Origin of the sequence: Kitasatospora sp. NPDC058032 (assembly GCF_042885845.1) — a bacterium.
In the GTDB taxonomy this organism is placed as follows: Bacteria; Actinomycetota; Actinomycetes; order Streptomycetales; family Streptomycetaceae; genus Kitasatospora.
Map to the genome: position 1 here is coordinate 216,168 of NZ_JBHVRK010000010.1, position 55,531 is coordinate 271,698.

General features: G+C 72.2%; 52 protein-coding genes, 1 tRNA gene, 1 other RNA gene and 2 pseudogenes (2 of these 56 only partly in view). 25 read left to right on the forward strand and 31 right to left on the reverse strand.

Annotation, left to right across the window (positions count from 1 at the left end):
• Positions 1-986 carry the 5' portion of a DUF4365 domain-containing protein gene (locus ACFVUH_RS18765; protein ID WP_387914385.1) on the reverse strand. The gene continues 235 nt to the left of window position 1, outside the view, so 986 of the gene's 1,221 nt are visible here — the first part of the coding sequence; it begins with the start codon at positions 984-986; the stop codon falls past the left edge of the window.
• A 537-nt stretch (positions 987-1,523) separates the two neighbouring features.
• On the opposite strand from ACFVUH_RS18765, the gene ACFVUH_RS18770 reads away from it, so the two are divergent.
• From ACFVUH_RS18770 to ACFVUH_RS18780, 3 genes and pseudogenes are all read left to right on the forward strand, one after another.
• The gene (locus tag ACFVUH_RS18770; protein ID WP_387914387.1) at positions 1,524-1,826 is read left to right on the forward strand and encodes a hypothetical protein; all 303 of its coding nucleotides are present in this window, start codon (positions 1,524-1,526) and stop codon (positions 1,824-1,826) included.
• Between the two features lie 132 nt (positions 1,827-1,958).
• Positions 1,959-3,407 (forward strand): amidase, encoded by a 1,449-nt coding sequence (locus ACFVUH_RS18775; RefSeq protein WP_387914389.1) that lies wholly within the window; start codon positions 1,959-1,961, stop codon positions 3,405-3,407.
• Between the two features lie 523 nt (positions 3,408-3,930).
• Positions 3,931-4,065, forward strand: a pseudogene (locus tag ACFVUH_RS18780) (helix-turn-helix domain-containing protein); the annotation flags it as partial.
• A 15-nt stretch (positions 4,066-4,080) separates the two neighbouring features.
• Here ACFVUH_RS18780 and ACFVUH_RS18785 read toward each other — a convergent pair.
• The 5 genes and pseudogenes from ACFVUH_RS18785 to ACFVUH_RS18805 form a co-directional block, all read right to left on the reverse strand.
• Positions 4,081-4,446: pseudogene (locus tag ACFVUH_RS18785) on the reverse strand (FAD-binding protein); the annotation flags it as partial.
• Positions 4,447-4,457: 11 nt separating this feature from the next.
• Positions 4,458-5,501 carry a serine hydrolase domain-containing protein gene (locus ACFVUH_RS18790; RefSeq protein WP_387914390.1) on the reverse strand — a complete coding sequence of 348 codons (1,044 nt, stop codon included), beginning with the start codon at positions 5,499-5,501 and terminating at the stop codon, positions 4,458-4,460.
• A gap of 2 nt (positions 5,502-5,503) precedes the next feature.
• The gene (locus tag ACFVUH_RS18795; protein WP_387914391.1) at positions 5,504-6,808 is read right to left on the reverse strand and encodes a UDP-N-acetylglucosamine 1-carboxyvinyltransferase; all 1,305 of its coding nucleotides are present in this window, start codon (positions 6,806-6,808) and stop codon (positions 5,504-5,506) included.
• Between the two features lie 2 nt (positions 6,809-6,810).
• Entirely contained in the window at positions 6,811-7,551 is a 741-nt protein-coding gene (locus ACFVUH_RS18800; RefSeq protein WP_387914392.1) for a hypothetical protein, read from the reverse strand.
• A gap of 362 nt (positions 7,552-7,913) precedes the next feature.
• Entirely contained in the window at positions 7,914-9,230 is a 1,317-nt protein-coding gene (locus ACFVUH_RS18805; RefSeq protein WP_387914393.1) for a helix-turn-helix domain-containing protein, read from the reverse strand.
• 213 nt (positions 9,231-9,443) lie between these two features.
• Here ACFVUH_RS18805 and ACFVUH_RS18810 point away from each other — a divergent pair, with 213 nt between their 5' ends.
• The 3 genes from ACFVUH_RS18810 to ACFVUH_RS18820 all read left to right on the forward strand — a co-directional run bounded on the left by ACFVUH_RS18810 (position 9,444) and on the right by ACFVUH_RS18820 (position 11,839).
• Positions 9,444-9,653: a hypothetical protein gene (locus tag ACFVUH_RS18810; protein ID WP_387914395.1), complete on the forward strand. Its 210-nt coding sequence runs from the start codon at positions 9,444-9,446 to the stop codon at positions 9,651-9,653.
• Positions 9,654-10,208: 555 nt separating this feature from the next.
• Positions 10,209-10,844, forward strand: a complete 636-nt coding sequence (locus ACFVUH_RS18815) for a hypothetical protein (protein ID WP_387914396.1) — start codon at positions 10,209-10,211, stop codon at positions 10,842-10,844.
• A gap of 371 nt (positions 10,845-11,215) precedes the next feature.
• Positions 11,216-11,839, forward strand: a complete 624-nt coding sequence (locus ACFVUH_RS18820; RefSeq protein WP_387914397.1) for a hypothetical protein — start codon at positions 11,216-11,218, stop codon at positions 11,837-11,839.
• On the opposite strand, the gene ACFVUH_RS18825 is transcribed toward ACFVUH_RS18820, so the two are convergent.
• Positions 11,821-12,609: an SAVMC3_10250 family protein gene (locus tag ACFVUH_RS18825; RefSeq protein WP_387914399.1), complete on the reverse strand. Its 789-nt coding sequence runs from the start codon at positions 12,607-12,609 to the stop codon at positions 11,821-11,823. The genes ACFVUH_RS18820 and ACFVUH_RS18825 overlap by 19 nt on opposite strands.
• 491 nt (positions 12,610-13,100) lie before the next feature.
• Between ACFVUH_RS18825 and ACFVUH_RS18830 the strand changes: the two genes are divergently transcribed.
• Both ACFVUH_RS18830 and ACFVUH_RS18835 read left to right on the forward strand, forming a co-directional pair.
• A complete protein-coding gene (locus tag ACFVUH_RS18830) occupies positions 13,101-14,315 on the forward strand; it encodes a Shedu anti-phage system protein SduA domain-containing protein (RefSeq protein ID WP_387914401.1) in 1,215 nt (404 codons plus the stop codon).
• Positions 14,312-14,629: a hypothetical protein gene (locus ACFVUH_RS18835; RefSeq protein ID WP_387914402.1), complete on the forward strand. Its 318-nt coding sequence runs from the start codon at positions 14,312-14,314 to the stop codon at positions 14,627-14,629. The genes ACFVUH_RS18830 and ACFVUH_RS18835 overlap by 4 nt, the downstream gene beginning before the upstream one ends.
• 270 nt (positions 14,630-14,899) lie before the next feature.
• On the opposite strand, the gene ACFVUH_RS18840 is transcribed toward ACFVUH_RS18835, so the two are convergent.
• Positions 14,900-14,984: transfer RNA gene (locus ACFVUH_RS18840), tRNA-Ser, on the reverse strand.
• A gap of 131 nt (positions 14,985-15,115) precedes the next feature.
• Here ACFVUH_RS18840 and ffs point away from each other — a divergent pair.
• The 10 genes from ffs to ACFVUH_RS18890 all read left to right on the forward strand — a co-directional run bounded on the left by ffs (position 15,116) and on the right by ACFVUH_RS18890 (position 25,560).
• Positions 15,116-15,212: signal recognition particle sRNA small type (gene ffs / locus ACFVUH_RS18845), an RNA gene on the forward strand.
• A gap of 59 nt (positions 15,213-15,271) precedes the next feature.
• Positions 15,272-17,434 carry a DNA polymerase III subunit gamma and tau gene (locus ACFVUH_RS18850; protein ID WP_387914403.1) on the forward strand — a complete coding sequence of 721 codons (2,163 nt, stop codon included), beginning with the start codon at positions 15,272-15,274 and terminating at the stop codon, positions 17,432-17,434.
• Positions 17,435-17,504: 70 nt separating this feature from the next.
• Positions 17,505-17,843, forward strand: a complete 339-nt coding sequence (locus tag ACFVUH_RS18855) for a YbaB/EbfC family nucleoid-associated protein (RefSeq protein WP_350541541.1) — start codon at positions 17,505-17,507, stop codon at positions 17,841-17,843.
• A gap of 177 nt (positions 17,844-18,020) precedes the next feature.
• Positions 18,021-18,620, forward strand: coding sequence for a recombination mediator RecR (recR, locus tag ACFVUH_RS18860; protein ID WP_344345751.1), 600 nt, complete (start codon positions 18,021-18,023; stop codon positions 18,618-18,620).
• Entirely contained in the window at positions 18,613-19,353 is a 741-nt protein-coding gene (locus ACFVUH_RS18865; RefSeq protein ID WP_355360477.1) for a DUF5063 domain-containing protein, read from the forward strand. Before recR ends, ACFVUH_RS18865 begins: the two co-directional genes overlap by 8 nt.
• Positions 19,354-19,711: 358 nt before the next feature.
• On the forward strand, positions 19,712-20,992 hold the full coding sequence (locus ACFVUH_RS18870; RefSeq protein ID WP_387914404.1) for an aspartate kinase: 1,281 nt from the start codon (positions 19,712-19,714) through the stop codon (positions 20,990-20,992).
• Positions 20,989-22,083, forward strand: a complete 1,095-nt coding sequence (locus tag ACFVUH_RS18875) for an aspartate-semialdehyde dehydrogenase (protein WP_387914406.1) — start codon at positions 20,989-20,991, stop codon at positions 22,081-22,083. Before ACFVUH_RS18870 ends, ACFVUH_RS18875 begins: the two co-directional genes overlap by 4 nt.
• Before the next feature lie 308 nt (positions 22,084-22,391).
• Entirely contained in the window at positions 22,392-22,946 is a 555-nt protein-coding gene (locus tag ACFVUH_RS18880) for a SigE family RNA polymerase sigma factor (protein WP_387914407.1), read from the forward strand.
• The gene (locus ACFVUH_RS18885) at positions 22,939-24,588 is read left to right on the forward strand and encodes a hypothetical protein (protein WP_387914408.1); all 1,650 of its coding nucleotides are present in this window, start codon (positions 22,939-22,941) and stop codon (positions 24,586-24,588) included. Before ACFVUH_RS18880 ends, ACFVUH_RS18885 begins: the two co-directional genes overlap by 8 nt.
• 186 nt (positions 24,589-24,774) lie before the next feature.
• The gene (locus ACFVUH_RS18890) at positions 24,775-25,560 is read left to right on the forward strand and encodes an SURF1 family protein (RefSeq protein ID WP_355360462.1); all 786 of its coding nucleotides are present in this window, start codon (positions 24,775-24,777) and stop codon (positions 25,558-25,560) included.
• A gap of 46 nt (positions 25,561-25,606) precedes the next feature.
• On the opposite strand, the gene ACFVUH_RS18895 is transcribed toward ACFVUH_RS18890, so the two are convergent.
• The 4 genes from ACFVUH_RS18895 to ACFVUH_RS18910 form a co-directional block, all read right to left on the reverse strand.
• Positions 25,607-26,104: a hypothetical protein gene (locus ACFVUH_RS18895; protein WP_387914409.1), complete on the reverse strand. Its 498-nt coding sequence runs from the start codon at positions 26,102-26,104 to the stop codon at positions 25,607-25,609.
• Between the two features lie 25 nt (positions 26,105-26,129).
• Positions 26,130-28,019 carry a prolyl oligopeptidase family serine peptidase gene (locus tag ACFVUH_RS18900; RefSeq protein ID WP_387914410.1) on the reverse strand — a complete coding sequence of 630 codons (1,890 nt, stop codon included), beginning with the start codon at positions 28,017-28,019 and terminating at the stop codon, positions 26,130-26,132.
• 112 nt (positions 28,020-28,131) lie between these two features.
• On the reverse strand, positions 28,132-29,550 hold the full coding sequence (locus tag ACFVUH_RS18905; protein ID WP_387914412.1) for an MFS transporter: 1,419 nt from the start codon (positions 29,548-29,550) through the stop codon (positions 28,132-28,134).
• A gap of 87 nt (positions 29,551-29,637) precedes the next feature.
• Positions 29,638-30,015 carry a nuclear transport factor 2 family protein gene (locus tag ACFVUH_RS18910; RefSeq protein WP_387914413.1) on the reverse strand — a complete coding sequence of 126 codons (378 nt, stop codon included), beginning with the start codon at positions 30,013-30,015 and terminating at the stop codon, positions 29,638-29,640.
• A 154-nt stretch (positions 30,016-30,169) separates the two neighbouring features.
• Between ACFVUH_RS18910 and ACFVUH_RS18915 the strand changes: the two genes are divergently transcribed.
• Together ACFVUH_RS18915 and ACFVUH_RS18920 are read left to right on the forward strand one after the other, a co-directional pair.
• On the forward strand, positions 30,170-32,875 hold the full coding sequence (locus ACFVUH_RS18915; RefSeq protein WP_387914414.1) for an AAA family ATPase: 2,706 nt from the start codon (positions 30,170-30,172) through the stop codon (positions 32,873-32,875).
• A gap of 77 nt (positions 32,876-32,952) precedes the next feature.
• Positions 32,953-33,162: a DUF397 domain-containing protein gene (locus ACFVUH_RS18920; protein WP_387914415.1), complete on the forward strand. Its 210-nt coding sequence runs from the start codon at positions 32,953-32,955 to the stop codon at positions 33,160-33,162.
• A 98-nt stretch (positions 33,163-33,260) separates the two neighbouring features.
• On the opposite strand, the gene ACFVUH_RS18925 is transcribed toward ACFVUH_RS18920, so the two are convergent.
• Entirely contained in the window at positions 33,261-33,749 is a 489-nt protein-coding gene (locus ACFVUH_RS18925) for an NUDIX domain-containing protein (RefSeq protein WP_387914417.1), read from the reverse strand.
• A gap of 184 nt (positions 33,750-33,933) precedes the next feature.
• Positions 33,934-34,170, reverse strand: coding sequence for a hypothetical protein (locus tag ACFVUH_RS18930; RefSeq protein WP_387914418.1), 237 nt, complete (start codon positions 34,168-34,170; stop codon positions 33,934-33,936).
• 124 nt (positions 34,171-34,294) lie between these two features.
• Between ACFVUH_RS18930 and ACFVUH_RS18935 the strand changes: the two genes are divergently transcribed.
• Complete coding sequence (locus ACFVUH_RS18935; protein ID WP_387914419.1) at positions 34,295-35,137, forward strand: helix-turn-helix domain-containing protein; 843 nt, start codon at positions 34,295-34,297, stop codon at positions 35,135-35,137.
• Positions 35,124-35,333 carry a DUF397 domain-containing protein gene (locus ACFVUH_RS18940; protein WP_387914421.1) on the forward strand — a complete coding sequence of 70 codons (210 nt, stop codon included), beginning with the start codon at positions 35,124-35,126 and terminating at the stop codon, positions 35,331-35,333. Before ACFVUH_RS18935 ends, ACFVUH_RS18940 begins: the two co-directional genes overlap by 14 nt.
• 55 nt (positions 35,334-35,388) lie before the next feature.
• On the opposite strand, the gene ACFVUH_RS18945 is transcribed toward ACFVUH_RS18940, so the two are convergent.
• From ACFVUH_RS18945 to ACFVUH_RS18970, 6 genes are all read right to left on the reverse strand, one after another.
• A complete protein-coding gene (locus ACFVUH_RS18945) occupies positions 35,389-35,859 on the reverse strand; it encodes a hypothetical protein (protein WP_387914422.1) in 471 nt (156 codons plus the stop codon).
• A gap of 26 nt (positions 35,860-35,885) precedes the next feature.
• Complete coding sequence (locus tag ACFVUH_RS18950) at positions 35,886-36,518, reverse strand: DUF4937 domain-containing protein (RefSeq protein ID WP_387914423.1); 633 nt, start codon at positions 36,516-36,518, stop codon at positions 35,886-35,888.
• Between the two features lie 176 nt (positions 36,519-36,694).
• Complete coding sequence (locus tag ACFVUH_RS18955) at positions 36,695-38,008, reverse strand: MFS transporter (RefSeq protein ID WP_387914425.1); 1,314 nt, start codon at positions 38,006-38,008, stop codon at positions 36,695-36,697.
• A gap of 73 nt (positions 38,009-38,081) precedes the next feature.
• Positions 38,082-39,068, reverse strand: coding sequence for a transaldolase family protein (locus tag ACFVUH_RS18960; RefSeq protein ID WP_355360433.1), 987 nt, complete (start codon positions 39,066-39,068; stop codon positions 38,082-38,084).
• The gene (locus tag ACFVUH_RS18965) at positions 39,065-40,339 is read right to left on the reverse strand and encodes an MFS transporter (RefSeq protein WP_387914426.1); all 1,275 of its coding nucleotides are present in this window, start codon (positions 40,337-40,339) and stop codon (positions 39,065-39,067) included. Before ACFVUH_RS18965 ends, ACFVUH_RS18960 begins: the two co-directional genes overlap by 4 nt.
• Before the next feature lie 5 nt (positions 40,340-40,344).
• On the reverse strand, positions 40,345-40,884 hold the full coding sequence (locus ACFVUH_RS18970) for a VOC family protein (protein ID WP_355360428.1): 540 nt from the start codon (positions 40,882-40,884) through the stop codon (positions 40,345-40,347).
• Positions 40,885-41,100: 216 nt separating this feature from the next.
• Here ACFVUH_RS18970 and ACFVUH_RS18975 point away from each other — a divergent pair, with 216 nt between their 5' ends.
• The gene (locus ACFVUH_RS18975; protein WP_355360426.1) at positions 41,101-42,312 is read left to right on the forward strand and encodes a serine hydrolase domain-containing protein; all 1,212 of its coding nucleotides are present in this window, start codon (positions 41,101-41,103) and stop codon (positions 42,310-42,312) included.
• Between the two features lie 181 nt (positions 42,313-42,493).
• Here the strand turns inward: ACFVUH_RS18975 and ACFVUH_RS18980 are convergent, their stop codons facing one another.
• The gene (locus tag ACFVUH_RS18980) at positions 42,494-43,435 is read right to left on the reverse strand and encodes an aldo/keto reductase (protein WP_387914428.1); all 942 of its coding nucleotides are present in this window, start codon (positions 43,433-43,435) and stop codon (positions 42,494-42,496) included.
• Positions 43,436-43,494: 59 nt separating this feature from the next.
• Between ACFVUH_RS18980 and ACFVUH_RS18985 the strand changes: the two genes are divergently transcribed.
• Positions 43,495-43,875: a MerR family transcriptional regulator gene (locus ACFVUH_RS18985; RefSeq protein ID WP_355360420.1), complete on the forward strand. Its 381-nt coding sequence runs from the start codon at positions 43,495-43,497 to the stop codon at positions 43,873-43,875.
• A gap of 10 nt (positions 43,876-43,885) precedes the next feature.
• Here the strand turns inward: ACFVUH_RS18985 and ACFVUH_RS18990 are convergent, their stop codons facing one another.
• The 10 genes from ACFVUH_RS18990 to ACFVUH_RS19035 all read right to left on the reverse strand — a co-directional run bounded on the left by ACFVUH_RS18990 (position 43,886) and on the right by ACFVUH_RS19035 (position 54,721).
• The gene (locus tag ACFVUH_RS18990) at positions 43,886-45,139 is read right to left on the reverse strand and encodes an acyltransferase family protein (protein WP_387914430.1); all 1,254 of its coding nucleotides are present in this window, start codon (positions 45,137-45,139) and stop codon (positions 43,886-43,888) included.
• The gene (locus ACFVUH_RS18995; protein ID WP_387914431.1) at positions 45,136-46,785 is read right to left on the reverse strand and encodes an FAD-binding oxidoreductase; all 1,650 of its coding nucleotides are present in this window, start codon (positions 46,783-46,785) and stop codon (positions 45,136-45,138) included. Before ACFVUH_RS18995 ends, ACFVUH_RS18990 begins: the two co-directional genes overlap by 4 nt.
• A gap of 45 nt (positions 46,786-46,830) precedes the next feature.
• Positions 46,831-47,217: a hypothetical protein gene (locus tag ACFVUH_RS19000; RefSeq protein ID WP_355360411.1), complete on the reverse strand. Its 387-nt coding sequence runs from the start codon at positions 47,215-47,217 to the stop codon at positions 46,831-46,833.
• The gene (locus ACFVUH_RS19005; protein WP_355360408.1) at positions 47,214-48,044 is read right to left on the reverse strand and encodes a cupin domain-containing protein; all 831 of its coding nucleotides are present in this window, start codon (positions 48,042-48,044) and stop codon (positions 47,214-47,216) included. Before ACFVUH_RS19005 ends, ACFVUH_RS19000 begins: the two co-directional genes overlap by 4 nt.
• A complete protein-coding gene (locus ACFVUH_RS19010) occupies positions 48,037-49,233 on the reverse strand; it encodes a sedoheptulose 7-phosphate cyclase (protein WP_355360406.1) in 1,197 nt (398 codons plus the stop codon). Before ACFVUH_RS19010 ends, ACFVUH_RS19005 begins: the two co-directional genes overlap by 8 nt.
• 66 nt (positions 49,234-49,299) lie before the next feature.
• The gene (locus ACFVUH_RS19015) at positions 49,300-50,418 is read right to left on the reverse strand and encodes a transposase (RefSeq protein WP_355360403.1); all 1,119 of its coding nucleotides are present in this window, start codon (positions 50,416-50,418) and stop codon (positions 49,300-49,302) included.
• Positions 50,419-50,629: 211 nt separating this feature from the next.
• Complete coding sequence (locus ACFVUH_RS19020) at positions 50,630-51,802, reverse strand: IS701 family transposase (RefSeq protein WP_387914434.1); 1,173 nt, start codon at positions 51,800-51,802, stop codon at positions 50,630-50,632.
• 221 nt (positions 51,803-52,023) lie between these two features.
• Positions 52,024-52,746, reverse strand: a complete 723-nt coding sequence (locus ACFVUH_RS19025; RefSeq protein WP_387914436.1) for a TetR family transcriptional regulator — start codon at positions 52,744-52,746, stop codon at positions 52,024-52,026.
• A gap of 206 nt (positions 52,747-52,952) precedes the next feature.
• The gene (locus ACFVUH_RS19030) at positions 52,953-54,095 is read right to left on the reverse strand and encodes an NAD-dependent epimerase/dehydratase family protein (protein ID WP_387914437.1); all 1,143 of its coding nucleotides are present in this window, start codon (positions 54,093-54,095) and stop codon (positions 52,953-52,955) included.
• Positions 54,092-54,721 carry a ScbR family autoregulator-binding transcription factor gene (locus ACFVUH_RS19035; protein WP_355360391.1) on the reverse strand — a complete coding sequence of 210 codons (630 nt, stop codon included), beginning with the start codon at positions 54,719-54,721 and terminating at the stop codon, positions 54,092-54,094. Before ACFVUH_RS19035 ends, ACFVUH_RS19030 begins: the two co-directional genes overlap by 4 nt.
• A 125-nt stretch (positions 54,722-54,846) precedes the next feature.
• On the opposite strand from ACFVUH_RS19035, the gene ACFVUH_RS19040 reads away from it, so the two are divergent.
• Positions 54,847-55,531 carry the 5' portion of a ScbA/BarX family gamma-butyrolactone biosynthesis protein gene (locus ACFVUH_RS19040; protein WP_387914439.1) on the forward strand. The gene runs 395 nt beyond the window's last position, so the window shows 685 of its 1,080 coding nt (coding positions 1-685); the start codon lies at positions 54,847-54,849; its stop codon lies off the right edge, out of view.

The following is a 55,531-nucleotide window of genomic DNA, read 5'->3' on the forward strand; positions in this document are numbered from 1 at the left end:
ATGGCCGAGATCGAGCGCTGGAGAAGATCCGGCTCGACCTCGAACCGGGTGACAACGCGGTCGATGACGTACCGGTGCAGTACATCTGCTGCGATGTTGCCGTGCTCCACGGGCTCCTCGCCCGTGCAGCTTGGGCACCCTTCGCACTCGTCGGAGCCGAAGACGGCCTCCGACTCCTCGTCTGCCTGCCGAGTGGACATGAAGCAGGAGGCAACCCACATGAGCTCCGGCCGACTCAACTCCAAGTCTTCTGCTGACGACAGGTCGTGGTCGTTCCAGAGGCGAACTGCGGCCTCGTCGTCTGCCACGAAGTCCGGAGGCGGCATCTCGGAGCGCATCAGGGACGCCAGACTGACGAGATGGGGCTCCCAGTCGAGTGCGCTGTGCAGAAGGGTGGCGAGTTCGTCTCCTGGGCGTCTCCAGAAGATGAGGTCTTCGTCGTAACCGTTGACGAAGTGCAGGACGTGGTCCGCCGGGTCGAATTCGACCCCGGACATCTCTCCCAGGTGGGTGAGAACGGCCTCCCTGCCCCGGTACCGCCCCACGTAGCGACGGGCCTGTGCGACGAACGACTCCATGGTCGTGTCGGCCAGTACCGCGTTGGGGCTGACACCGATTACTTTCGGGCGGTTGAAGGGGCCGGACCGGCGGAGCTGTTGTGTTGCGTTCGCCCAGAAGAGCCGCTTGCTGTCCGGGTCGTACACCACGCAGTAGACAGGGATGTTTCCGTCCGCCCAGGTGTCGCCGTGGTGGCTGACGGGCACCGCGTAGCCGTTGGCTCGGCGCCACTTGTCCCCACCCTTGACCTGGATCCTGATCACGTCGCTCGTCACGTGTTCGTCCTCGACGAATGTGACGTAGAGGTCCTCGCCGAAGTCGTTCTGCCCGGAGATCTCCTGAACGATGTGATCATGCTCCTCAAGGAGAGCGCGTACCGCGTTCACGGCCGCCTGGCCAACACGCCGGCCCTTGGGGATCTTCGGCATGTCGCCCTCTCCGGAGGTTCCTCATCCGCCCCGCGCGAGTTCCGAGACGGTGTCTTCCCGGTGATTCTGCCCTGCGCTTCTGACACAGGGGCCAGCGCACGAACGGAGCGGACGTGACACGACCGATGGCTGGAGCGGAGAACGACGAAGGCCCGGACCGCTGAGCGGTCCGGGCCTTCTGCCGGCGGAGGATACGAGATTCGAACTCGTGAGGGGTTGCCCCCAACACGCTTTCCAATTCTCCCGCACCCCGTCCGCCGGGGTTCACATCTGTTCTGACCTGCGGTGGAGTGAACCGACGGGTAGTGGCCGAACCTGGTCGGACGGGGGTGAACGAGACCAAAACTGAGACCACTGCCTGTCGGTTCGGACGGTCCGCCAGTCCCATGCCGACGGTCTGTGGCGCTCGGACTCGTTGGATGGCGCAGGCAGACTCACCGCAGTACCTGGTCGGCTCCCCGGCCATCCCGCCGGGAGCGGTGCAGTGTCGGACGGAGCGCGGCGCCTGTCCAGCGCCAGGTGCTGTGGACGCCGGGCGTGGCCGCCGTCCTCGCCGTCACGGCGACCTTCGTCGCCCACAACGTCCTCTACACGTACGTCGCCGCGCTGCTCGCGCCACTGGGGCTCGACGGCAGGACGGACACCGTCCTGCTCGTCATCGGAGTGTCCTCACTGGTGAGCATCCTCGGCACCGGCGCCCTGATCGACCGCTGCCTGCGTCCCCTGACCGTCGCCGCCTCCGTCGTCCTCGCCGCGGCGCTGGCCGTCACCCTCGGCGGACGGCGGCACGCCTTCCCGGGGCGGGGCGGCACTCGTTCGTGTGAGCGAAGCTGCCGCTGAAAGTGAGGAAAGCCACACCCCGACATGGTCCCCCACGTCCGCTAGGGTCGACTTAGATCCGCCCTGAACAGGGATTTTGCGTCGGCCACAGCGATGTGACCGCCGCGGGTCTGGCCTTTCCTGGAGATTTGCATGACCGATCTGGCATTTCGCTCCGCAGGTCAGCTCGCCGCCGCAGTCGCGGCGAAGGAGGTGTCGAGCACCGAGTTGCTCGACCACTACCTCGCCCGGGTGGAGCGGCTCGATCCGAAGGTGAACGCCGTCGTCGCCCGGGACGAGGAAGGGGCGAGGGCCGCGGCACTGGCGGCGGACCGCGCGGTCTCCCGCGGCGAGCCGCTCGGCCGCCTGCACGGCGTCCCCGTGACGATCAAGGACAGTCTCGAGGTTGCGGGCATGCGGACCACCGGGGGGTCGACCCGCTGGGGACACCATGTCTCGACGAGCGACGCCGAGTCGGTCGCGCGGCTCAAGAACGCGGGAGCGATCGTGTTCGGCAAGTCCAACATGCCGCCCGACGCCCGGGACTGGCAGACCTACAACGAGGTCTACGGGACCACGAACAATCCGTGGGACCCGACCCGCGGACCCGGCGGTTCGTCCGGTGGGTCCGCCGCGGCACTCGCTGTAGGGCTGACCGGCCTGGAGCTCGGCGGCGACTCGGCAGGCTCGATACGGGTGCCCGCCCACTTTTGCGGCGTCTACGGGCTGCGCCCGTCATTCGGGATCGTGCCGAGGTACGGGAGCGTCTCGGGACATGCTCCTGGGACGCTGGCGGATTTCGATATGGCGGTACTCGGCCCGCTCGGCAGGCACGCCGATGACCTCGACCTGGGCCTCGACGTCCTCGCGGGAGCAGACCACGACCGCGCTCCGGCGTGGCGGCTGGAGCTGCCCCCCGCCAGGTCGAGCACTCTGCGGGAGTTCCGGGTCGCGGCATGGCTCGACGACCCGTTCTGCCCCGTCGACAGCGAGCTGGTCGCGATCATGAGGACGGCGCTGGAGGCGGTGCGGGCCGAGGGCGCTGTCGTGGTCGAGGGCGAGGGACCGGTCGGGCTCGAAGAGACGATGGCTCTCTATCAGCCGTTGCTGATGGCGCAGAGCGGGCTGGTCGAGCCGGACGAGTCGTATGCCGGGCTTGTGGAGCGCGCTGCGGCGGAAGGGGCCGCGGGCGGGTTCGCGTCGGACCTGACGCTCCGCTTCCGTGACTGGCACGCGCTCGACGAACGCCGGCAGCACTCCCGCCGCCGCTGGGCCGAGTTCTTCCGCGACGTCGACGTGCTCATCTGCCCGGTGAGCCCTACGGCCGCCTTTCCCCACGACCACCGACCCGACCCCGGCTGGTCGGTCCGGACTCTGCGGGTCAACGGCGCCGGCCGGCCGTATCGCGAGATGCTCACGTGGATGGCGCCGTCGGCGGTCAACCATCTGCCCGCGGCGGTGGCGCCTGTCGGGGCGACCCGGGACGGGCTTCCTGTCGGCATCCAGGTGATCGCGTCCTACCTGCACGACCGCACCGCGGTCCAGTTCGTGCGGTGCCTCGCGGAGGTGATCGGCGGGTTCCGCCGTCCGCCGGGATTCTGAGAGCCGCGCCGGGCTGCCGGCCTGTGGCATAGAGACGGGCGACCCGGCCGCCGCGTTCTCGTCGTGTGCGGAACGCTTCCCTGGCCGAGGGTGCCTGCGGGCGGGCCCGGCCGGTCGTGGTCAACCCCCGTCGCGGGTGGCGGGGGTGCCCCGCCGGGCCCGTCGGCAGGGAAGGTGCGGTCCGCGGTCCGTGACAGGACAACCTGGGCTGCTGCCCCTCGCACCGGGGCCGGACCACTCCCCCGGGACGCTGTCGGTCAATTCGGTCCCGCGCGTGACGTCGGCCTTCAAGACCTGGTTGTGGTCTTGAAAGCCGACGTCTTCGTACGAGTGTGGTGCGGGGTCGGCTTCGTGGGCCCGGTGGACCACGGAGGCCGACCAGGTCACCGGGCTCGGCCCCGTCCTGACCGGTCGCGAACCTGTCGGCGACGGGTGAAAACTGACCGCTGAACGGCGGATCAAAGGGGACCCACCTCGCGATCGTCTGATCATCCTGATCTTCATTGAGGGTCAGGAGGAGAGGGTGATCCACGTGGAGGACTGGGCTGAGATCCGTCGGCTGCACCGGGCCGAGCAGATGCCGATCCGGGCGATCGCCCGGCATATGGGCATCTCGAAGAACACGGTGAAGCGGGCCCTGGCCACCGACCAGCCGCCCGTCTAACAGCGTCCGCTGGGCGGCCCCGACAGTGCCGGGTATGCCAGCCAGGCACTCGATTCCGGCGAGGTGTTCGGCTGAGGCCCACTGGACGAGGTCGGCGAGCGGGTGGCCGGCCTGGACGGTCACGGCCACCGTGTCGTCGTCCACCCGCTTCACGGCGATGCCCCGGCTGTTCATCACGGCGACGGTGCCCTCGTGGCCGGTGTCGGAGGCGATGACGTTGCTGCCGTGGCCGAGGGTGAGGGGCGCGTCCTCCTGCCGGTCGCCGATCGTACGGACCAGTTCGAACCAGTCGTCGGGGTCGGTGACCTGCAGGACGTCGCCGGCCAGGCCGCCGAGCCGCAGGGTGGTGAGGGACGCGAGCGTGGTGCTGGGCACGGGTGGCCCTCCTAGGGTTCGTCGGTGATCGCCTTCAGGGCGAGGGTCCGCAGCGGGGCGAGGCGGGTGCGGTTGTCCTGGTGGTGGTAGACGGCGTTGGTGCAGATGGCCAGGTAGCGGCCGGTGGCCGGGGCGAGGTAGAGGCTGGTCCCGGTGAAGCCGTGGTGGTAGGCGACCCGGCCCTCGTCAGCGAGGATCCAGGCCAGCCCCCGGTCGAGGCCCGGCTCGATCTCGGCCTGTGGCTGCATGCTGTGGGTGAGCCAGCGGCCCAGGGGAGCGCCGGCGGCGTGCGGGGTCAGCAGGTGGGTGGCGAAGGCGGCGAGGTCGGCTGGAGTGGTGAACACCCCGGCGTGGCCGGCGACTCCGCCGAGCAGGGCGGCGTTGTCGTCGTGCGGCATGCCCCACAGCCGGGGCCCGCCGGTCAGTCGCTGCTCGGTCGGGGCGACCCGGGCGGAGCGGGGCACCGGTCCGTACGTCGTGTTCGGCATGCCGAGGTGCTGCCAGAGTTCGGCCGCCAGCTCGTCCAGGCGCCGGCAGCGGTAGTGGGCCAGGGCCAGGCCGAGGAGGATGAATCCGCGGTTGATGTAGCGGTGTCCGGCTCCGGGGTCGGCGATCAGCGGCTCTCCGCAGATCAGTTCGGCCAGCGGTTCGGGGCGGTTGCGGTACTGGTCGAGGCGGGTGTCGGCCCGCAGGCCGGAAGTGTGGGCCAGGATCTGGCGAACCGTCACCTGTCCGCCGGGCGCGTCGGCCGGGATGCCGGTCAGCAGATCGCGGAGTGGGGTGTCCAGGGTGAAGCCGTCGATGAGGGAGGTGCCGACCAGCGGCCAGGTGGCCAGGACCTTGGTCAGCGAGGCCACGTCGTACACCGTGTCCGGCCCCGGCCGGGCGTCGCCGCACTCGGGGGCGACGACGCCGGAGGCCAGGTAGCCGGGTTCGGTGTCGAAGGTGCCATGGGCGATGACTCCGCCGGGCACGGTGCCGTCTGCGGTCATGAGGTCCAGGCACTCGCGCAGGTCGGCGAGCGCGTTCGGCTTCCACGGCACGGTGTTGGTCACGGCTACTCCTGGTCGATCGTCAGGTCGGCACCGAGCGCGGCCAACTTCGGCAGCAGGCTGCCGTATCCGCGCCGCAGGTGATACATCCCTCGGATCGTAGAGGTGCCCTCGGCGGCGAGGGCGGCGATCACGAGAGCGGTCACCGCCCGGATGTCCTCCCCGGCCACGCCGGCGCCAGTGAGGGCGGACCGGCCCCGGACGGTGATGACCGAGCCGGTCGCGTTGACGGCCGCGCCGAACGCGGCCAAGGCCGGCAGGTGGGTGTCGCGCTGGGTGTAGATCCGCTCGTCGATGCGAGAGGTGCCCTCGGCCTGGGTGAGGAAGGCGGTCAGCTGCGGCTGCACGTCGGTCGGGAATCCGGGGTGCGGGCCGGTGGCCATCTGTACCGGCCGAGGCCCGGCCGGGAGGCTGACGGCCGTGCCGCCGTCCAGCGGGTCGAGCTGGATTCCGGCGTCGGCGAACACCGACACCAGGCCGTCCGGGAACGCGGCCGGCGGGAAGCCGTCCAGGTGGACGGTGCCGCCGGTGATGGCGGCGGCCAGCGCGAGGGTGGCGGCCTCCAGTCGGTCCGGCGGCACGGTGAACACCCCACCCCGGATGCGGTCGGCGCCAGTGACGTTCAGGGCCGTCCTACCCCGCCACTCGATGCCGACGCCGGCCTGCGAGAGCAGGGCGGCGGTGTGGGTGACCTCGGGCTCCACGCTGGGGTTGAGGATCGAGGAGGTGCCCGGGGTGCGGGCGGCCAGCAGCATCGCGGTGACCGTCGTACCCAGGCTCGGCCCCCACAAGCGGGTCTCGGCGTCGGTGATGAACGGCAGCCGCTTGCCGGTGAAGCGGGCCCGCACCCGGCCCCGCTTCACCTCGACCTCGGCCCCGGCGGCCTCCATCGCGGCCAGGTGCCGGTCGATGTAGCGGGCGCAGAAGGCGTCCCCGCCAGGGGTGGGGAAGGTGACCTTGCCGGCGCGGGCCAGCAGAGCTCCGCCCATCACCGCGGTGGTGCGGATGCGCCGTCCGAGGTCGTCCGGGATGACGGGGAAGTAGGAGTCGGCCGGTCGGGTGGCGAACTCGTCTCCGGTCACGGTGGCGCGGGTGCCGGTGCGGTGCAGGATGTCGGCGACGACCAGGGTGTCCAGGATCTCGGGCGCACCGGCCAGGGTGAGCGGGTCGTCGACGAGGATCGCGGCGGCGTACAGGTGCAGGGCGATGTTCTTGCTGCCCTGGACGGTGGCGGTGCCGGCCAGGCGGCGGCCCCCGGTGATCCGGACGGCCCGCTGGTCGGTCGTCGTGGCGGCGTCGGTGGTGGGCATGGTCACCTTCCCTGGCTTCCGGCCGGGAAGAAGCCCCCGACCTGGGTCTTCGGGTAGAGCAGGGTGTGCGCCCCGACCAGGGTGGCGGGCTGGAGCACGGTGCCGGCGGGAACGATCACGCCGTCGCCGATCACCGCGCCGAACTTCGTCTGGCCGGTGGCGATGCGCCGGCCGTCGAGGTGGGCGCAGACCTCTTCGGTGGCCGGTTCGGTGACCGGCCCGGAGGTGACCCGCAGGCCGGTGGTGGACACGAACGCACCGATGTTGACGCCGAGGCCGAGCACGGAGTCCCCGACGAAACTGGTGTGCTTCATGAAGACGCCACCGGTCAGCAGGGAGCGGGTGACCTCGGCGCCGAAGCCGATCTGGCAGCCGGGGCCGACGACGGTGTTGTCGCGCACCCGGGCGCCGGCCTCGATCACCGCGCCGGGGCAGACCAGCACCGGGCCGGTGACGTACGCGCCTTCGGCGATGACGGCTCCGGGCGCCACGATCACGTGGCCCCGAACGGTGGCGCCGGGCTCGATGGTCCCGGTCGCGTCCGGCAGCGGGATGTCCAGGTTGCCGGCCAGCAGGTCGGTGATGGCCTTCTTGAGGCCGAACACGGTCGGGCAGCAGTTCAGCAGCTCCAGCACGACCGGGTCGGTGACGTGCTCGATTTCGAAGTAGTACGCGGGGGCGGTGCGGTAGTCGATGCGCTCCAACTCGGTGTGCAGGGCGGGCGCGTCGGTCAGCCGGTGCATGGCTGGGTCTCCTCTCGGGCGAGCGAGTGGAAGAAGGAGGGCGGGGTCGGCCCCCGGGTGCCTCAGGAGGCGGGCACGTCGGGCGCGGTCGCCGCGCTCGGGGGGCTGGCCTCGGCCGGGTGGTTGTGAACAGCCAGGCCGAGGAGGGTGAGCACGGGCAGGTGCAGGGCGGCCCAGGAGGTGTCGTGAGCCGGTCGCGGTCCGCCGGGGCGGCGTGGCGCCGGCTGGTGGTCGGCGGGGAGGTGCTGGGCGTTGGCGTGGGAGGGCCTTCGGCAGCGGGGGAGGGGTGGACGCTCCCCAGTGAACTGCCGGGCGAAAGGCCGGATCCGTAGCCGGACTACGGGCCGTAGTCCGGCTACGGGTCAGATGAGCTGAACGCCCGCTCGGGCGGCGAAGTCCCGGACTCCGGGCAGCTTGCGGTCGTGCCGCAGCAGGGCGGTGGCGAGGTCACGGACGGCATCCCGGCGGACTTCCTGCGGGGCCGCCTCCTCGGCGGCCAACAGAGCCCGGTAGCACTGTTCGGGCTTGCCCCACTGGTCGAACGCGCGGGCCACGTCGGTGAAGAAGCGTGCTTGACGTTCGGCGGTCGGCAGCGCGGTGGGGTCGATCGTGGAGGCTAGCTCGACCGCTCGGCCAGCGTCGCCGAGCTCGTAGTGCACCGACAACTCGTGCAGGGTGACGCCTTGGATGCCGTCCACCAGGCCGGAGGCCCGACCAGCTACTGCGGCGCTGTCTGCGGCCTCGCGGATCAGCGAGTGCGCGTAAGCGCGGTCTCCGGTTTTCGCGGCGGTGTAGGCCGCGGTGGCGTAAAGGTCGCCGCGGGCGGCCAGTCGGGCGGACTCGGGCACCGTGGTGTCGACGAGGAGGTCTTCGGCGGCGACGACCACGATGTCGGTTGCTCGGGCCAGGCTGCCCTGCCGGCGCCAGGCGCTGGACACCATCCGCTGTGCCTCGGCGACCACTAGCGGGTCGCCACCGTCTCGGGCGGCGGTGAGCGCGCGGTCGGCGGTGATGGCCACCAGGTTGTTGTCACCGATCTTGATGCACAGCCGGACCGCGAGGTTGTAGAGCTGGGCGACGTTCCGAGCCCGCTCCTCGGTGCTACCGACCATCTGGGCGGCGGCGATCCGGCTTGGCAGGGCCTCAGCGAGCGCGTCGTACTGCGCTGCCTTGAACTCTCGACGAGACGTCAGGAGCCAAGCAGCGACGGACTCGTGGGTCGGCTTGCTGCGGGGCGCCGGGATCCGCCCCGCTCCGTAGACCAGCAAGTCCTCCAGGCCGGCCAGCGGTGCGGCCGTCTCGGCATGCGCGGCCTGCTGGCCCGCGACCGGGGCGAACAGGGCGGCGGCCGCCAGGGTCAGGAACGGGCGGCGTCGCACATCGTCCTCCTCGGCAGCGGAACTGCTCGTCAGCGTAACGGAGGTGGACTTGCGAGGACGGGACCTTGGCCGGTCGGAGGCCGGTTGCGGTAAGGCCATCAGCTCGTTGAGCTCGCAGCGCAGAACCTCCGCGAGGCGCCGGAGCAGGGTCAGGTCTTTTACCCGCTGCAAGTCCCGTTCGACCAGCGACATCCAGACCTCGCTGCGGTCGAGCTCGGCAGCGAGACGAAGCTGGGTCCACTCCATCTCGGCGCGACGGAGCGCGATGAATTTGCCGAACGTGATGCCACTGCCCCTCACGCTGGCCCCCATGCCGTGTTGAAGCCGCTACGGATTGCTACCGTATCGGTGGTCGGGGGCCACGGCGTGGGGCTTTCAGTACCGTGCCGGCGTTCACCGCACTGTCCGGCGGGCTTGGGCCGGGCCGCGTTGCCGGTCGCTGAGGATCTCGGCCTGAGGATCGTCCGCAGTGCCCTCGCAACCCCTGGGCAAGGGCAGCTCCACTCCGTTCGGGTGGCCGTTGTGCTGAGTACCGACTACGACACGCGGAAGCGGTTGCGCGCCGATGCCAAGGTCCGGGACGTCTCGGCGATGGCCGCGCGCTACCAGCACGGGACGGGCGGCATCCTCAAGGACGCCGCCAAGCGCATGGGCGGACTCATCTGGCAGGTGGCCAAGGGCGCGGACGACGGCAGCCCGAAGGCTCCCGAGCCGAGGCGTTGAGACTGTGAACGACGAAGGCCCGGACCGCTGAGCGGTCCGGGCCTTCTGCCGGCGGAGGATACGAGATTCGAACTCGTGAGGGGTTGCCCCCAACACGCTTTCCAAATGTTCGTCCGACCGTCCGGGGGCGGCCGTAGGTGTCCTGACCTGCGCTTAAATGATGTGTCGGTCGGGCGCTGAACGCCCCCGGACGGGGGTGAATGCAACCAGAACTGCAACCACGACTGGCCGCGGTCCGCGACGGGGACGGGCAACCCCGTTGCTGTTCTGACCGCACCTTGGTAGCTTCGCAGGGCTATGCAGGCTCGGGCTCAAGTGCCGGGCGTGACGGCGACCCGCTTGGTTGACCATGCGAACGGGCACGGAGCTCGGGCGACACGTCGGTACGCGGGATCCTCTATTGCCCGCGGCGGTGGCGTTGACGCACACGTGCGTTGTGCTGCCGTCTCTGAGACGTGAAGCGAGCCAGAAATGGTCCATTCGTTCATCGCACATACAAGCCCGGGGCGATGCAGGGTATTTGCCCTCGTCAAAGACCCTGATGACCGGTTGGAGGTGGTCACCACGCTCGGGGCCGGCGATCTCCATCTGAGCGACGAGCTCATCAGTGCGCTCAACGACTTCCTGTCCGACCGGGACGACATGGTCCTCCAGGCGGTGCTGGACCGTGCCCCGAACCCGGTGCGTATGGCTGTGCAGCAGTACCTCAAGGCCAAGTGCGCACCTGAGGCAGGCACATTCACCGAATACGGGCCGATCGACATCGTCCGCCATGCCGTTTACTTCAGCAGGATCGACGATGAACTCGAGGACTACCTTGAGGGTGCCTACATGATCGGGCTCGGCATCCGCATGTCGAACGAGCGCGGTACGGACGGCGATGTCGATTGGGTGGTCCAGTTGCTCAGCGATGAGGTCTCCGTGCCGGCCAGCGCTGAGCCGCGTTCGTGGGAGCTTCCGGCAGAGGTGAAGCTTCTGAGCACCTGGACCAGCAAGCAGCCGCTTGGCGGCCACGGCCCAGTCCACGGCGCGCTCAAGGCAGCGGCGACCGCAAGCGCGGAGGGACACTGGGTCAGGGTCCACAGCCTGCTTCACAGCAACCGCGACGAAGACTTCGAAGGCAGTGGGACCTCGGAGTTCGTCGTTGACGTCTTCGGCGCGCCGATCCCGCTGCAGGAACTGGATGAGTAGGGGCGTAAGACGCGGTGTGCGCCCCGACCAAGCGCGGTCGGGGCGCACGACTGGTACCACAGGCGAAATCTGAGCCGTATATTCGAACGCGGCACGGCTTGCCGGTGTGTGTCGACCGCCCACAGGTTCGCTCCTCGTCTTCCACCGTGCTGGCCCTTCAGCGGCCGTGGTGAGTCGACCATGGTGGCAAACACCCATCCGGATGTGTGAGTTCAGTACGACTGGCACCAGAAGTGCGCCGTGGGCAAGACGGAGGGCGCGAAATTCGAACCCATGAATGGCGTATTCCAACACACTACGCCGAAGGCCCAATTTGCTGTCTGAAATTTGCACCTTGCGGTGAGAGGGATGGGATCTCCATCATCTCGTGTGTGACGAGCCAAACACTGATCCGCGTGTTTGTAGCAGCGGCCGCCTTGGTGTATTTGGGCTACGTGCTGGGAGAGGCCGGCGCGATCCGGCGTCGCGATCGCGACCTGGAGGTGATACACCGCCAGGTTGATGCCCAGCTGCGTTTCGCGGAGCAGCAGTCCCGCAGGCAGCGGGACGTGGAGCGCGAGCGGCACGTTCAAGAACGGATGGAAGGCGCATACGAAGCGTTGGGGCGCTGGTTGCACGACCTGGATCGGACCATCGACGAAGTGTGGGCAGGCGCCCACACAGCAGACGAATTGAGCCGTGCCAAAGCTGAGTCGATCGTAGAGAGATGGCCCTGGGGGACCCTTGCCGTGCCCGAGTTCGCCAGCGGTGCACAGCTCTACTGGAGTGGCGAAGTGAGAGCGTTGAACCGGAAGTTTGCTGGTGAATCGGCGCGGTTCATCAGCCGGGCGAGAGCGGCGCTCATGTGCGGCGACGAGGACGGGGAGGGACTACAGGATGTTCGTGGACGGCTGTGGGAGTCGCTGAACGACATGCACGACATTTTGGGCGAGGTCCGCGAACAGGCACGCCGCGACCTCGGAGTTTGGCAGAAGTTTCAGGTCGACGAGGTTTGATGTCGGGTGATCCGTCGCCGCCACCAGCCTTCACGAGTGGGGCGTTGGGGCGCGTTCTCAACGAACAAGGGTGTAGCGACGATCAGACGATGGACGAACTGCGGCGGGCCCGCATCAATGAGGACCTTCGCGTAGCCGCGCATCCTGTTCCGCCGAGGCGGCGTGTACTCGCGGCTCATCCACGAGTACACGCCGTAGGACGCGCTCTCGATGCTGTCGACCAGCCGCCGGTTGGGCACCATTTCAGTCAGGAACTCGGGGATCACTCCGGCGCCGCGAGCGTCGCGTCGTGCGATCTCAGCGATCATCTCGTGCAGCCACGATGTGCCCGAACCCATTCGCCCAGCAGACTGGGCCTGTACGCGCAGGTGCTGGATCGACCCACACAGCAGGACACCGGTGTCGGTAGCTGTGGGATCCGTCGAGGGAGAGCATCCCACGAACAGCGCTATGTCATCCGGAACCGTCCCGCTGTCCTCGTGCACTGTCTTGAGCGCCATGTCGAGGTCGAAATGTACCCACTGGTTCGGACACAGGTTTGATGAGTCCAGGCTACATGGAGCGTGGTGCTTGATGAGGCGTCCAACCGCACGCTCCAATCCGGCTTCGGTGACTTGAGGATTGGATGCTGGACTGCCGAGGCTGACTTGGGTGGTAACAGGTCCCACAGGAACCTGGAGCGATCCGCTGAGGAGTGGAAAACGAGGGTCGGTGGCTCCCAGCAGACATGCGTTGAGCTTCTGTTCTGACAGATAGACCAGATCGCGCACCTGAACCTCCGTTCAAGCTTCACTGTGGCTGGATTCTCGGCTGGATCAACGTCCCTCAAACCCATGGGTTCCGTGAATGTGTGTTGTGGGGCCCGCTCGCTCTGGCGGCCGAGACGGAGGCTGCGAGATTCGAACTCGTGAGGGATTGCCCCCAACACGCTTTCCGCTTCTCCCGAACTGTGTCCGTCGGGGTTCACGCTGAGCCTGACCAGCCGAGGCGCTGAGCACAAGGCGCCGCATGAACCGTGCTGCATGCCGGTGAACGAGACCGAAACTGAGACTGGACGACCGCTGTGGGTTCATGCCGGCTTCCGGTGGGTGCGGTAGGCGGTGGTCGCGTCGGTCAGCTTGTCAGGGGCTCCGGGCCAGCCCGCTCGGTCAGCGTGAGGATCTGTTCGATCGCCTTGGTGGCGTCCGCAGTGGGCGACCGTAACCGGACGTCCGGGGCGGACGCCAAGGCAGTTGTCAGTGCCCGACCTTAGGGTGGCTGGATGGCATTCCGATCCAGCTTCTCGCTCCTGCGCATGGTTGAGGTAGCAAAAGAGCTGACCGACCAAGCGCGCATCCTGCAACGTATCGACGCGGTACTGCGCATCATGAAGGTCGACCGCACATACGGTAAGGGGCGGTCGTTGGTGGACGCCCTGGATGATGTGGCCCAGGAGGCCATTCTTTGTGGGGACTTCGGGCTTGCTCAACGCTTTCAGCGATTCGCCGGCTATGCCGGTGGAGAACTATTCCTCGAAGTTGTGGAGGCGTACTACGACGAGGATTCCCAGCAGCGCGGTGAGGAACTCATGCGGAGGATGGCTGCTCTCGGCGCCGACCGGGCGGTTGCCGCTCTTGACGTGCTCTGCCGTGACAATCCGGACGCGACAGCCTCGGATGCCCGTGATCTCTTCCGCGGTATTGCTCAGTCCGCCAGCCATCTGGGCGTCGAGGCTGGTGAGGGCGGGATCCGGCTGTCCACTCGAGAGGTGAGACGACTCCAGCAGTATGGCCATATGGAGATACTCCTACGGAGCTTGCCGCAGCTGGCCTCTGGTGAGGCTGTCCGGCTGATGGGCGATGTCCTGGCTGATGCCGACGCCGGGCTGCTGGCCCAGTTCCTCGAGCTCAAAGCCAGGCGGGCCAGTCTCGCGGCGCTGAGGGCAGCGGTGGACGAGCCCACCAGCTCCGAGAGCGCTCTTCACGCCTGCTTGAAGAATCAGGAGTGGATCTTCGGCGGGGCCTACGTGGGCGAGTTGGCGCGCCGTCAGTACACCCCGGACACCATCCTGGACATCCCGCTCCTGCGCGCTGACGGTTCCCTGCACGTCGTTGAACTCAAACGCGCCAATGTCGGGACCTTGGTCATTCGACGCAACGGGCATCTGATGCTGGGCGCGCTGGCCCACCAGGCGGTTTCGCAGGCCCAGAGCTACCTGCGGACCCTGGACGAGAACCGGCGGACCATCCTGGCCGACTACGGCGTCGACAGCCGTCGGGCCTCGGCGACCATCGTGATCGGCCACTCGCGCTACGTGGGAGGGGACATCACGCCCCTGGAGGTCGCGGAGACGCTGCGTACCTACAACACGCATGCCACCCGCATAGAAGTGATCACCTACGAGACCCTGCTGGATTCGGCGGCCCGGATGCTGGCGCTGTCGTCCGCGCAGCAGGACTCCGAATCGGCCCAGGAACCTGAGGAGCCAGAGGCATGACCAACACCCCACCCGCGATGGAGCAGCTCCTGGCCCGCCTCTGCGGTGGCTCGGTCACCGCGGGGGACTATGTGGGTTACTTCCTCAACGAGTACGGCGAGGAGCTCGTCTTCGCCCAGCGCCCAGGAGAGAAGACGGCGCGGCTCTGGCACAGCGATGCGGACTGGGAGATGTTCCGCGTCGGCGACCACTCGATACGGGTCGGCGAGGTTATGGATGGGGCGATCACCGTCAGCGGTTTGATCATCAACCAGCCCGAGGCGACCTGGCTGTCCTCGTGCCTGGCCGCATCCCGCCACCTGCGTCGGCGATAGCCATGAGGCGCTGATGGTCAGGACCACATCACGTGGTCCTGACAATGTCGGCTCCTGCCCCCGCTGGTGCCAGCGGGGGCAGCCACTCCAGCACCTGGTCGGCCAGTCTCTTCCCGAGCCGAAGGGCTGCCGGATGCCCAATCGCGGCGTGCCGAAGAGATGGCGACCGTCATGCGGCGGAAGGTGCGGAACGAACGCCAGTCACAGAAGCGACGAAGGCCCCGACCGGCGAACCAGTCGGGGCCTTTCGTTTGCCCTGGCGGGCGAAGGCGGAGGATACGAGATTCGAACTCGTGAGGGGTTGCCCCCAACACGCTTTCCAAGCGTGCGCCCTAGGCCTCTAGGCGAATCCTCCGAGGGAGAGCTTAGTACATGTTTTGGGGTGGTCGCGACCACGTATGTGGTGGGTGAGGGGTGGGGGTGGCCTGCGGATGCGGGGGTGGGGGTGGTGGTGGAGGGGTGGGGTCGGGATCCGGTAGTGTTGGGGGCAGCCCCTCGTGTGGCGCCATCTTTTTGAACCCCCCCAGGGCCGGAAGGCAGCAAGGGTAGGAGAGCTCTGGCGGGTGCGCGAGGGGTCTTTGCGTTCCCGGGCGGGGTCGGGGGAGGCCGCGTTTGTCGGTCCGTCCCGATATCGTCGGTGGTGTGTCCCTAGCCCTGTACCGCCGCTACCGCCCCGAGACCTTCGCGGAGGTCATCGGGCAGGAGCACGTGACTGCTCCGCTCCAGCAGGCCCTGCGCAACAACAGGGTCAACCACGCCTACCTGTTCAGTGGCCCGCGCGGCTGCGGCAAGACGACGAGTGCGCGCATCCTGGCCCGCTGTCTGAACTGCGAGCAGGGGCCGACGCCGACGCCGTGCGGCGAGTGCCAGTCCTGCCGGGACCTCGCCACGGGCGGGCCCGGGTCGATCGATGTGATCGAGATCGACGCGGCCTCGCACGGTGGTGTGGACGACGCGCGCGAGCTGCGTGAGCGGGCGTTCTTCGCGCCGGTGCACAGCCGGTACAAGATCTTCATCCTGGACGAGGCGCACATGGTGACCTCGGCCGGCTTCAACGCGCTGCTGAAGGTGGTGGAGGAGCCTCCGGAGCACCTCAAGTTCATCTTCGCGACCACCGAGCCGGAGAAGGTGATCGGGACGATCCGGTCCCGGACGCACCACTACCCGTTCCGGCTGGTGCCGCCCGGCACGCTGCGCGACTACCTGGCGGAGGTGTGCGGCCGGGAGGGGATCCAGGTCGAGGACTCGGTGTTCCCGCTGGTGGTGCGGGCGGGGGCCGGGTCGGTGCGTGACTCGATGTCGGTGATGGACCAGCTGCTGGCCGGCGCGAGCGAGGGCGGCGTCACGTACCAGATGGCCACCGCGCTGCTCGGGTACACGGACTCGGCGCTGCTGGACGAGGTGGTGGACGCGTTCGCCGCGCACGACGGGGCGACCGTGTTCCAGGTGGTCGACCGGGTGGTCGAGGGCGGGCACGACCCGCGGCGGTTCGTCACGGACCTGCTGGAGCGGCTGCGCGACCTGGTGATCCTCGCCACAGTGCCGGACGCGGGGGAGAAGGGGCTGATCGACGCCCCGGCGGACCGGGTCGCGGTGATGCAGGCGCAGGCGGACGCGTTCGGGGCGGCCGAGCTGAGCCGGGCGGCGGACATCGTCAACACCGGGCTGACGGAGATGCGCGGCAACGCGGCGCCCCGGTTGCAGCTGGAGCTGATCTGCGCCCGGGTGATGCTTCCGGGCGCGTACAGCGACGAGCTGTCGTTGCAGGCGCGGTTGGACAAGCTGGAGCGCAGGGCCGCGGCCGGAGGGATGGTCGGTGGCGCGGTCGCGGGGATGGCGGCGGTCGCCCCGGTGGTGATGCCGGAGGTGCAGCAGTCGGTGCCGCAGCCCGTGCAGCAGCCGGTGGCTCCGGTGCAGGCCGCGCCCGCGCCCGCGCCCGCCCCTGCTCCGGCACCCGCGCCGCCCGCGCAGCCGGCCGGGCCGGCGCCCGGGGCATGGCCGATCAAGCGGAGCTTCCCGCCGGCAGCCGGGGAGGCGCCCGCCCCCGCGCCCGCGCCGACGGCTCCGGCGCCCGCTCCGGTGGCCCCGGCCCCCACCCCCGCGCCCGCCCCGGCCCCCGTGCCGGTCGCGGCGGCCGGTGGGCAGCCGTCGGCGGCGGCACAGCAGGGCGCCGCGCAGGTGCGGCAGCTGTGGCCGCAGATCCTGGAGGCGGTGAAGAACCGGCGCCGGTTCACCTGGATCCTGCTGAGCCAGAACGGTCAGGTGGCCGGGTTCGACGGCAGCGTGCTCCAGGTCTCGTTCATCAACGCGGGCGCCCGCGACAGCTTCGTCAGCAGCAACAGCGACGACGTGCTGCGGTCCGCGCTGTCCGACGCGCTGGGCGTGGACTGGCGGATCGAGTGCATCGTCGACCCGTCGGGCGGCGCGGGCGGCGCGGGCGGCACGGGCGGCACGGGCGGCACGGGCAGCGTTGGTGGGGGCGGCGGCGGGGGCGGCTGGGGTGCCGCGCCGGCGCGTCCGGTGGCGTCCGCGCCCCCGGTGCAGCCCGCCGCTCCGGTGCCCGCGCCCGCGCCCGTTCCGCAGCCGCAGGCGGCGCCGGTCGCACCGGTGTCCCCGCCCGTCCAGGCACCGCCGCCGGTGGCTCCGGCGGCCCCGGCGCGGCCGGTGCAGGCGGTGGCCCCGGAGGACGACATCCCGGAGGCGGACGACCCCGATCTCAACGAGGAGGCGTTCTCCGGCCAGGAGCTGATCATCCGCGAGCTGGGCGCCACGGTGCTGGAGGAGATCCGGCACGGTGGGAACTGACCAGCACGTAGGCTCGTCGAGGACGTACCAGAGGACGCAGCAAGCGCAGACCGAACACAAGGAGTGAGCCGTGTTTCCCGGTGGTGGCCAGCCCAACATGCAGGCGCTGCTCAAGCAGGCGCAGAAGATGCAGCAGGACCTCGCCCAGGCGCAGCAGGAGCTGGCCGAGGCCAAGGTGACCGGTTCGGCCGGCGGCGGCCTGGTCGAGGCGACGGTGACCGGTTCCGGGGAGCTGGTGGCGCTCACCATCGCCCCGGCGGCCGTGGACCCGGAGGACACCGAGACCCTGGCGGACCTGGTGCTGGCGGCCGTCCGGGACGCCAACCAGGCCGCGCAGAAGATGCAGGCCGAGCGGATGGGCCCGCTGACCCAGGGCCTCGGCGGCGGGATCCCCGGTCTGCCGTTCTGAGCGTGGTCAGGGGCGGCCCGTGGCGGGCCGTGACGGTCCGGAGTTCAGCCGATGGACCTGTGTGATTTATGCGGGAGTCGGGCGTCGGGCGGTGTGCCCGGCGTCCGATTCGTTGGATGATGGCACCGGAGCACCCCGTGCGGGTACCACCGGTCGAACCCGAGGGAAGGCGCGACGTTGTACGAGGGCGTGGTTCAGGACCTGATCGACGAACTGGGCAGGCTGCCCGGCGTCGGGCCCAAGAGCGCGCAGCGGATCGCCTTCCACGTCCTGCAGGCCGACCCGGTCGACGTCCGCCGGCTGGCGCACGCGCTGCTGGAGGTCAAGGACAAGGTGCGGTTCTGCGCCGTCTGCGGCAACGTCGCGGAGGCCGAGCAGTGCCGGGTCTGCCTCGACCCGCGCCGTGACCTCGGTGTCATCTGCGTGGTCGAGGAGCCCAAGGACGTCGTCGCCATCGAGCGCACCCGGGAGTTCCGCGGCCGCTACCACGTGCTGGGCGGCGCGATCAGCCCGATCGAGGGCGTCGGTCCGGACGACCTGCGGATCCGGGAACTGCTGGCGCGGCTCGCCGACGGCACGGTCACCGAGCTGATCCTGGCCACCGACCCCAATCTGGAGGGGGAGGCGACCGCCACCTACCTGGCCCGGCTCTGCAAGCCGATGGGCCTGAAGGTGACCCGTCTGGCGAGCGGCCTGCCCGTCGGCGGGGATCTGGAGTACGCGGACGAGGTCACGCTCGGTCGCGCCTTCGAAGGGAGACGACTGCTCGATGTCTGACCGGACGATCAACCAGCAGCCCCACACGCCCCACCAGGCCGGACCGGAAGAGGACCGGCGCAGCCCGCAGGACGCGCAGCACGAGCCGCACGCCCCGCACACGCACGGGCACGGTTCGGAGCCGGACGACTTCGCGGTGCAGATCGCGGACTCGGTGGAGAGCTTCGTGCTCTCGGTGACCGAGGTCGCCAAGGGTGACGAGCCCGGCAGCGCCGTCTCGCTGCTCCTCCTGGAGGTCTCGCAGCTGCTGCTGGCCGGCGGCCGGCTGGGTGCCATCGAGGACGTCGTCCCCGAGGACCGCTTCGAGCCCGACGCCGGGCCGGAGCCGGACGGCGAGCAGCTGCGCGAGCGGCTGGCCGAGCTGCTCGCGCCGATCGACGTCTACCACGAGGTGTTCGACCCGTACGGGCCGCCGGAGAAGCCGAACGCCTTCCGGATCTCGGACGACCTGGCCGGGGTGGTGGGGGAGCTGCAGCACGGGCTCACCCACTACCGCGAGGGCCGGGTCAGCGAGGCGCTCTGGTGGTGGCAGTTCTCGTACCTGTCCAACTGGGGCACCACCTGCACGGCGGTGCTGCGGGCGCTGCAGTCGCTGATCGCGCACGTCCGGCTGGACAGCCCGATCGGGGCGGCGCCGGACGGCGCGGACACCGACAACGACGGGCTCACCGACGAGCAGCTGGAGCAGCAGGCCGGCGATCTCATGGCGGCGGAGCTGGGTCTGGGGCGGTAGGGCGCACCGGCGGCCCGGGCGGCGCCGGTACCCCCGGCACCGGGGCCCGGGCGGTGCCTCGGCGCCGGGCCGGGCCGCGGACTGTGACGGAAGCCTCACTCCGCCCCCCGGGGCGGAAAACCCCGGGGTGTCCGTCCGTTCGTCCGCCGATTCTCCGGAACGGCGGCGGCCCGCCCGCAGACCTGCCGGTCCGGGTAGCCACACCCCCGCTCACCTGCTGAAACATGTGTCTCATCATATGGAAAGCGGGGGGCGGAGCACCCTCGCTCGGTAGACTGGCGCCGACCGCACCGCCCCCGCCACCCGGGGGTGCGGGGGCCGATCGCCCCCGAAAGACGACACAAGTCGAGGAGCGCACGTGGGCCTTGTCGTGCAGAAGTACGGCGGCTCATCCGTTGCGGATGCCGAGGGCATCAAGCGCGTGGCCCGTCGAATCGTTGACGCCAAGAAGGCCGGCCATGAGGTCGTCGTCGTGGTGTCCGCGATGGGCGACACGACGGACGAGCTCATCGAACTCGCGGAGCAGGTGTCACCTCTCCCCGCCGGCCGCGAGTTCGACATGCTGCTGACCGCTGGAGAGCGCATCTCCATGGCGCTGCTGGCCATGGCGATCAAATCCCTGGGCCACGAGGCGCAGTCGTTCACAGGAAGCCAGGCCGGCGTCATCACCGACTCCGTCCACAACAAGGCGCGCATCATCGACGTGACGCCGGGCCGCATCCGCACCGCCCTTGACCAGGGCAACATCGCGATCGTGGCCGGTTTCCAGGGCGTGTCGCAGACCAGCAAGGACATCACCACGCTCGGTCGCGGCGGCTCGGACACCACCGCCGTCGCCCTCGCCGCCGCCCTCAAGGCGGAGGTCTGCGAGATCTACACCGACGTGGACGGCGTGTTCACCGCCGACCCGCGCGTGGTGAAGAAGGCCCGCAAGATCGACTGGATCGCGTACGAGGACATGCTGGAGCTGGCCTCGTCCGGATCCAAGGTGCTGCTCGACCGCTGCGTGGAGTACGCGCGCCGCTACAACATCCCGATTCACGTACGCTCGTCCTTCTCGGGCCTCCCCGGGACGATCGTCAGCAACGACAACCCGAATCAGCCCGAAGGGGGCGAGATGGAGCAGGCCATCATCTCCGGAGTCGCCCATGACACGTCCGAGGCGAAGGTCACGGTCGTCGGCGTTCCCGACAAGCCGGGCGAGGCGGCCCGCATCTTCCGCGCCATCGCCGACGCCGAGATCAACATCGACATGGTCGTGCAGAACGTCTCGGCGGCGTCGACCGGCCTGACCGACATCTCCTTCACCCTGCCGAAGGCCGAGGGCCAGAAGGCCATCGACGCGCTCGACCGGGTCAGGGAGGGCATCGGTTACGAGTCGCTCCGCTACGACGACGCGATCGGCAAGATCTCGCTGGTCGGCGCGGGCATGCGCTCCAACCCGGGGGTCACCGCGACCTTCTTCGAGGCGCTCTCCGCGGCCGGCGTCAACATCGAGCTGATCTCCACCTCGGAGATCCGCATCTCGGTGGTCACCCGCGCCGAGGACGTCAACGCGGCCGTCCAAGCCGTCCACAGCGCCTTCGGGCTGGACAGCGAGACGGACGAGGCCGTCGTCTACGGGGGCACCGGGCGATGACCCGGCGGCCGAACCTCGCCGTCGTCGGCGCCACCGGCGCGGTCGGCGAGGTGCTCCTCGGCCTGCTCTCCCTCCGCCAGGACATCTGGGGCGAGATCCGTCTCGTCGCCTCCCCGCGCTCGGCCGGCCGCAAGGCGGTCGTGCGCGGGGAGCCCGTGGAGGTGCTCCCGCTGCGTGAGGAGGCCTTCGACGGGATCGACGTCGCGCTGTTCGACGTCCCCGAGGAGATCGCCGCCCGCTGGGCGCCGATCGCGGCCGCCAAGGGCGTCGTGGTGGTCGACAACTCCGGCGCGTTCCGGCTGGACGACGCCGTTCCGCTGGTGGTGCCCGAGGTCAACGCGGCGGCTGCCCGGATGCGCTCGCGCGGCATCGTGGCGAGCCCCGACTCCACCACCCTGACCATGATCGCGGCGATCGGCGCGCTGCACGCCGAGTACGGCCTCGAGTCGCTGGTCGTCGCCTCCTACCAGGCCGCCTCCGGGCTCGGCCGGGCCGGCGCGGACGCGCTGCGCACCCAGCTCGCCCAAGTGGCCGGCACCGACGTCGGCGAGCAGACCGGCGACCTGCGCGCGGTGATCGCCGACCACGGGCCGTTCGCCGCCCCGCTGGCGCTCAACGCGGTGCCCTGGACTGGGGTGCTGACGGACGGCGGCTGGTCGTCCGAGGAGCGCACGGTCCGCGACGAGTCCCGCAAGATCCTTGCGCTGCCCCGGCTGAAGGTCTCCGCCACCTGCGTGCGGATCCCGGTGGTGCGCACCCACGCGCTCGCCGTGCACGCGGTGTTCGAGCGCGAGGTCACCCAGGAGCACGCCCGGGAACTCCTGGCGGAGGCGCCCGGGGTGGTGCTCTACGACGACCCGGCGGCGGGCGAGTTCCCCACGCCGAACGACGCGGTCGGCACGGACCCGGTGTGGGTGGGTCGGCTGCGGCGGGCGCTGGACGACCCGAACGCGCTGGACCTCTTCCTCTGCGGGGACAACCTGCGCCGGGGCGCGGCGCTCAACGCGCTCCAGATCGCGGAGCTGGTGGCCGCCGAGGGCGGCGACGCGGCTCCGGACGCCGACCCGGCCTGGGACACCGACCCGGTCTGACCGGGCTCGGCCCGGGACACCGACCCGGTCCGACCGGGCCCGGTCCGACCAGGCCCGGTGCGGACGGTGCCGGGGCTCTGCGCGGGATGTTCGCCGACTGCGCCAGGAATCCTCGCCGAATCCCCTGGAGGCCTCTTCCGTCCATGCGGAAGAATGTCCGCCGGGCTGGGCAACCATGACAGGGGATCGAGTGTCCAACGGGCGTGGCGAACGTGATGGTGGGGGCAGGGACGGGCATCTCGGCGAGAGCCGCAGTGTCGTTCCCGTCGCGTGTCCAGTGGCCTGCGGACAGGCCGGAAGATAGCCAGATGACGGCAGTCGCACCCGGCGCCGCGGAGTCCGGCGCCGGTAGCACCGGCACCGCCGCCGGGACCAGCGAGGATCTGCTCACCGAGACCTATCAGGCGCACTACCGCTCTCTGCTGAGGCTGGCCGCGCTGCTCCTCGACGACCTGTCGAGCTGCGAGGACGTCGTCCAGGAGGCGTTCATCCGGGTGCACGCGGCCCGGCGGCGGGTGCGCGAACCCGAGAAGACGCTGGCCTACCTGCGGCAGACCGTGGTCAACCTGTCCCGCTCGACGCTGCGGCGCAGGATCCTCGGACTGCGGTTGCTGCAGAAGCCGATGCCTGACATGGCCAGTGCAGAGGAAGGCGCCTACGATGCGCTGGAGCGTGACCAGTTGAAGGTCGCGCTGCGGGGTCTGCAACGCCGTCAGCGGGAGGTTCTGGTGCTGCGCTACTTCGTGGACATGACGGAGGCGCAGGTGGCGGAGACCCTGGGCATCTCGCTCGGTTCGGTGAAGGCGTACGGCTCACGAGGGCTGGCCGCGCTGCGGGTCCAGATGGAGGCCGGGCATGGCTGAGAACGACGGTACGGGCACGGGCGGGGGTGCCGCGTTCGGCGGTGGCGCCGCCTTCGGCGGGGAGGAGCCCCGCGAGCGCGAGGAGCGGCTGGTCCGGGAGCTGATGCAGCGGGCCGTGGCCGAGGTGGAGCCCGCACCCGGCGGCCTGCAGCACATCCGGCGGGCGGTGCCGCGTCGGCGGGCCGTCCGGCGCGGGGCCTGGACGGGCGCCGCCGCGGTGGTGGCCGCCGCCTCCTTCCTGATGCCGGCCCTGCACACCGCGGACCACCTCGGCCTGTCCGGCGGTCCCGGCTCGCCCGGCGCCGCGAGCGGGAGCGCCTCCGCCACCGTCACGGGCACCGTCCCCGGCGGCGCCACCGGCACGCCCGGACCGCCGCCGGCCGCCGACCTCGGGCTGCCGGTCGTACCGGGCGTCCCGTCCGGCACCGTCGGCGGCTCACCGAGCGCCGGCCCGAGCACCACCCGTCCCGCGCCCGGTACGGTCCCCCCGGCCACCTCCGCCACCACCGGCGGGAGCGACGCCCCGGCGCCGGCGCTGTGCACGCGCTCCGACCTCGGGCAGGGCGCCACGCAGCTGGGCGCCGCGGACGCCGAAGGGCGGATCTACGGCTCCTTCACCGTGACCAACGTCTCCGGGCGCAGCTGCCAGCTGGGCGGGCCCGGCTCGGTCACCGTCACCGGCGTCGCGACGCCGGACAGCGGCCGCGTCCGGATCGCCTTCCACACCGCCGGCGACCCGGCTACCGACCTGCCCGCGCCCGGGCCCTCGTCCGGCCCCGCGTCCGGGAAGGACGCGGGGAGCGACGGCCTCGTCCTCGTACCCCGGGCCGGGTACCGGGTGGACTTCGCCTGGATCCCGGACCCGGCGGGCTGTTCGACGCCGGGCGGGACGTCCTCGCCGAGCGCCTCCACCGGGTCCGGGCAGCCGGGCACGTCGGGCGGCGGGACCTCGGGCGGCGGTACGTCCGGTGGCGGTACCTCCGGGGGCGGGACCTCGGGCGGCGGGACCTCGGGCGGTGGGACCTCGGGCGGTGGGACCTCGGGCGGTGGCACGTCCGGGGGCGGTACCCCGGGCGGCGGTACGACGGGGGGCGGCGGGCCCGTTCCCGGCGGTACCGCGAGCACCGGGCCGGGGACGGGCCCGGGCGCGGTGCCGGGTGCGAACGGCGGCGGCGGTTCCGGCGGGACCGGCGGTGACACGGACGGCTCGGGTGGCCCGGGCGGCTCGGGTGGTTCGGCCGGGGGCACGGCCTCCGGCGGCGGCTCCGCGGGCACCGGAGGCGCCGGGGCCGGCGGGGTCCAGACGAGCGGACCGATGACCTCGGCGGGCGGCACCAGCGGGGTGCCCGGGGTGGTCCCGGCGTCCGATCCCACCGCGGAGCCGACCACGGCACCGCGGTCGAGCGCGGCGACGGCGGGCACGCCCACCGGGGCGCCGAGCCCGTCGGCCACCCCGACGGCCGGCCCGAGCAGGCCCTCGACGAGCGTGACCCTGGCGTACACCCCGGCGCCGGGCAACCCGGCCGCCGCGACCGCCGTCCTGCCCGGCGCCTGCGCGGGGACGGTGTACCGGACGCTGCCGCAGCCGGTGCCGGCCGACGCCCCGGCCGGCGCGCCCCGTACCTCCCCGTCGGCGGGGTGACCCGCCGCCTGCCGGTGGGCAGGGTGAGCAGGAAGTCGGACCCGCCGACTTCCTGCTCCGGCGGTGGTGTTCGGTGTGTTCGGCGCGTTCCGAGCGGGTGACGCAGGTGGACCGGTCCGCATGTTTTTCGGGGGTCCGGGGGCCCTGGGGGCGGGCGGGGTGTGAGGAGTGGTTACCGTGGGGGGTGTGTACCGGTTCCTCCTCACCCCGCGCTGGCTGAGCGGCACCGCGCTGGCCGTCGCGGCCGTCGCGGTGTGCGTCTGGCTCGGCTCCTGGCAGCTCGGCCGGTTCGAGGACCGGGTCTCCTCGCACCAGGAGATCAGCCGGGCGGTGGCCGACGGCGGCGCCCCCCGGCCGCTCGACGACGTGCTCGCCGCCGACCGCCCGCAGGTCACCACCGACACCGTCGGCCGCGCCGTGACGGTCACCGGAACCTTCGAGCAGGAGCACCAACTGCTCGTCCCCAACCGCGTGCTGGACGGCAAGCAGGGCTACTACGTGCTCACCCCGCTGCGTACCGCCGACGGCCGGACCGCCGCGGTCGTCCGCGGCTGGGCGGCCGGTGAACCCCCGGCCGGGGCGACCGTGCCCGCGCCGGCCGGTGAGGTGACCGTGACCGGCCGCCTCCAGGCGGGTGAGACCAGCGGCAGCGGCGGCGCCGTCGCCGGCGGCCTCCCGGACGGGCAGCTCGGCACGATCAACCGGGCCGCGCTCGTCAACAAGCTCGCCCTGGACGGCTGGTACGACGGCTGGGTGTCCACCGACACCGCGCCGGAAGGGTTCACCCCCGTGCCGACCGTGCAGCCGCAGGGCGGTGACGGGCTCTCCCTGCGCGCGTTCCAGAACCTCGGCTACACGCTGGAGTGGTTCGTCTTCGGCGGCTTCGTGGTGTTCATGTGGTTCCGCCTGGTGCGCCGCGAGGCGGAGGCGGAGCAGGACCGGGCCCTCGGGCTGGACCCGGTCCTGGACTGACACCGGACGGTCGGTCGTCCGGTCGTCCGGTCGTCCGGCCCTCCGGTCAGCGGGTCGGCTTCGCCGGCGGAACGGCCGGAACGGCCGGCTTGGTCGGGACAGCCGGTACCGTCGGCGTCGGCGTCGGCGCCGTGGGCGACGGTGAGACGGTCGGCGGCGGCGGGTTGTCGCACCGGCGGGCGCTGTTGTTGCCGTTGCCGCCGCCGTTGTTGTCGTCCGAGTCGTAGGTGTCGGTGTGGTGGCGCGTCTTGCGGCCGCTCTTCGATCCCTTGGACCCCTTCGAGCCCGACTTGGCGAGCACCACCACGCCGCCGTCCTCCCCGGCCCAGGCCCCGGCCCAGGCCCCCTCGACCGTGGTGGTGCGGAACGCCGCACTCACCACGGTCGAGGTGGCCGTCGGCGACGGGGACCACGACGGCGACGGCGAGGCGGGCGGCGGACAGGCCGCGCTCCCGCCGCCGCCACCGCCGTCCTGGCCCGAGCAGCCGGTGAGCACCAGCACCCCGGCCACCCCCGCCCCCACGATCGTCAGCAGGCGCCTCACCCCGTACCCCCCGTTCCCGCGTCCCTTACGGCTGCGCGTCCGCCCGATTCTCGCCCACCGCCGCACCGCCGAGGTGCCGGCGGACGAAGTCGATCTCCAGCCGCAGCTGCTTGATCCGCTCGTCCACGACCAGCGACCCGTGCCCGGCGTCGTACCGGTACACCTCGTGCGGCTTGCCGAGCTGCTCCAGCCTCTCGACGTAGTTGTCGATCTGCTGGATCGGGCAGCGCGGGTCGTTCACCCCGGCGCTGATGTACACCGGCACCCGCACCCGCTCGACGTACGTCAGCGGCGAGGACGCCGTCCAGCGCTCGGGCACCTCCTCCGGCGTGCCGCCGAACAGCGTGCGGTCGATCGCCTTCAGCGCCTCCATCTCGTCGTCGTACGCCGTCAGGTAGTCCGCGACCGGCACGGCGGCGACGCCGAGGCTCCACAGCTCCGGCTGCGTCCCGAGGCCGAGCAGCGTGAGGTAGCCGCCCCAGGAGCCGCCGGACAGCACCAGCCGCTCCGGATCGGCCAGCCCGCTCGCCACCGCCCACTCGCGCACGGCGGCGATGTCCTCCAGCTCGATCAGCCCGACCCGCTCGCGCAGCGCGTCCGTCCAGGCCTGGCCGTAGCCGGTCGAACCGCGGTAGTTGACCCGGACCACCGCGAAGCCGTGGTCCAGCCAGGCGGCCGGTCCGGCGGCGAAGGAGTCGCTGTCGTGGTGGGTCGGGCCGCCGTGGACCTCGAACACGGTCGGGAACGGTCCCTCGCCCGCCCCGGCGCCGGCCGGTCGCTGGACCAGCGCGTGCACCCGCCCGCCGGGCCCGTCCACCCAGACGTCCTCGACCGGCACCGAGCCGGGCGGGACGGCGCCGGGGGCGCGCAGCACCACGGTGCCGGCGGTGGACCGCACGGCCGACGGCTCGGCGGCGGAGGACCAGAGGAACTCCACGGTGCCGTCCGGGCGCGGGGTGGCGCCGCCGACGGTGCCGCGCGGGGTGTCCAGCCGGGTGAGCACGCCCTCGTCCAGCGCGTACGAGAACAGCTCGCTGCGCGCCTCGTACTCGTGCTCGATCAGCAGCGTGCGGGCGTCGGGCCGCCACTGGGCGGAGAGGTCGCCGGGCAGCTCGTGGCCCTGCTCGTCGCGCAGCCGCAGCGCCGTCTCGGTGCCGGTCGCGACGTCCCAGATGATCGGCTCCCAGCGGCCGGTGCGCTGGTGGGCGACCAGCAGCCGGGTGTCGCCGTCGAGCGGCGCGAAGCCCAGGCAGGCCACCCCGTGCGGCTCGTCGTGGCCGGTGACCTCGTCCAGTTCGGCCACGGTCGTGACGTCGGCGCCCTCGGCGGGCAGCCGGACGACCCGGATCGCGCCGTGCATGGCGTCGCCGTGCTCGGTGTGGTCGATGGCCAGCAGGGTGCCGTCGTGGCTGAGGTCGCCGACGCCGCCGTACTCGGCGTGCCGGTAGATCTCGACCGCCTGCGCCGCGCCGGGGCGGCGCAGGTGCAGGGTGGTGCCGCCGTCGTCGGTGGAGCGGCCGACCACCACGGTGCCGTCCCGGCCCAGGGCCAGGCCCGCCTCGTAGGACGGGGCGAGGCCGGGGACGGCCTCCTCGTCGGGACCGTCGGCGCCCTCGGGGCGGCCGGCGAAGGGCTGGCGGCGCCAGATGCCGAACTCGTCGCCGTCGCTGTCGTCGAACCACCAGATCCACTCGCCGTCGGGGGACAGCTCGGCGTCGGTGGTGCCGTTGGGGCGGTCGGTGACCCGCCGGTGGGTGTCGGTGGCGCGGTCCCAGGCGTAGACCTCGTAGGTGCCGCTGGCGTTGGACACGTACAGCGCCCGCTCCGGGGCGTCCTCCGCCCAGTCCGGCAGGGAGACCCGTGCCGCCCTGAACCGCTGCTCCCACGCCGGTACGGCGCTCTTCTCCTCGCTCATCCACCCATCCAACCCGATCGGGGGGAGGAAACGGAACGGGAGGGCGGCAGGGAAAGCGGCAGGAAGAGGGGACGCTCCGCGAGGCGACCCCCCTCCCCCGGTGCCCAGTGGCTCACCCCGTGCGGCGCGGCAGCAGCTGGACCAGGCCCGCGAGCAGCACCTCCAGCACCGCCAGCGCCGCGAGGCTGCGCCCGAACGCGGTGGCCGGGTCGGCGGCGGCGTAGTACAGGATGCCGATCAGCGCGACCCCGAGCGCCCCCGCCACCTGCTGGACGGTGGCCACCAGGCCCGCCGCCGAGCCGGCCAGCCGCGGTTCGACGACCGCCAGCACCGCGGACGTCACCGGGGCGATCACCAGGCCCATCCCGAGCCCGTCCACGAACAGGCCGGGCGCCAGCCACCAGACGCTGCCGGTGGTGCCCGTGGCGTGCACCGCGAGGCCGAGCAGGCCCAGCCCGGCGGCCATCAGCAGCCCGCCGAGCGCGATCGTCTGCCGGCCCAGCCGGGCGGTGACGCGGTGCACGGCGGTGGAGGTCACCAGGTAGCCGAGGCCGATCGCGGTGAAGACCAGGCCCGCGCCGAGCGCGTCCAGGCCGTGGCCCGGCTGGAGGTAGAGGGCGAGCACCAGGAAGAACGACCCCTGGCCGAGCGAGAAGGCCAGCTGCGCGAGCAGACCGGTGGTGAACGCGCGGCCGGCGAACAGCCGGGTGTCGAGCAGCGGTGAGCGGCCCGCCAGGCCGCCGCGGTGCTGGTGGACGGCGAAGAGCGCGAGCAGGGCGATCGAGGCGCTCAGGCAGAGCCAGGTCCACAGCGGCCAGCCGGCCCCGGGGCCCTGGATCAGCGGCAGCACCAGGCCGGTCAGCGCGACGGTGACCAGCGCGACGCCCACCGGGTCCAGGCCCGGCCGGTGCGGGGCGCGCGACTCGGGCAGGCAGCGCCGCACCAGCACCAGGGCGGCCAGGCCGACCGGCAGGTTGAGCAGGAAGCAGCTGCGCCAGTCCAGGCCGAACAGGTCGGCGCGGATCAGCACGCCGCCGATCAGCTGGCCGAAGACGGCGCCGATCCCCATGGTCAGCCCGTACATCGAGAACGCCCGGGCCTGCGCCGCGCCGCTGTACGCCGTCCGCAGGATCGCCAGCACCTGCGGACTCATCAGCGCCGCGGCCAGCCCCTGGGCCACCCGGGCGGCGACCAGCGCGCCCGCGGTCGGCGCCAGGCCGCAGGCCGCCGAGGCCAGGGTGAACAGGGCCAGGCCGAGCTCGAACAGCCGGCGCCGGCCGTAGCGGTCGCCGAGCCGGCCGGCGGTGATCAGTCCGACGGCGAGGGCGAGGCCGAAGCCGGCGACCACCCACTGGACGGCGGCCGGTCCGGCCCGCAGATCGGTCTGCAGGGAGGGGATGGCGACGTTGACGACGAAGACGTCGAGGGCGGTCATGAAGGTCGCGGTCAGGAGGACCGGCAGCAGACCGCGCGGGGCGGGGACGGCCGAGGTCGCGCGGGCGGTCGGACGGGCAGTGAGCGTCCTGGACAACTCTTCGTCTCCTGTGACGTGTTGGGGGAGCGGCGGGGGCGGGCACCGGGGCGCCCGCCCCCGCCGGTCGAAGGGGCGGTGTCGACCTCAGGCACCCGGGACGCGGTCGAGGAAGCCGTACACCGAGGCGATCCGGCCCGCCGCGTCGGCGACCAGCACGTCGAAGCCGATGACCAGCGGCTCCTCGCCGGCCGGGCCGAGGTTCCACGTGAAACGTGCGATGTCGTGGTGGGCGTCGACCGGGCCGAGGGTGAACACCAGGCCGGGGAACTGCGCCTGGGCGGCGCCGATCAGCGCGTCGACGCCCTCGCGGCCGGAAACGGCGGCCAGCGGGTCGGTGTAGCTGCCGTCCTCGGCCCAGGCGTCGTCGACCAGCTTCCGGCGGGCGGCCGGGTCGGTCTCGTTCCAGGCGGCGAGGTAGCGGGCGGCGAGCTGGCGGAGGTCGGTCGGCTGGGTGGCGGTCATGGTCTTCTCCCCTGTCCGGTAGGCCTGTTGGCGGGTCGTTCCCGCTGGTCAAGACGGTACGGACGGCGGGCAGCGGGCGAATCCGTCACGGATAGGTAGCGGTGTACGTACGCCGCCGCCAGTAGGGTCGGGCGTATCGGGAGGGGAGACCGGGGTGCTGTACGGACGGGAACGGGAGCGGGCCGCCGTCGACGCGCTGCTCGACGGGGCGAGGGGCGGCCGCAGCGGGGTGCTGGTACTGCGCGGTGAGCCGGGGATCGGCAAGACGGCGCTGCTGGAACACGCGGTGGCGACGGCGGGGGACGGCGTCCGGGTGATCAGGGCGGCCGGCGTCGAGTACGAGGCCGAACTCGCCTTCGCCGGTCTCAGTCAGCTGCTGGCACCGGGGCTCGACCGGCTGGAGGCCCTGCCCGGGCCGCAACGCCGGTCGCTGGAGGGCGCGTTCGGTCTCGGGGAGACGACCGGCGGCGCGGACCGGCTGCTCGCCGGGCTGGCCACGCTCGGGCTGCTGGCGGAACTCGCCGTCGACCAGCCGCTGTTGTGCGTCGTCGACGATGTGCAGTGGCTGGACCCGCCCTCGCTGGACGCGCTGCTGATCGCGGCCCGCCGGCTCCAGGCGGAGGGCGTCGCGCTGCTGCTCGCCGCCCGGGACGCGGCGGCCGGGGCCGAGGTGCTGCCGCTCGCCGGGCTCCCGGAGCTGCGGCTGACCGGGCTCGCCGAGACGGACGCCGTCCGGCTGCTCGCCGACCGCGTGGGCGGGGCGCTTCCCGGACCGGCCCGCCGGCGGCTGCTCGCCGAGGCGGCGGGCAACCCCCTGGCGCTCGTCGAACTCCCTTGGGCGGAGGCGGACTGCGCCTCCGGCGGACTGGCGCTCACCAGCCGGCTGCTGATGGCCTTCCACGGCCAGGTCACCGACCTGCCGCCGGCCACCCAGACGCTGCTCCTGGTCGCCGCGGCCGAGGAGAACGGCGAGCTGGACATCGTGCTGGCCGCGGCCGCCGTGCTCGGGGTGGACGCCGGGGCGCTCGCTCCCGCCGAGCACGTCCGGCTGATCACCGTCAGCGCCGAGCGCAGGCTCGTCTTCCGGCATCCGCTGCTGCGTGCCGCGGTCCTCCAACGGGCGCCCCTGCAACAGCGGTTGGCCGTTCACCGGGCGATCGGCGAGGTCCTGGAGGACGGCGACCGGCGCACCTGGCACCTCGCACTGGCCGCCACCGCGCCCGACGCCGACCTCGCCGATGCCCTGGAGCTCACCGCCCAGCGCGCCGAGGCGCGCGGTGCGCACGGCGGCGCGGCGGCCGCCTACGAGCGCGCCGCCGGGCTCACCCCGGACCGCGACGGCGCCACCCGCCGGCTGGTGCTGGCCGCCGAAGCAGCCACCGAGGAGGGGAAGTTGGCGCAGGCCGAGGCGCTGGCCGACCGGGCCGGGGCGCGCACCGACAGCGTCTTCGCGCACGCCCTGCTGGATCAGGTCCGGGCGGTCGCGCACTTCTGGCGCGGCGCCTACCCGGCGGCGTACCGGCTGCTGCTGGACGCCGCCGCCACCGAGATCGAGCCCGCGTACGCGGCACGGATGCTGCTCCAGGCCTTCCACGCCGCCTGGTACGTCGGCGAGGAGCCGGTGGCCACCGTGCTCGACCGGCTGGCCGCCCTCCCGCTCGGCCCCGAAGAACCGCTCGCCCCGCTGGCCCGGGACCTGCCGGCCGCCGTACTGCCGGCCCTGGGACGCCCCGCCGCCGGACCCGTGCCCGACGTGCGGACGACCGCCGAGGCGGCGCGGAAGGCGGGGGCGGAGAGCCCGGTCGACCTGGTGCAGCTGTGCGGTGCGGCGCTCGTCCTCGGGCGCGACCACGAGACGCTGGAGCTGGCCGCCGATCTGATCGCCGAAGCCCGGGCCAAGGGGAGGGTGGGGGTGCTGCCCACGCTCCAGTTCTTCCTGGCCGAGGCCGAGTTGTTCCACGGGCGGCACCGCGACGCGGAGGTCACGGCAGCGGAGGGGTACGCGCTCGCCCGGGACACCGGTCAGCACCAGTGGACCAGCCAACTCGCCGGAATGCTGGCGTGTTTGGCGGCACTGGGCGGCGCCGACGAGCGGTGCGCGGAGCTGGCCGCCGACGCCCTTGTCTCCGGCTCGTCCGCGTCCGCCGCCGGTGAGCCCTGGGCGCAGTGGGCGCTCGCCCTGCTGGACCTCGGGCGCGGCCGCGCGGCGGCTGCCGCAGACCGGCTGCACACGCTCACCACCGGGCCCTACCGGCACCACATCGGCGCGACCCGGGCGGTGGCCGACCTCGTCGAGGCGGCGGTCCGGCTGGGCTCGCCGGAGCGGGCGGCGGAGCCCTACGAGCGCTTCGCCCGCTGGGCGGCCGCGGCGGGGACGCCGTGGGCGGAGGCGGTACGGCTGCGCTGCCAGGCACTGCTGGGGCCGGACGAGTTGGCCGAGTCCGCGTACCGCTCGGCGCTGGACCTGCACGAAGGCACGCAGCGCCCGTTCGAGCAGGCACGGACGGCGCTGCTGTACGGCGAGTGGCTACGGCGCGAGCGGCGGCGGACGGACGCCAGGCCGCACCTGAGCGCGGCGCTGGAGACCTTCGAACGGCTGGGCGCGGCGCCGTGGGCGGAGCGCGCCCGTGCCGAGCTGACCGCCACCGGCACGGCGGCGGCCCCGGCCGCTCCGGCGGGGGCGCTCACGGTGCTCACCCCGCAGGAGTTGCAGATCGCCCGGCTGGCGGCGCAGGGGCTCACCAACCGGGACATCGCGGCGCAGCTCTTCCTCAGCCCGAGGACGGTGGGGCACCACCTGTACAAGGCGTACCCGAAGCTGGGGATCGCCTCGCGGACGGAGCTGGTGGCGCTGTTCTGAGAGGGCGGGGACGGATTACGCTCGGCTGTGGGTCAAAGCCCTGTGTCAAGACGACCGTTGGAAGGAGTTGGGAGCCCATGCAGCACATCGACCTTGCCAACGCTCGGTGGCGTAGGAGTACGTACAGCAGCAACGGGGGCGACTGCGTCGAGGTCGCTCCGGACTTCCCCGGTGCTGTCCCCGTCCGTGACTCCAAGGACCCGTCCGGTCCCGCGCTTGTCTTCCCTGCCGCCGCGTTCGCCGCGTTCGTCGCCGCCGTTCGGGCGGGGGAGTTCGGAACGCTCTGACAGCCGCCCGGACGCCGATGGCCCTGACCGACGCATCGGTCAGGGCCATTGTCTTTGCAGCGCGAACGTCGGCGTCAGGAATCGCCTCGCGGACGGCGCTATTCGGCGGGGGTGCCGCGGAGGAGGAAGGGGAGGTGGGTGCCGTTGGTGAGGGCGGTGAGGGCTTGGGTGGTGCGGCGGTGCTGGTCGGGGGCCATGGCGTCGGGGAGTTGGTGGGGGTGGAGCCAGTGGACGGCGGTGATGGTGGCGGGGGGTCGGTGGCGGGCGACGATCGTTTCCTGGGCGGGGGTGAGGTGGCCGCCCCAGTAGACGAAGTTGATGCCTTCGGGGAGGAGTTGGGCGTCGACGTAGTCGGTGGCGAGGATGTGGCGCAGGGGGAGGACGAGGCCGGTTTCGGTTTCGGTGTGGCGGCGGGCGGCGAGGTGGGGGAGTTCGTTGGCTTCGGCGCTGCCGCCGGGGAGCATGAGGCCGGACTTGTAGGCGGTTCCGATCAGGAGGACGGCGCCGTCGCGGTTGAGGATGAGGGCCTGGTGGCCGAGGCGTCGGCGGGGCGGGTTGGTGAGGATGGCGGGGAGGTGGTGCAGCATGGGGTGCTCCTGTTGGGCGAGAGCCAGGTGAAGCAGGCGGGCAGTCCGGCGCAGATTCCGGCGGTGAGGATCAGCCCGAATATCAGCAACTGCGGTGCGAGCGGCCCGTTGTGGATGGGCCAGCAGACGAGGGCGGCGGTGAGGGTGGAGAGGGTGGCGACGCCGAGGACGGTGGCGAGCAGCTTCACGCCACGTCGGCGGTGCGCGGCCGGCTGGGGTGCTGGACGCTGATGAAGCGGGGCTCGGCGAGGGCCTGGACGAACTCGGGCTTGGTGGTCCACTCGCACCCGCCGGCTTCGGGGCGGAGGTAGACGAGCCCGGCGATGGTGTCCATGTAGACGGCCTCGATGGGCTTGCCGGAGAAGTCCCGGTGCCCGAGGTCCTGGACGACCTCGCCGACGGTGGGGGAGTAGATGGCCATGGGGGCTCCATTGATTGCGCTGTGCATTGGGATCGCTACGACCCGTGTCCATCGTGGAGCCGTCGGGGCTACGATTGGAAGCCGAGGAAATGGCGAATCTGCCTTGGGTTCAGTTGGAGCCAGCATGAACGAGCGCAAACTCGATCCAGCGTCATCCCCGTTTGCCCCCATCGGTGTTCAACTTCGCAGGTCACGCAAAGCGCGAGGTCTCACGCAGCCCCAGCTTGGCGAGATCACCAGATTCTCGGCTTCCTACATTTCGCGAATTGAACGAGGGGTCGAGCCTCCAAGTCGACGCCTCGCCCAGGAAGTCGACCGCGCGCTCGACACGGGCGGCACCATCGAGCTGATGCTCGACCAGCTTGAGCATGTCGTCCTCAAGGAGGGGCTCTCGGAGTACGTCGCACAAGAAGCCAAGGCGGTCACCATCCGGCTGTTCCACCTGGGCCTCATTACGGGCCTGTTGCAGACGGAGGAGTATGCGGCGGCCTACGAGTTGGCATCGGTCCGACGAGGCGCAGCCACTCCGCAGCAAGCGGACGCCCGGGTGAAGTTCCTACTGAACCGCCAAGCCGCGCTCAAGCGGACTCCTCCCCCCTTCGTCCAGGCCGTGCTTGACGAGTGGAACCTGCGGCGGCCGATCGGTGGTCGTAGCGTCATGATCAGACAGCTTCAGTTCCTGGAGGAGCTGGCTCAACAACCCAACGTGACCCTCCAGGTGGCCCCGCTCCGTCTCGGTGAGGATCGGCCCTTCGTGCATCCGGTGAATCTGCTGACCATGGCGAGCGGCAAGATGCTGGGCTACACAGAGAGCCACAAGACGGGCCTCTTGGAGCGTGACGCGCAGATACTGTCGGCATGGGCCAGGGATTACGATCGACTGCAGGTCGAATCCCTGTCCCGAGCCGGCTCGCTGGAGCTGATCAGAGCAGTACGGAAGGAATTTGAGAGCCATGCAGCACCTTGACCTTGCCAACGCTCGGTGGCGCAAGAGCACGTACAGCGGCCAGGGTGGTGAGTGTGTGGAGGTTGCTCCGGACTTCCCCGGTGCTGTCCCCGTCCGTGACTCCAAGGACCCGTCCGGTCCCGCGCTCGTCTTCCCCGCCGCCGCGTTCGCCGCGTTCGTCGACGCAGTCCGGGCCGGGGAGTTCGGCGCCGTCTGACCGCCGCCCGGATGCCGATGGCCCTGACCGAACACATCGGTCAGGGCCATCGTTGCTACAGCCCGAGCGTCGGCGGCAGCGTCAGCTTCGGCTGCGGCTTCAGGTCCTGCAGGCAGAGGGTGTACTTGTGGTCGCCCCGCTTGTAGGTGAAGTAGCCGTCGGCCTCGGGGAACGCCCGGCACACGTTCTCACCGTCATCCGTGTCGTCCTTGCGCCCGACCACGCGGTGCTCGGCCTTCGGGTCGGAGCACGGGACCACCACGACGTCCGGATTGTTGTCCCCGACGCCGGGCAGGACGATCGGGTTGTTGTTGTGGATGCAGTCACCCGTCTTGGCGTACTCGGGGTCGTCCTTCTCCAGCAGCACGATCAGCGAGACCAGGATCGCCGGGATCAACAGTCCGAGGATCGTGGGCCGCAGGAACACCGGCTTGCCGGGGTCCGCGGGCCGCAGGGGCGCTCCGGGCACCGGCTCCGACAGCTTGTTGACCTTCAGCCGCTGCGGGATGTTGATTTTGAGGTTCAATCTCGTTCATCCCCGAGCCCTCGCCGTCATTGGTCGACAGGCAGCACCGTCCAGGCCGGCTCCAGGGCCAGCCGATGACCGGTCAGCGCCTGCAGATCGTCCGCGACCGCCGCGCGTTCGTGCAGGGCGGGCAAGTGCTCGGCGGCGTACCGCTCGTGGGCGGCGGCGCCGGACCACAGGGTGGTGACCAGGTAGCGCTGCGGGTCCAGCCGGGTGACGACACCGCCGAGCATGCCCCCGGCCGCCGCCATGCCGGGCGCCCATACCTCGTGCTGCACGTCCATGAAGTGCGCCGCCCGGCCGGGCCGCAACCGGCAGTCGGCGACCCGCAGCAGGGCGGCCGTCCCAAGTGCGCCGCGCAGATCGGCCGCGTCACCGGCCATCTCCAGGACGACGTCCCCGGTACCCGCCTCGATCGCGGTGTACGTCCCGCCCTGGCCGCTCGCCGCGACCACCGCGTCGTGCCGCTCCCGCATGAACCGCCCGTACGCCTCCTCGTCGGCCCACAGACCAAGGACCCGGGCGTACCCGCCTTCCCAGCCGCCCACCTGCCCGATCAGCCCCGGCTGGTCCCTGATCGCCGCCCAGGCCCGCTGGGCATCGGAGAACCGCTCCCGCCCGTCCTCCGGCACCTCGCAACCGATCCACTTGCCCCACATGCGCGTCAGCTCTTCCCATATACGACGGAGTAGGAAGTCGGACTGGCCGACTTCCTACTCCGTAACGAAGAACCTGCCTCATGGGGCTCCGGCGCGCCAACGGGCCGGTGCGGTGGCCCCGCGTGCGAGCGGCGACAGCGGTGGCGGGGGCGGTGGCGGGGGTGCGGACCGGGCCGTCATCGGGCGGTGGCCAGGGCGTGCTGGATCTCCGGGAGGGAGCGGTTCTTGGTCTCGGGGACGCGGCGGGCGACGAACAGGACAGCGGCGAGCGAGACCGCGGCGAAGAACCAGAAGACCCAGCGCTCGCCGACCGCGTCGGCGGTGGGGAGGAAGGCCTGGCCGACCACGAAGTTGGCGGCCCAGTTGACCAGGGCGCACAGGCCGGTGCCGCGGGCGCGGGACTCGGGCGGGAAGATCTCGGCGGCGAGGATCCAGAAGACCGGGCCGAGGCCGATGGCGAAGGAGCCGACGTAGGCGGTCATCGCCACCAGGGCGATGGCGTTGCCGAGCGGGCCGGGGTGGGCGGGGCCGAGGACGATGCCGAGGGCGGCGAGGGAGACGGCCATGCCGGCGAGGGAGCAGAGCAGCAGGGGGCGGCGGCCGACGCGGTCGATCAGGGGGATGGCGGCGACGGTGAGCAGGACGTTCACCGTGCCGATCGCGACGGAGTAGCCGATCGAGCTGGTGGCGGGCAGTCCGGCGCGGGCCATGATGCTGGGGGCGTAGTAGATGATCGAGTTGATGCCGCCGAACTGCTGGACGGCCGCCAGCGTGACGCCGATGAGCAGGGCGGCGCGGGCGCCGGGGGTGGACAGCAGGGCGCGCGGCCGGTCGGCGCGCGGGCGGGCGGGGGAGGGTTGCCCGTCGAGCCAGGCCGGGGTCTCCGGGATGAAGAGGGTGCCGATCAGCATCGCCACCGAGGGGATCAGCCCGACGGCGAACATGGCGCGCCAGTCGCCGCCGCCCGCGAAGGCCAGGTTGACCAGGTAGGAGACCAGGATGCCCACCGTCAGCAGGATCTGGTTCACCGTGATCATCCGGCCCCGCAGCCGCGGTGGGGCGATCTCGGCGAGGTAGAGCGGGACGATCGTCGACGCGCTGCCGACCGCCAGGCCGAGTACGGCCCGGGCGGCCAGCAGCGTCCAGAAGTCCGGGGCCACGGCGGCCAGCGCCAGGCCGACGGTGAAGGTGGCCGAGATGCCGATCAGCGCCTTGCGGCGGCCGAAGCGGTCGGCCGGGCGGGCGCCGGCCAGGGCGCCGACGGCGGCGCCGAGCAGCAGGGCCGAGATCACCGCGCCCTCCTGGAAGGAGTTCAGCGCCAGCTGCTCCTTGAGGAAGAGCAGGGCACCGGAGATGACGCCGGTGTCGAAGCCGAACAGCAGCCCGCCGAGCGCCACCACACCGGTGGCGAGGGCCATCCGCCGCACCGGGGGCGAGGGGAGGGCGTCCGACGGGGAGGCGGTGAGGTCCAGGTGGAGCTGCGGTGCCATGAGCGGGCTCCCGGAGGGGTGTGGTCAGCAGAGTTGGCGGCAGTCAGCGGCGGTCAGCGGTGCTCAGTGGCGGTCAGTGGTGGGCGTGGGCGGCGTCGAGGGAGCGCAGGACGGTCTCGTGGTTGATGTCGAACCAGCGCAGGTAGGAGACCAGCCGATCGGTGAACGCGTGCGCGTCCTGTTCCTCGCGCGTACTGCGCCGGCTGCGGATCTCCGAGGTGCCGTCGAGGGTCTCCAGGGTGGGGGCGCACAGTTCGACGCACGAGCCGGGGGTGGCGAGCGCGTCCAGGTAGCGGGCGGTCTGGTGGCCGGGTACGCCGTGGTAGAGCTGGGTCCAGACGAGGTGCTGCGGGCGGGCGCCGGCCGCGGCGAGGGCGCGCCAGCGGGTGGAGGCGTCGGTGCAGTGCGCGTCGGCGTGGACGTCGCGGGCGAGCCGGGTGGTGGCGGTGCCGGCCATGCCGCGCAGGGCCTTGGCCTCGTGGCTGCCGGCCCGGTCGAGCAGGGCGTCGATCTCGACGTCGATGCCGCCGACGCCGAAGGCCGCGACCGAGGTGATGCCGGCCAGGTCGAGGCCGCGCCAGCGGGCGAGTTCGAGCCCGTCGAGGTGGGCGCGGACGGCCTGCCGGTAGCGGGCGACGGAGTGCAGCGGGCCGAGCCGCACGCCGATGCCCTCGCCGAGCAGGGTGGTGAGGGCGGCAAGGCCCGGGTCGGAGGCGGGCAGGGCGGGCAGCAGGTTGGGGCGGTGGACGGTGGCGGAGAGCCGGCGGGCGGCGTGCACCTGGTCGCAGGCCTTGCGGCTGCGGGCGGCGACCGGGACGGAGACCAGGCCGTCGCGGCCGTCACCGCGCTCGTGGAGCGGGGACAGCAGGTCGCAGAGCCAGCGGAGTTCGTCGTCCGGGGCGGGCCCGGTGAGGGCGACGGAGGTGATCCGCCCGCTCTCGACGAGCTCCCAGATCCGGTCGCGGCCGGCCGGGCCGGACGGGGTGTGCTGGTACCAGACGGCGAGGCCGGCGGCCGGGCGCGAGGTGCGTACCGACGGGCGGTCGAGGGTGCCGATCATGCTCGGACGGTCCTTTCACGGTCGAGTGCGCGATCGAGGGGAAGGGAGTGCGGAGCAGTGGTGGGCGTGGTGAGCGGGGCCGGCCGCAGTCGGGCACCGGCCGCCACCGCGAGCAGCGCGGCCAGGCAGATCGCGGCGCCGAGCGGCACCACCGTGCCGACGCCGTGCGCGGTGACCGTCCAGCCGCCGAGCGCGGCGCCGGCGGCGATTCCGGCGTTGGCCGCCGAGACGCCCAGGGTGGCGGCGAAGTCGCCGCCCGGTCCTGCGAGTTCGACGATCCGGGACTGCAGCGCCGGGACCAGCCCGAAGCCGGCCAGTCCCCAGCAGGCGACCAGTACGGCCGCCGCCGCGCCGGAGCGTCCGCACAGGTGCAGTGCCAGCAGGGCGACGGTCAGCCCGGCGCAGCCGGCGGTGAGCGTGGCGGCGGCCCGGCGGTCGGCCAGCCGGCCGCCGACGAAGGTGCCGACGGCGGCGGCGGTGCCGAAGGCGAGCAGGTAGCCGCCGACGAACCGGCCGCCGACGCCGGTGACGTCCTCCAGGAAGCCGGCCAGGTAGGTGTACGCGGTGAACTGGCCGGTGAACAGCACCACGGCGGTGCCGAGTACGGCGAGCACCGGCCGGGAGAGCGCGCCGCGCAGCTGCCCGGCCAGGCTGGGCGCGCCCATCGCGGCGGTCGGTGGCACGGTGCGCCGGACGGCGAGCAGGGCGAGCGCGCCGAGGACGGCGACGGCGGTGAGCGCGGCCCGCCAGCCGAGCCACTGCCCGACCAGCGTGCCGAGCGGGACGCCGAGCACGGTGGCGACCGAGATGCCGCCGAAGACCAGCGAGATCGCCCGCCCCTGCCGGCCGGGGCCGGCCAGGGAGACGGCCACGCTGGTGGCGGCGCCGACGATCACCCCGTGGGCGAGCCCGGCCACGCAGCGGGCGGCCAGCAGGACGCCGATGCCGCCGGCCGCCGCCGCTCCGGCGCTCGCCGCCACGTAGGCGGCGAGCGCGCCGAGCAGCAGGGTGCGGCGCGGCAGCCGGAGGGTGAGCGCGGTGAGGGCCGGTCCGCCGACGGAGATGCCCAGGGCGTAGCCGGTGACGAGCAGTCCGGCCGTGCCCAGCCCCGCTCCCAGACCGTCCGCGATCGGGCCGAGAATGCCGACCACGACGAATTCCGAGGTGCCGACGACAAAGGCGACGAGGGCGAGCGAGAGGAATGCGAGACGGTGCGAGGATTCGTTGACGAATTGACTCTTGGGGCTTTTCTCCGGGCGGTTCGGCGGCATTGTCGTCAGCTCTCCGGCCAGTGCTCGGTGGGAAGGTAGAGGCGGGTTTCGGTGGTGTCCTCGTACGGCATTCCCTCGGGCATGTTGATGAGTTCCATGCTCATGCCCCAGGGGGTGGTGAAGTAGACCCAGCGGTCGCCCTTGATCGGTCCGTCCTCGATGGTCTCGGGGTCACCGAGGATGGTGACGCCGGGGACCCTGCTCAGGTAGTCGGCGGCCTTGTCGACGTCGTCCACGTAGATCGCGAAGTGGTGCCCGCCGACGTCGCTGTTGCGCGGCTGCTCGCGGTCCTGGACGGGGGCGGTGTACTCGAAGAGCTCCAGGTTGGCGTTGGGTCCGAGGCGGAGCATCGCGATGTTCGCCGAGGCCCGCGGGTCCACGTTGAGCTTGCGCGCCATCCAGTCGGTCTCCGGGTCCTCGACCGGGCCGAGCCGGTAGGCGAGCTCGGCGCCGATGACGTCGACGAAGAAGTCGACCGCCTGCTGGAGGTCCGGCACGGTGTAGGCGATGTGGTGCACCGCCCGGGCGCCCGGAATCTTGGCCATGGGAATCCTCTTTCGTCCGTTCCCGGTCCGGCGCGGTTCCGCCGGCTGTTCCGAGAATGGGCCGCCGGCCCGGTGGGGGGCAACGGTCGGCGGAGGACTTTGTCAAGGTGCCAAACCGGGGGGCTGTGGATTCCCGGTCCCCGGCTTGTTGTGTTCTGCTTTCGGTCCGATCGCGGATTTCCCTTCAGGTCAACAATTCGAGCGGAGTTGGTTCACATGACGATCGCGTCGCCGGTCGCGTCCGAGGTGCACGTCGCGGGGTACACCGCCCCGGGGTTCGAGCGGGTCCGCGAGGAGTTCGGGCGCAACCTCCTGGAGCGGGACGACCTGGGCGCGGCGTTCTCCGTGCACCGCGGTCGGGAGGTCCTGGTGGACCTCTGGGGCGGGACGGCCGACCACCTGACCGGCGCCCGCTGGGAGCGGGACACCCTCCAGACGATCTTCTCGGGGAGCAAGGGCGTCACCGTGACCGCCCTGCTCAAGCTGGTCGACCGCGGCGGGATCGAGCTGGACCGCCCGGTCTCCCACTACTGGCCGGAGTTCGCGGCCGAGGGCAAGGGCGCGGTGACCGTCCGCGAGGTGGTCACCTTCACCGGCCGGCTGCCCGGCACCTGGACCCAGGTCACCCAGGACGACGCCAACGACCCGCTGCTGATGGCCGGCCTGATCGCCGCCCAGCCGCTGGAGAGCGACCCGCGCGCCGACGGGATCCTGTACGGGCCGCTGTCGGCCGGCTGGATCGTCGGGGAGCTGATCCGCCGGGTGGACGGCCGCCCGCTGGACCGGTTCTTCCGCGAGGAGATCGCCGTCCCGCTGGACCTCGACATCCACTACGGCACCGGCCCGGCCGACTGGTCCCGGCTCGCCCGGACCACCTACGGCAGGAACTTCCTGCCCCAGTTCACCGGTTTCTTCCAGAGCGACGACCCGCTGACCCAGCGGATCTGGCAGAACCCCCAGCCGTTCCCGGACGACGAGGGCGTCTGGGGCCGGCCGGAGCGCCGTTCCGCGCTGATCCCGGCGATCAACGTCAGCGGCACCGCCCGGGCCTTCTCGACCTTCTACGGGATCCTCGCCGAGGACGCCCGCCGGCCGCTGGACGACCGGCCGCTGATGCTCTCCCGCCGCCTGCTGGACGAGGCCCGAGGGGTGTACGCCCGCAAGACCGACCAGCTGATCGACGTGGTGATGGCGTACGGCGGGGGCGGCTACCGGCTGCGGACCGCCGAGCGGCCCGGTCCGGACGGCGAGACCTTCGGCCACGACGGCGGGGGCGGCTCGGCGAACCAGGCCTGGCCCCGGGTCGGCCTCGGCGTCTCGTACGTCATGAACCGGCTGATCGCGCTCGGTCCGGACGACAAGCGGGCCGGCTCGCTGCTCAAGGCGCTGGCCGCCGATGTCACGGACCTGGGCCTGATGGAGCGGTGAGGCCGGGGAGCCCCGGGAGCCCCGGTGGCGTCGGTGGCCCGGCAGGGGAAAGGGCCCCCACGGGGGTAGGGGGCCCTTTCCGGTACCTGAGCCGAGACCGGGACCGAAGCCGAGACCTGAGCCTGAGCCCGAGCCGGTGGCCGACCCGCCCGGCGGAGCACGCCGCCGGGCGGGGATCCGGTCATTCGCCCGCCGCGGCCTCGGCCTCGGCGGCCTTGGCGGCCTCGGCGGCGGCGATGCCGTCGAGGCGGGCGTACTGCTCACCGGTCAGCTCGATGGCCAGCGCGCCCAGGTTCTCCACCAGGTGCTTCCCGGACGTGGTGCCCGGGATCGGCAGGATGTTGGGCGAGCGGTGCAGCAGCCAGGCGAGCGCGGTCTGCGCCGGGGTGGCGCCGACCTCGCGGGCGACCGCGGTGACCGGGCTGTCCTCGCCCGCGTGGCCGCCGATGGCGATCGGGAAGAACGGCATGAACGCGATGCCGCGCTCGGCGGTGAAGTCGACCACCTCGTCGTGCTGGCGGGTGGCCAGGTTGTACCAGTTCTGCACGGTGGCGATCGGGGCGATCTCCAGCGCCTGCTTCAGCTCGTCGACGGTGACCTCGGAGAGGCCGATGTGCCGGACCTTGCCCTCGTCCTGCAGCTGCTTGAGCGCGCCGATCTGGTCGGCCAGCGGCACCTCGGGGTCGATCCGGTGCAGCTGCAGCAGGTCGATCCGCTCGACCCGCAGCCGGCGCAGGCTCAGCTCGGCCTGCTGGCGGATGTAGGCCGGGTGGCCGACCGGGACCCACTCGGACGGGCTCGGGCGGGTCATACCGACCTTGGTGGCGACCACGACGTCCTGGGCGTAGGGGTGCAGCGCCTCCGCGATCAGCTCCTCGCTGCCGCCGAGGGCGTAGGAGTCGGCGGTGTCGATGAGCTGGACGCCGTTCTCGACGGCGGTGCGCAGCACGTCCAGCGCGGCGGCGCGGGGGGTGGGCGCGTGCCAGACGACGGCCTCGGTGGGCTTGATGTCCGGGGTGTCGGCGAGGCGCATGGTGCCGTAGCCGATCCGGCGGACCGTCAAGTCGCCTCCGAGGGCGAAGGTCTGACGGTCGATCTGGGCGTTGATCTCGGTGTTGGTCATGCCGGTCACGGTACAATCTCCCATTCGTGTGAGATTCAAGTGGATGTGAGGGGTGTCACATGCGGATCGGTGAGCTGGCGGCGCGGACCGGGGTCAGCGTCCGCCTGTTGCGGTACTACGAGGAGCAGGGCCTGCTGGAGGCCCGTCGGCCCGAGGGCGGGCACCGCCGGTACGACGAGGACGCGCCGGCGGTGGTGCGGCACATCCGGGCCCTGCTGGGGGCGGGGCTCTCCACCAGCGCCATCCGGGACGTGCTGCCCTGTGTGGGCGGCGACGGCACGGTGGCCCCCTGCATGCTGGAGGTGCTGGAGCAGCGGCTCGACCTGCTCGACCAGCAGCTGCTGTCGCTCGGGGCGAGCCGGGCCGCGTTGGCGGGGATCGTCGCGGCGGCCCGGCGGGAGGCCGAGGTGGTCGAGCTGAACGCGCTGGTGTCGGCCTGAGGCGGCCGGCCTAGCGCGCCGCTCCGGTGCCCGCGACCGGGGCCGGGGCCGGGGTCGATCCCGATCCCGATCCCGTTGCCGGGGCGGTCGAGGCCGAACCGGTGCCGGCCGGACCGGACTTGGCCGCGGCCTTGGAGGACCGACCCCATCGACGCATCACCGGCACCTCGACCAGGCGGTACAGCGCCCAGCCGAAGCCGATGCTCAGCGCCAGGGTGATCCCCATGACTCCCAGGGCACCGGGGGTGCTCCAGGTGTTCGCGCCGGCCGATCCGGTCGCCGCGAGGCCGAGCGGTCCGTACTGGATCACCAGGAAGTGGACCATGTAGAAGGCGAAGGAGACCTCGCCGAGCCAGACCATGGTCCGGCCGGCGAACGGCGTCCCCACCCCCGCGGCGTCCCTGGCGGCCACCGCGGCGATCAGCAGCCCGACCGGCAGCGCGGTCGGCGCGGCCATGCCCCAGGCGTCCGGCAGTGTGATCATCAGCGCGTACCCGGCGACGGTGAGCAGCGCCGCCACCGGCCAGCCGATGGCCACCCAGCGTCCGGTCCGGACGATCCGTGCCAGCAGGATGCCGAGCACGAACTCCGGCAGCCGGGCGGCCGGGAGGAAGTAGACGAACCAGTACCGCCAGAAGGAGAGCGGCTGCCAGGGCGAGTTGGGGCTGCCCGGCAGCAGCTGGGCGATCAGTGGCAGCGCGAACAGCACCGCCGTCATGACGCCCACCCAGAGCCAGAGCCGCTCCGGCCGGATCCGCCGCACCAGCGGCAGGATCACCGGGAAGCTCAGGTAGAACAGCACCTCGCAGGCCAGCGACCAACTCGGGCCGTTGGTACCGCCGATGACCTCCAGCGAGGGGATCCAGCTCTGCAGCAGCAGCAGCGAGGGCACCGTCCCGGCGGCGGTCAGCTCGACGCCGGCCCGGGCCATCAGCAGCAGTCCGACCAGCCAGGTGACGGCGTGGTTGGGGTACAGCTTGAACAGCCGCCGGCGGTAGAAGGCCGAGGGCCGGTCGCCCTCCTTGGCGGACCAGGTGAGCACGAAGCCGCTGAGCACGAAGAAGAATCCGACGCCCAGGAAGCCGGCCCGGCTGAGGTAGTCCGACATGAAGTCGTTCAGCGCGGGGGTGTCGAAGGGCTTGGCCACCGACACGTGGGTCAGGAAGACCAGCAGCGCGGCGATCCACCGCATGCCGGTCAGCGACGGCAGCCGGGAGAGGTTCCGCCCGGAGCCGGCCGGAGCGCCGCCGGCCGCGGCGCTCACCGGACGCTCCCGGGCAGCCGGATCGACTGGCGGTGCCGGAAGAAGTCCTTCGGGTCGTAGGTCTGCTTGACCCGCTGGAGCTTCGGGTAGTTGTCCTTGTAGTACAGCGTGGTCCACGGGACGTTCGAGGTGTTCTGCTGCGGGTCGCTGAGGTCGCGGTCCGCGTAGTTGACGTAGCACCCGTCGGTGACCCGGTTGGAGACCGGGACGCCGCCGGTGTCGGCGTACACCTCGCGGTAGAACTCCTGCAGCCAGGCCGTGTTGGGGGCGTCGTCGGCGGGCGCGGTCCAGTAGGTCTGGTACAGCAGCTTGAAGATCGCGTCGCGCTGGGGGAGCGCGGTGGCGTCGGAGGCGACGCTGTTGATCCTCCCGCCGAAGGAGACCACGGCCAGGCCGCCCTTCGGGTTGGTGTAGTCGGTGCGGGTCAGGTGCTTCCAGATCGCCGCGATCTGGCTCTCCGGGAAGCCCTTCTTCATGTACGCCGACTTGTGGCCGGCCCGCAGTTGGGGGTTGGTCTGCGAGCCGTCCATGGTGCCGATGTACTTGACCGCCTTGAGCCACGGCAGCCGGACCACGTCGCCGGTGTGCGGCACGCCGAGCGCGTCGCTCAGCCCCTGGACGAAGTCCTTGGCGCGCTGCTCGGCCTGCGGCACGTCGCCGTTGACCTGGAGCAGCAGCACCAGGCTGCCGGAGACCTTGTGGTTCAGGAACAGCCAGCTGGTGAGGCCGGTGTAGTCCGAGTCCGGGCCGCTGTTCTGCTCGAACCAGGTGCCGTAGGCGCGGACCATGTTGGCGAAGCCGGTGCGGGTGATGTTCTCCCAGGACCAGCTCGGGATGGCGATCAGCACCTCGGCCGGCGGCTTGGGCAGCTGGTCGGACGGGTTGCTGCCGGTGGCGTCCGGCGAGCGGAACCAGTACCGGGTGACCACGCCGAAGTTGCCGCCGCCACCGCCGGTGTGGGCCCACCAGAGGTCGCGGTGCGGGTCGTTGGCCTCGCGGGTGGCGACGATCGCCCGGGCCCGGCCGTCGGCGCCGAGGGTGACCACCTCGATCGCGTACAGGTGGTCGACCACCAGGCCGTGCTTGCGGGACAGGTTGCCGTAGCCGCCGCCGGTGACGTGCCCGCCGACGCCGACCGCGTAGCAGACGCCGCCGGGGATCGTGACGCCCCAGCCCTCGTAGAGGGTCTGGTAGACCTTGAGCAGGGTGGCGCCCGCCTCGACCTCGAAGGCCCGCCGGCCCGGGTCGTAGCCGACCGCGTCCATGAGGTTCATGTCGACGACGACCTCGACCTCGGCGTTGTAGACGAAGTCCTCGTAGCAGTGGCCGCCGCCGCGGATGGTGAGCCGCTGCTTCTTGTCGGCGGCGTCCTGGACGGCCTGCACCACCTGGGCGGTGGTGCGCGGCAGCCGGACGCCCTTCGGCCGGGCCTCCCAGCGCGGGTTGAAGCCGGATATCAGGTCGACGTAGCGCGGCTGGTCGGGCGTGACGGTGATCAGGTCACCGTTGCGGATCGTTCTGGAGGCCGAGCCGTTGGTGTCCTCCGCGGCCGCCCGGGCGGCGGGCACGAGGAGCCCGCCGGCCGTGGCGGTGCCGATGGTCGCCCCGGCACCGGCCACGAACGTGCGGCGACTGAGATTGCGCATGGAACTCTTCCCACTTCCTGGTTCTGGGATTCGGATGCCGGGTGGTCAGTCGAGCTGGGGGACGCGGGCCGGGAGGGCGGTGCTCAGCGCGCGCGGCAGGACGCGGGTGCTGAGCAGGCGCAGGCCCTCGGGGCCGGCCGTCACGGTGACCTCGGAGTCGTGCCGGGCGAGTAGCAACGAGCCCTCGGAGAGCGGCAGTTCGTCGGGGCCGCGGGTGGCGGTGCCGGTGCCGGAGAGGATGAACAGGGCCTCCTCGACCCCGTCCCGGACCTCGTGGACCAGGCGCTCGCCGGGCGGCAGCCGCCAGAGGTCGAAGGTCTCCGTCTCGCTGTGCAGCATGCCCCGGCGGGCCAGGCAGGACCAGGTCCGCCGCTCGGGGCCGGCCGCCGCCGGGTCGCAGTCCACCGGCCGGAGCGCGCGGCTGACGATCATCGGGCGGCCCGCCCGGCCGCGTTCTGCCCGGACGTGCCCCGCGCCGGCACCGCGAGTTCGGCGTGGAAGAACTCCAGACCGTCCGCACCGGCCGTGATCACCGCGTCCGCGCCGAACGGCAGGGTGATCGCGGTGCCGGCCGTGAGCTCCACCTCGGTGTCGCCGGCCACGGCCGTGCCGGAGCCGGTGAGCACGAAGACGGTGTGCTCGGCGGTGTGCGCGCCGAACGCGGCCCCGGCGCCGCCGGCCAGCTCCCGGATCTCCACCAGGCGCAGCGGACCGGTGAAGACGCCGGCCGGGTCGACCGCCTTCTCCTCCCGCAGATCGTGCAGCCGCATCGTCTCGTTCTTCCTCTCGATCAACTCGGCGGTCGGGGCGTCGGGGGCCAGTCCGTGCAGCACCTCGGAGGTGGCCGGGGCCGGCATCTCGATGACCAGCCACTCCAGGTGCCCCTCGGGGGCGCTGCCGAAGCCGGGGTCGGTGACGCCCGCGGGGGCGCCGGTGTTGCGCAGGCCGTGCACGGTGCCGATCCCGGTCAGCAGGAGGGAGCCGGGACGGGCCGGCCGCACCTCGCCGTTCACCAGGAACTCGCCGTGGCCGCGGAGGATGAAGTAGATCTCCTCGGTGCGGGTGTGGCGGTGCTCGCCGCTCAGGCCGCCGGGCGGGATCCGGGCGACCTCGATCGCCTCGACCTCGGCCTCCAGGTGCTGCCGGCTGGCGAGCGCCTTCCAGTAGGTGAGGCCGGGGGCGCCGTGCACACCGTGGATCTCGGAGGCGTCCCGGGTGTCCGCGACCAGCAGGCCGCCGGTCGGTGCGGCGTCAGACACGGCTGAGCTCCCGGGCGTTGAGCACCCGGAGGTCCTCGACGGCGACGGCGAGCTCGTCGCGGGTCACGTCGTTGACGAAGACCGCGTCGCCGATGCCGGCCGGCAGCGGCAGGCGCTGCTGGCCGTCGCGGTGGCGGACGGTGTCCTGGAGCGCCGCGTCGAGCAGATCGGCGTCCAGCAGCTCGTTCCAGCTGGGCAGTTCGAGCGCGCGCATCACGGCGAGGATCCGGTCGCGCTGCTCCAGGTCGACCAGGCCGCGGCGCCAGCCGATCAGGGTGGTGAGCGCCATGTCGACGGTGACCGCCTCGCCGTGCAGCAGGGCGGGCAGCGCGCGCATCTCCAGGGTGGGGGAGAAGGTGTGGCCGTAGTCGACGATCCGCTCCAGCTCCGCCTCCCACAGGTTCGGCTGGAGCTCCTCCAGCATGCCGTGGATGGCGCGGCGCAGGACCTCGCCGGCCGGGTCGCCGCCGAGCGCGTCGTCCTGGAACTTCCGCTCGATCAGCGCCGGGCCGTGCTGCTCCAGCAGCTCGAACAGCCGGGCGTCCTTGATCAGGGCCATCTTGAGGATCTCGCCCATGCCGTTGGCGATGTGCCGGCGGTCGACGGTGGCGAGGAAGGAACGGTCGAGCAGGGTGAGCACCGGGGCGAAGTAGGTGCCCAGGCGGTTCTTGTGGCCGTTGAAGTTGACGCCGGTCTTCACCCCGACGCCCGCGTCGACCAGGCCGATCAGCGTGGTGGGCACGCGCACCACCGGGGTGCCGCGGCGGTAGAGGTTGGCCACCAGGCAGACGATGTCCATGAGGACGCCGCCGCCGATCACGATGATCGGCTCGCGCCGGCGGTCGAGGCCGAAGGAGTCCAGCGCGACCACGATGTCGGAGGCGGTCTCGAACTCCTTGAGCGTCTCGTCGGCGCGGACCACCTGGAGGAAGTAGTCGACGCCGTGGTGCTCGAAGTAGCGGCGGATCCGCTCGCCGTGCAGGCGGTCGACCTCGGCGTCGATGACCACGAAGCGGCGGTTGCCGCCCTCGGCTCCGGCCGTCTGCTCGATCAGGGCGGTACTGGCCGGGTCGAAGACGCCGTTGCAGACGCGCACCTCGTACTCGACGGGCTTGACCGCGCGCACCCGCCAGGAGTCCGAGGACCGGCTGTAGGTGAGACCGCTCGGGTAATTCTCGAAGACAAGCATGTCCTTTTCCCTTGTGAAGGCATGGGTGAATTCACGGTGCGGTGGTGGCGGTGCAGGGGGTGGTGATCAGACGGGGTGGCGTCCGAGCGCCACCGCGGCATAGGCCGCGGAGGCGAGCGTCATGTGCCGGTGCCAGCCCTCGAAGGAACGCCCTTCGAAATCGCGCAGGCCGACCCGTTCACCGATGACGGTGCGGTCCTCCTCGACGCCGCCGGCCAGCCGGAAGAGCCGGGGGAATTCGGCGGCCCGGTCCGGTCCGGAATCGGTCAGCCAGAATCCGGAGAACGCGGTGGGGCGCGTCCCGGACTCCGCGTAGAGGAGCAGTTCGGCCGGGGTGCCCGGCAGGGCGACCCGGACCACGTGTGCCTCGACCCCGGGCGGGCCGGAGGTGCCGGCCAGCCGGCGGGCGCCGGCGGAGGCGAACAGCTGGTAGGCGGGCAGGGCCCGGCCGCGGTCACGGGTGGGGGCCGTGACCGGCGTGAGCCGGGTCGTCGGGTCGACCCGGACGGCCACCCGCAGGCCGAGCTCCCGGCCGGCCGCGAACAGCCCGCCCGGTTCGGCCGGGCAGCCGTCCCAGATCAGGGTGGCCGCGGCGGTGGCCGGCAGCCGGTCCGCGAGCGGTCCGAGCAGCGCGGCCTGCCGGTCCAGGGAGTCCCCGGTGGCACAGCTCGCGCCCGCCCCGGGCGGCGTGTGCGGCTCCGGCGGGACGGCCCGGTGGGGCGGGTCCGTCAGCTGGAGCTGCCAGTCGACCGGAGCGTTGAGCCGCGGGGCCAGGTACCAGAGGCCGACGGCCCGCTGGGCCCCGGCCAGCTGGCCCAGCTCGGGGACGAACCGGCGTCCGACGCCGACCGAGCGGGTGCCGGACTTCGGGATGAACATCGGCCGGACCAGCCAGGCGCGGGGGGTGCACGCCTCGACCAGCCGGGCGGCCAGGGCCTCCCGGACCGGCGCCCAGGCCCAGGGGGAGTTGCGGATGAAGTGGTGCAGCCGCTGGACCGCCCCCGGGTCGCCGAGCGTCCGGGCGATGTTGCTGATGGACTTCCGGCCGGCCGTGCCGAGCAGGCCGCGCAGGTATTCCTCGGCCTTGATCCGGTAGTCGGCCCGGTCGAACGAGGCGAAGAGCTGCTCGCCGAGAATTTCCGGGAACGTGTCGACCAGGGGGTCCGCGGCGGCTGCCGTGCTCATGGTGCTCACCTCCTCTCCGGGTTGCGCCGGGCTTTCCGGTGGTTCGCGCGGTGGTGCTTTCGGTGGTGCTTCTGGTGGTGCTTTCGGTGAATTCACCGGCGGGTGTTGCGGTGGGTTCCCCGGTGAATTTCCCGACACTGGAATCATCCGCTGCGGCGGGTATTTCGGTCAATGCGATTCGGACGTCTTCGGCAAGTCGCCCGAGCCATTGTCAGGCGGAATTGCGGAGGCTTTCCCGGATGATTTCCGGGGTGCGTCCGGGCAGGTCTCGGCCGAGCGAGTGCGCGGCCGAGACCAGCGTCATGTGGTGGTGCCAGCCGGTGAACGAGCGGCCGGAGAAGTCCAGCAGGCCGAAGTCCGAACCGAGCCGGTCCACGGTGGTCCGGGTGGCCGCACCGGCGTCCAGCAGCGCGAGCACGCCGGGCGCGTCCTCGGCCAGGTTGGTGAGCCAGTACCGCCGCGGCTGTCCGGGACCGCCGCCGTGCGCCCAGAGCCGGTGCACGGGCGAGCCCTGCGGACCGGATGCGCCGAGCGGGCCGGGCAGCAGGACGGGAGTGCCGCGCAGCACCGGCTGCGGGGCCCCCGGCGTCCGCGGCCGGCGGCGCGGGAACAGCGCCTCGGCCGTCACGGTGCCCTGCTGGAGCCGTCCGGGCCGGCCCGTGGCGGCCTGCAGCACCGGCCGGACGGCCTGGCCGCCGCGGACCTCCAGCAGGTACGGGACGCCCCGCCGGGCCAGCGCGCCGGCCAGCCGCAGCGGCTCGTCCGCCACGCCGAGGTCGGCGACCAGTGGCGCGATCGGGAGGAGGCCGGTGAGCCGGTCGACCATCCCGAGCAGCAGCTCGCCGGCCGAGAACGGGGCGAGGCCGTCGGGGATCCGGGCGCGGGTGCGGCGCTGCGGGTCGTCCGTCCAGCTCGGGTCGAGCAGCAGCGACCAGTCCACCGGGACGGCGTCCCGGTCGGTGGCGACGAACAGTCCGGGCGCGGCCTGGCACTTGACGGTGCGCCCGGCGTCCGGGACGAACCGGCGGTGGACGCCCACCGCCTGGTCGCCGCGCTTGGGGATGACCGCCAGGGTGGCCGTCCAGGCGCGGACCGGGCGGTCGCCGGCGGCCAGCCGGGCCAGCACCCGGCGGGCCGGGCGCCAGTCCCAGGGACTGCCGTTGATGAACTGCTGGAGCGAGAGCGAGGCGGTGGTCGCCGTCGGCCCGGTCGCCAGGCTCGCCGCCATGTTCGACAGGGACTTGCGGCCGGGCGCCGCGAGCAGTCCGTGCAGGTAGGAGCGGGCCCAGCGGCGCTGGTCTATCCGGGTCAGGTGGGCGAAGACCTGCTCGGCGAACCGGGAGACCGCGGCTTCGCCGGCCGGTGACAGGGGTTGAGCGTCCATGTGAGCTCCCCGGGATCGGTGTGGTGCCGTGAGATGCCTTGAGATGCCGTCCCCAAAAGAATAGCGAACGATCTCTTTGTTTTTGAGTCCCGTGCGGGCCCTGGACCGGTTTTGGCAAGTCCTGGTGCCCGGTGGCCGGAGAACGCGGCACCGCCCGCACCGGCGTCAAACGGCCGGTGCGGGCGGTGGGTTGACCTCGGGTGAGGGCGTGTCCTGGCAGGTCAGCAGCGTACGCCCGGGGCGGGCGGACCGGTCACCGCACGGCGCCAGAGGCGTCCGAGGCGCTGCCGGACCTCCGCCCGGGCGGCCGGGTCGTCGCCGTCCAGGGTGACGATTCCGCGCCGCAGGGCCTCCGAGCCGACCACCAGGCAGTGGGCCAGCGTCTCCAGGTCCGTGCTGTCGAGGCCGGCGAGGTCGCGGGCCCTGGCGGCGCCGCCGCTTGTGTTCGTGTTGTTGCCGGTCGCGTCGCCGGGGCCGCGGCCGGGGCCCGGGGTGAACGGGTAGACGTCCTCGCGGGGATCGGCCGCGGGGGCGGTGGACCGTTCACGGGCCAGCCGGTCACGCAGGTCCGGGCTCCAGCCCGCGTGCCAGTTGCCGGCCGACTCCGGCTGCTCCCAGGTGAGCCGGGCGGCTGCCCGTACGCTCGGCTCCTCGTCCAGCAGGCGGGTGAGCGTGTCGAGCAACTCCACGACACCCGTGTCGCGTCGCCCGTCCGGCCCGGAGGCTCGGGCGACCGCTGCCCGGGTGAGCGCGGCGGCCTCGGTGCGTACCGCGTCGGCCAGTGCGGCCTTGGACGGGAAGTGGAAGGTGAGCGCCCCCATGGTGACCCCGGCGGTCTGGCTGACCCGGGCCAGTGAGGTGCCCGCGTAGCCGTGCCGGTCGAACTCGGTGGCGGCCGCGTGCAGGAGCGCCCGGTGGGTCTGCTGGGCGCGTTCCTGCTTCATCGCGCACCGCCCGCCCGGCCGGTGGGGCCTCGGTGCGTACAGGTGCCGACGCCCGTGTCCGCCCCCGATCGGCGGGGGCGGGGGACGTCGGGACAGGCTGCGAGCGGGTCGGCCGGGGAGTGAGGGGGGACGAACCACATGGTCGGCGTGGCTCCTTCGCACGGTCGGGGCGTGCCGGTGAGTACCGGTACGGTGACGCTCCGACGTTACGCCTCGGCGCGATGCATACGCACGGCATCCCTGGGATCCTCGGGCGGCTTTGGCATTTCCTTCGCAAATGCCCGCAAGCGGGCGGAGGTCGGGGCATCCGCGGGAGTCGCCTCGGGCGTCGCCCGGGGAGTCGCGGCAGGCGCCGCGGCGGGCTCCCCGGCGAGGTGGGCGCGGTACCAGGGCGCTGCCCCGGCGAGCCGGCGCAGCGGCCCGGGGCCGGGGTCGGTGCCGGTCAGTCGCCAGATCTCCTCGCTGCGGTACCAGTGATGACGGGCCATCAGATCGAGCTGCCGCTCGCCGTACACTCCGGGGACCCTGTCGAGCTCGGCGACGCAGCGGTCCCACGGCCAGTCGACCCCGGGTGCCGGCGGAAGCACACCGTGCTCCGCGAGTGCCGCCAACAGCCGTGCGACGGTGACGGGTTCGGGATGCCCGGCGTGGTGCACCCCGGGCGTGGCCGCCGACGGCTCCGGGGCGAGCGCGAGGTCCGCGATCAGCCGGGCCAGGTCGGTCACGTCGACCAGCGAGAGCAGTGCCCCGCCGCCGTCCCAGCGCGCCGGTACCCGGCGGAGCAGGTCCGCCAGGCAGGGCACCACCCAGCGGTCGCCCGCACCGAGCACCAGCGGGGCGCGCAGCACCACCGCCCCGGCCTCCAGCGCCGCCCGTTCGCCGGTCAGCCGCGTGCGGCTGGCCGCCGAGACCGGCGCGGGCGCCGCCTCGTCCACCCCGAGGCCCCGGTGCGGACCGGCACCGTAGACCGCGGAGGTGGAGAGGTGGACGATCCGGCCGACCCCGGCCCGCCCGGCCTCGGCCAGCAGCGCCCGGGTGCCGTGCACATTGACCGCGGCGCACTCCGGCTCCGGGCCGGCGACCAGCGCGGCGAGGTGGATCAGCACGTCCGCGCCGTCCGCCGCGCCGCGCAGCGTCGCCGGGTCGGCGAGGTCCGCCGCGACCGGGACGGTTCCGGCCGGCGCCGCCGAGCGGGTGAGCGCCCGGACTTCGCCGACCCCCGGCAGCGCACGCAGCGCGGCCAGGACGGCGGAGCCGATGAAGCCGCCCGCCCCGGTCAGCAGGACGGTGGGCCCGTCGGTGCCCGCCCGTCCGTCGTTCTTCCCCCGTGTCCCCCGTACCTCGTTCATGCCGGCTGCTTCCCGTACTCCAGGACGTACGCGCGCAGTTCGGCGACCACCGGCGCGGGTGCGATGCCGGGCAGCAGGAACCACCACAGCTGGACGATCCGCTCCGGCAGGTCGGCCCGCCCGGTGCGCAGGTGGGACATGATCTGCGAGCCGGTGTACGCCGCGACCAGCACCTGGGCGAGCTCCTCCAGCGCGAGGTCGTCGAGCAGTTCGCCGGCCCGCCGGGCGGCGTCCAGCTCGGCGCGGAACTGCTCGGCCCACATCTCGTACGGGCTGAAGTCGCGCAGTCCGAGCTGCCCCTGCTCGACGGCGAGGGTCACACCGGCGCGCAGCAGCACGTTCTCCTGCAGCTCGTCGGCCAGGTAGAGGGTGATCCGGATCAGCTGGCGCAGTCCCGTCGGCTGCCCCGGTAGTTCCAGGTCGGAGGCCTGCTCGTCGATGACCGCCTTGGCGAGGTCCTCCTTGGACTTGAAGTGGAAGTACATCGCCCCCTGGGTGGTGCCCGCCTGGTTGATGATCTTGCTGACGCTGGAACCGCTGAAGCCGTACTCGTCGAAGATCTGCGCGGCGGCCCTCAGGATGGTCTCGCGGGTGCGTACGGCTCGTTCCTGCTTGGCTCTTGCCACGAGTAACTCCAAACGTCTCGACAAACAAAAAGAACGACCTCTATGTTATTCGCCATGGGGCCCGGCGTACACACCGGAGCGCCGATCTTTCACCTTGCCTGTGGCCACTCTGGGGGAGTGCATCCATGTTTCGCACAGACCACAGCACCACCGTCTCCACCTCGCTTGACGAAGCCATGACCGGCGCATCGGCCGCCGCACCGGCCGACGGCCGCACCGACGGCACGGCCGTCGCGCCGACCGCCGTGCCCCAGGAGTACGTGCACAAGCGGGCCGCCGAGGAGGTCCTGCTGACCGGCTGGGAGCAGCTGGCCGAGGACTCCTACCGGATCACCGCGCGGTGGCCGCGCGACCACCGCGCCTACGGCGTCCGCAACGGCTACCACGACCCGATGCTCCTGGTGGAGACGGTCCGTCAGACCTTCCCGCTGCTCTCGCACGCGGCCTTCGGCGTCCCGGTCGGCCACCAGCTGATCTGGGACCACTTCGGCTACGCGCTCATCCCGGGCGGCCTGTGGGCCGGCGCGCACGACACGGTCCCGCGCCAGCGCGGCGCCGCCGACAGCGGCGCCGCCCGCGTCCGGCGCGCCGGCGACGCCCACGACGAGGTGCAGATCGACGCCGTCTGCCAGGACGTGGTCCGCCGCGGCAACCGGGTGGCCGCGCTGACGCTCGCCTACGTGGTCAGCCGCGACGGCGAGCCGATCGCCACCGCGCAGACCCGCTTCACCGTCCAGACCCCGGCGATCTACCGGCGGCTGCGCGCCGACAAGGGCGACCCCGCCGAGATGATGGCCCGCGCCGTCCCGC

What these genes read in the sequence shown, in the direction of transcription:
- ACFVUH_RS18935 (WP_387914419.1), top strand. Translation starts at nt 34,295, where the DNA reads ATGAACGAGCGCAAACTCGATCCAGCGTCATCCCCGTTTGCCCCCATC.
- ACFVUH_RS18955 (WP_387914425.1), bottom strand. Translation starts at nt 38,008, where the DNA reads ATGGCACCGCAGCTCCACCTGGACCTCACCGCCTCCCCGTCGGACGCC.
- ACFVUH_RS19030 (WP_387914437.1), bottom strand. Translation starts at nt 54,095, where the DNA reads ATGAACGAGGTACGGGGGACACGGGGGAAGAACGACGGACGGGCGGGC.
- ACFVUH_RS18885 (WP_387914408.1), top strand. Translation starts at nt 22,939, where the DNA reads ATGGCTGAGAACGACGGTACGGGCACGGGCGGGGGTGCCGCGTTCGGC.
- ACFVUH_RS18910 (WP_387914413.1), bottom strand. Translation starts at nt 30,015, where the DNA reads ATGACCGCCACCCAGCCGACCGACCTCCGCCAGCTCGCCGCCCGCTAC.
- ACFVUH_RS19000 (WP_355360411.1), bottom strand. Translation starts at nt 47,217, where the DNA reads ATGATCGTCAGCCGCGCGCTCCGGCCGGTGGACTGCGACCCGGCGGCG.
- ACFVUH_RS18980 (WP_387914428.1), bottom strand. Translation starts at nt 43,435, where the DNA reads ATGACCAACACCGAGATCAACGCCCAGATCGACCGTCAGACCTTCGCC.
- ACFVUH_RS18925 (WP_387914417.1), bottom strand. Translation starts at nt 33,749, where the DNA reads ATGCTGCACCACCTCCCCGCCATCCTCACCAACCCGCCCCGCCGACGC.
- ACFVUH_RS18940 (WP_387914421.1), top strand. Translation starts at nt 35,124, where the DNA reads ATGCAGCACCTTGACCTTGCCAACGCTCGGTGGCGCAAGAGCACGTAC.
- ACFVUH_RS18880 (WP_387914407.1), top strand. Translation starts at nt 22,392, where the DNA reads ATGACGGCAGTCGCACCCGGCGCCGCGGAGTCCGGCGCCGGTAGCACC.
- ACFVUH_RS18835 (WP_387914402.1), top strand. Translation starts at nt 14,312, where the DNA reads ATGACCAACACCCCACCCGCGATGGAGCAGCTCCTGGCCCGCCTCTGC.
- ACFVUH_RS18875 (WP_387914406.1), top strand. Translation starts at nt 20,989, where the DNA reads ATGACCCGGCGGCCGAACCTCGCCGTCGTCGGCGCCACCGGCGCGGTC.
- ACFVUH_RS18975 (WP_355360426.1), top strand. Translation starts at nt 41,101, where the DNA reads ATGACGATCGCGTCGCCGGTCGCGTCCGAGGTGCACGTCGCGGGGTAC.
- ACFVUH_RS19010 (WP_355360406.1), bottom strand. Translation starts at nt 49,233, where the DNA reads ATGCTTGTCTTCGAGAATTACCCGAGCGGTCTCACCTACAGCCGGTCC.
- ACFVUH_RS18985 (WP_355360420.1), top strand. Translation starts at nt 43,495, where the DNA reads ATGCGGATCGGTGAGCTGGCGGCGCGGACCGGGGTCAGCGTCCGCCTG.
- ACFVUH_RS18960 (WP_355360433.1), bottom strand. Translation starts at nt 39,068, where the DNA reads ATGATCGGCACCCTCGACCGCCCGTCGGTACGCACCTCGCGCCCGGCC.
- ACFVUH_RS18965 (WP_387914426.1), bottom strand. Translation starts at nt 40,339, where the DNA reads ATGCCGCCGAACCGCCCGGAGAAAAGCCCCAAGAGTCAATTCGTCAAC.
- ACFVUH_RS18970 (WP_355360428.1), bottom strand. Translation starts at nt 40,884, where the DNA reads ATGGCCAAGATTCCGGGCGCCCGGGCGGTGCACCACATCGCCTACACC.
- ACFVUH_RS18865 (WP_355360477.1), top strand. Translation starts at nt 18,613, where the DNA reads ATGTCTGACCGGACGATCAACCAGCAGCCCCACACGCCCCACCAGGCC.
- ACFVUH_RS18900 (WP_387914410.1), bottom strand. Translation starts at nt 28,019, where the DNA reads ATGAGCGAGGAGAAGAGCGCCGTACCGGCGTGGGAGCAGCGGTTCAGG.
- ACFVUH_RS19020 (WP_387914434.1), bottom strand. Translation starts at nt 51,802, where the DNA reads ATGGACGCTCAACCCCTGTCACCGGCCGGCGAAGCCGCGGTCTCCCGG.
- ACFVUH_RS19025 (WP_387914436.1), bottom strand. Translation starts at nt 52,746, where the DNA reads ATGAAGCAGGAACGCGCCCAGCAGACCCACCGGGCGCTCCTGCACGCG.
- ACFVUH_RS18795 (WP_387914391.1), bottom strand. Translation starts at nt 6,808, where the DNA reads ATGCCCACCACCGACGCCGCCACGACGACCGACCAGCGGGCCGTCCGG.
- ACFVUH_RS18950 (WP_387914423.1), bottom strand. Translation starts at nt 36,518, where the DNA reads ATGTGGGGCAAGTGGATCGGTTGCGAGGTGCCGGAGGACGGGCGGGAG.
- ACFVUH_RS18995 (WP_387914431.1), bottom strand. Translation starts at nt 46,785, where the DNA reads ATGCGCAATCTCAGTCGCCGCACGTTCGTGGCCGGTGCCGGGGCGACC.
- ACFVUH_RS18830 (WP_387914401.1), top strand. Translation starts at nt 13,101, where the DNA reads ATGGCATTCCGATCCAGCTTCTCGCTCCTGCGCATGGTTGAGGTAGCA.
- ACFVUH_RS18920 (WP_387914415.1), top strand. Translation starts at nt 32,953, where the DNA reads ATGCAGCACATCGACCTTGCCAACGCTCGGTGGCGTAGGAGTACGTAC.
- ACFVUH_RS19015 (WP_355360403.1), bottom strand. Translation starts at nt 50,418, where the DNA reads ATGAGCACGGCAGCCGCCGCGGACCCCCTGGTCGACACGTTCCCGGAA.
- ACFVUH_RS18775 (WP_387914389.1), top strand. Translation starts at nt 1,959, where the DNA reads ATGACCGATCTGGCATTTCGCTCCGCAGGTCAGCTCGCCGCCGCAGTC.
- ACFVUH_RS18800 (WP_387914392.1), bottom strand. Translation starts at nt 7,551, where the DNA reads ATGCACCGGCTGACCGACGCGCCCGCCCTGCACACCGAGTTGGAGCGC.
- ACFVUH_RS18930 (WP_387914418.1), bottom strand. Translation starts at nt 34,170, where the DNA reads ATGGCCATCTACTCCCCCACCGTCGGCGAGGTCGTCCAGGACCTCGGG.